The sequence below is a fragment of the Erythrobacter longus genome (assembly GCF_000715015.1).
GTDB classification, from domain to species: domain Bacteria; phylum Pseudomonadota; class Alphaproteobacteria; order Sphingomonadales; family Sphingomonadaceae; genus Erythrobacter; species Erythrobacter longus.
This window is the reverse complement of sequence record NZ_JMIW01000010.1, coordinates 1-55,140: the sequence shown is the minus strand read 5'-3', so window position 1 is coordinate 55,140 and position 55,140 is coordinate 1. Positions and strand designations below refer to the sequence as shown.

Below are 55,140 nucleotides of genomic sequence, written 5' to 3'. Positions count from 1 at the left end.
CTCAACATGTTTACGATGATCCAGCGTCTGGGCGGCCGGCGTATCGCGGTCGACGGCGAAGTCCGCCTGCAATGGATTGACGCGCGCACCGGCCTTCCAAAGCCCGTTGCAAATAAACGCGGCGAGCATGAGGCGGGTTATTATCAGGTTTGGGTCCGGGTCGATAACGCTGATCAGGTGATCTTCGTTTACGACGAGTGATTTTCGCACTTCTTGCGTACACGATTGAAGACAAGCCGCATTGTGCGTGTTGCAATTCAATGACGCTCCATTAGGCGGGGGACAGCACACAACATACGGGGATTCGCGACGATGAAGATCATGTCCGGCAATTCGAACCTGCCGCTCGCCCGGGCCATTGCAGCCTATCTCGAAATGCCTCTCACCGACGCGAGTGTGCGCCGGTTTGCGGACGAAGAGATCTTCGTTGAAATTCACGAGAATGTGCGCGGACAGGATATGTTTCTGGTTCAGCCAACGGGCTATCCCGCCAATGACAATCTGATGGAGCTTCTGATCTGTATCGATGCGCTCAGGCGCGCGTCGGCAAAGCGGATTACGGCTGTGATCCCTTACTTCGGTTATGCCCGCCAAGACCGTAAACCGGGTCCCCGCACGCCAATCTCGGCAAAGCTGGTTGCAAATTTGATCACAGAAGCTGGCGCTGACCGCGTGCTCGCCGTGGACCTTCACGCAGGCCAGATTCAGGGATTCTTCGATATCCCAACAGATAACCTTTACGCAGCGCCCGTCATGGCCGCCGATATTCAAGCGCGCTACGGAGACCGGGACCTCATGGTCGTCTCGCCAGACGTAGGCGGTGTGGTTCGTGCGCGCGCGCTTGCAAAACGCCTCGATAACGCCCCGCTCGCAATCGTCGACAAACGCCGCGATCGTCCCGGGGAATCCGAGGTGATGAACATCATCGGCGACGTCTCTGACCGCCATTGCATTTTGATCGACGATATCGTCGATTCAGGCGGTACGCTGTGCAACGCAGCCGAAGCGTTGCTGGAAAACGGTGCAAAGTCGGTTGCAGCTTACATCACCCACGGTGTGCTTTCGGGCGGCGCTGTGGCAAGGATTGACGGCTCGAAACTGAAAGAGCTGGTGATCTCAGATTCGATCCAGCTGACCGAGGCCGCCGAAGCGTCAGACAAAATCCGCGCGCTTCCGATTGCCCCGCTGGTGGGCGAAGCGATCCGCCGGATTGCTGATGAAAGCAGCGTGTCGAGCCTGTTTGACTGATGTTCGACCGGGCTGAAGTCCGGGAGATACTCATTGGCGCGGCGCGTGCTGGTAATGCGCTGACCTATTCGCAGATGCTGCAATTGCTCGGTTACCGCTTCACCCGGCCCAAGATGAGGGCGCTGTGCGCTGTGCTCGATACAATCGATCAAGATGGCCGCCTTGATGGCGAACCAGACCTAGCGGTTCTGGTTGTGCGCCAGTCCGATGGGCTCCCGGGGCAAGGCTGGTTTGTAAATCGCTCACATCTTGCAGAGGAAATGGCCAAAGAAACCGGGCTTGCCTGGCCACTCGATTGGGAGGGAGCCGAGGCCAAGGCCTATGTTAGGTTTCATCAAAAGCGGGCTTTTGATTACTGGCAAGATCGCTAAAGAACGCCCATGACTCCAGCCGATCTAGACTTCGCCAACCGCCTTGCTGATGCCGCCGGTTCCGTAATCCGCCCGCTGTTTCGCGGCGACTGGGAGGCGGAGACGAAAGAGGACTCCTCTGCCGTCACCGAGGCGGACCGAGGGGCCGAGGCGGTCATGCGCAAGATGATCGAGGAAGAACGCCCCGATGATGGTATTATCGGCGAAGAATACGGCCGCACGAACGAAGGCGCAGGGCGCCAATGGGTGCTCGATCCCATCGATGGCACACAAAGCTTTGTCGCAGGCCGCGCCATTTTCGGCACGCTGATTGCGCTCATGCAAGATGGCTGGCCAGTGCTGGGCATTATCGACCAGCCGATCCAGCGCGAACGCTGGGCAGGGCGCGTGGGCGAGGTGACGACCCTCAATGGCAAAGCGGTGAAGACGCGTCCCTGCCGCGCGGTAGAGGGCATGAGCATGGCCACCACGTCGCCCCATTGCTTTAGCGCGCAAGAGGCAGACGCATGGCTAAACGTGGTCACCAACGCCTACCCCAAAATGCCTTTCCCGATCTATGGCGGGGATTGTTATAACTATGCGCTTCTGGCGAGCGGCCAGATCGACCTTGTGATGGAAAGCGGCCTCAAGCTCCACGATTACGCGGCGCTTGTTCCCGTGGTCGAAGGCGCAGGCGGGATCATGAGCGATTGGCAGGGCAATCCGCTGGATGCCGAAAGCGATGGTTCGGTGATAGCGCTTGGCGACCCGGCGCGGTTGGAGGATGTGATGGCGGCGATGGGTGGCGGCGCACAGCACAATCACTAGAGCCGATCATGCCATGACCCAACCTACCCACCTCTTCTTCTACGGCGTCCTCCAGGAAGGTCTCGGGCCCGACGGCGGCGATTGGCCGTTTCTGAAAGGTCTTGGCATGGGAGCGCCCGCGACAACGCAAGGGGTGCTTTATGCAATACCGACCGATCATGGCTGGCACCCCGCGCTGATTCTGACGCAGGCGCGTCACTCGACCGTGGTCCACGGCGCGATTCATGAGGCATCCCATGTCGACATCGGGCCGGTCGATGACTTTGAAGGGCCAAGCTACACGCGGCAAGCTGTGCCGGTCGATGGATGGGACGGCTATGGCGACACTGAGGCTGATGCATACATCTGGACCGATGATCTGCCCGAGGGCGCGCAGCTTATTGCCAGCGGCAATTTTGCACAGTGGCTCGAAGAGACGGGTCGCCCAATCTATTCGGGAGGGGCCTATTCGGGTGGATGAAACACCCCTGCTGCTTGGCCAGCATTTTCCTACTCCGGCATCTCAGGGTAAACGGGCCGCCATGGACCGCTTCACCTAATCGCTTTTGGGCCCTCTGTTAGGCCCGGTCGCTCCAAGGGGACGTTCTTTGGCCCTGAACAGTGTGTCAAGTGTGTCAAACTCTGGCAGCGGCAAGGCACCGAATCACTTGCATCTATGTGCAAATTCGTTATGTGCCGCCGCCTACCGACACGTATTTGAGCGTTCGGCCTGGCGACAAGGGCTGCCAGGGCTGAGCCAATGTGTCTCTTTATGAAGGAGATGAAAATGCCCAAGCTTAAGACCAAAAGCGGTGTGAAGAAGCGCTTCAAAATCACCGCAACTGGCAAGGTCAAGCACGGTGTTGCGGGTAAACGCCACCGTCTGATCAGCCACAATGCGAAGTATATCCGCCAGAACCGTGGAACCTCGGTCGCATCTGACCCGGACACGAAGACGATCAAAAAATGGGCCCCATACGGGCTCGATTGATCGCTTAGTCAGGAGATAAAGATATGCCACGCATTAAACGCGGCGTTACCACGCGCCAGAAACACAAACGTCTTCTTGACCAGGCCAAAGGTTACCGCGGCCGCCGCAAGAACACGATCCGCATCGCCCGTCAGGCGGTCGAAAAAGCAGGCCAATACGCCTACCGCGACCGTAAGGCGAAGAAGCGCAGCTTCCGCGCGCTCTGGATCCAACGCATCAACGCAGCTGTTCGCGCTGAAGGCCTCACATACTCGCAGTTCATGCACGGTGTGAAGCTCGCCGGGATCGAGCTTGACCGTAAAGTCATGGCCGATCTTGCGATGCACGAAGAAGCAGCGTTCAAAGCGATCATCGTTCAGGCGAAAGACGCACTTCCAGCTTAATTTTGACCAGGTGATCCTGGCATAATGAGATGATGAGTACACAAAAGGGGCCTGGCGCTATCATCGGCGCTGGGCCCCTTTCGCTTTCTCAGGCGAAAAAGGGCGCTTTTGCAAAAGGTCTGAGATTGTAGGTTTGCGCCTATAATCTTGTAGTTTTTCGACAACTGCGCCAAATGACGCCGATGTCTAAGGCGAAACACCCAGATGGCCGAGCGACCCATGCTGAACCGATCAGCGGTCCATCGCACTCGGTCCGAGCCGTGTTTCATCCAGCACCTCCCCAGTTTGAGGGGTGTTTCACTACCTTCTATCAATTGAAACTTGATGTCGCCGATGGCGGCGAGGTTCATGACTATCTTCAACCCGAATGGGCCAATTTGCGGTTCTTCGCAGGGTCCACTCCCAAGTCTCATATCTCAGGCCAGAAACTGTCGGGTGCACGCTTTGTTGCAACCGGTCCAAGCTCAGTTGCGAACCGTTTCAGCATCGGGACCTCGCGGATTTGGGGTATCGGGATTTTGCCATTGGGCTGGGCCCGGCTGATTGATGCCGAGGCCTGCAACTACAGCAATACTCTGTTTGATGGTGCGCAAGACGAGGTCTTTGCTAAGTTCGATGGCCTTTCTGACGTCCTGTGCAATCCAGACGCGGATGTTGAGGAGCAATTGACCGCGATCAGACAGACGATGGAATCGATGATGCGGCCATCGCGCGATGAGGACAAAATCGTGCGCATTCATGATGCTCTGGTGAACGGTGATCATCTTGCGGTGGCACGCCTTGCCGATGCCTGCGCGATGAGTGTGCGCACTCTTGAACGCGTTTGCCGCCGCTATTTCGGCTTCACGCCAAAACGGTTGATGCGCCGCCAGCGGTTCACCCGGAGCCTGACAAGCTACATGCTACACCGCGGGGCTTTGTGGACCGAGGCGATGGATGAGGAATATCACGATCAGGCGCAGTTTACCCGCGAATTCACTGAATTCATGACCATGACGCCAAGCAAATATGCAAGATTGGAACACCCAATAATGACCTCCTTCATGGAGGCGCGCGAGCGAGTATGGGGCAGTGCCGCTCAAGCACTAGATGGGCCGCGTCAGGCCGATGACGATCTCGAATAGGGCAGACGCTGGCGTGAGCGCTGGAACGCAGATATCAGTTTCAATCCGCTTTGCGCTGCCCTCAGCCAGGCTCACCCCCTATGTAACGACGTATTATTGTACGCAGGTTACGTCATCCGACGCCGATGCAATGATCGAAGACCGCCTGCATCCTGAATGGGCCAATCTGCGCTTTATCGAGAAAGGGATGTCTCAGAGTGCGATCGGAAGCGCCCCTTTGGAAATCGTGCCCGAATTTGCAGTTGCTGGCCCGACGTCAATCGCGCCGCGCTTCCGAATGGGGCCGGGTAAAAGCTGGGGTGTTGGCCTAATGCCGCTTGGCTGGGCCGCTTTGTTCGGTGCACCGGCGAGCGAATACACCGACAGGGTGGTCGATGGGCTGAAGGATCCGGCCTTCTGGGCCTTTCATCCATTAGCAAACGCATTGTCCCGCAGCAGCAGCCGCGATTTTGCTGAGGAGTTGGCTCTTATTGAGGCTCATATGGAGGCGCTGTGTTTGAAGGACACCTGCGATATGCGGGCCATTCATGCAGTCAATACCGCTATAGTGGACTCCAGAATTGGAACAGTCGCCCAATTGGCCAAGGAAGTTGCGATGAATGTTCGTTCCCTCGAACGCCTTTCAAAGCGCGCTTTTGGCTTTTCGCCCAAGCTTTTGCTGCGACGCCAACGGTTTTTGCGAAGCTTGTCCAAATTCATGCTCGACCCTTCGATGAAGTGGCTCAGCACACTGGATCAACACTATCACGATCAGGCCCATTTCGTTCGTGATTTCAAGCGCTTTATGGGTATGAGCCCGAGCGCTTATGCTAAGCTCGACAAGCCTATTCTTATGGCCGCTGCGCAGGCGCGCATGGCAATTGCAGGGCAGGCAGTGCAGGGTTTGCACGACCCCAAGGCGGACTAATCGCAAGATCATGCGAAACGCGCTTTGCAAAGGGGCGCGATTCTCGCTAGCGGACCGGCCAATTGGAAAGCGTAATTGATGACCGAATTGACAGATCAGAAACAGACAGCCCTTGCCGCTATTGAGGCAGCGACCACACTCGACGCGCTCGAAGAGCAGCGCGTTGGTGTGCTTGGCAAAAAAGGCTGGGTGAGCTTGGCGCTCAAGACCCTTGGCCAAATGAGCCCGGACGAACGCAAAGAGGCAGCCCCTGCCATTCAGGCGGTTCGCGGCGAAGTGGCGGCCGCGCTTGACGCGAAGAAAGCCGAGCTGGAAACGGCCGCTCTTGAGGCGCAATTGACGAGCGAGACGATTGATCTCACCCTTCCAGCGCCAGACCAGCCCAAGGGTTCGATCCACCCGGTTAGCCAAGTGATGGATGAGCTCGCCGAGATTTTTGCCGACCTCGGGTTTTCTGTCGCCACCGGGCCAGAGATCGAGGACGATTGGCACAATTTCACCGCGCTCAATATGGATGAAAGTCACCCTGCGCGCGCGATGCACGATACGTTCTACTTCCCGGATAAGGCGCAAGATGGAGCCTCGATGCTGCTGCGCACACACACATCGCCAGTGCAAATCCGCAGTCTGAAAAGCGAAGGCGCACCGATCCGCCTGATCGCGCCGGGCCGGGTTTATCGCTCTGACAGCGATGCGACGCACACGCCGATGTTCCACCAAGTCGAAGGGCTGGTCGTGGATGAGGACATTCACCTTGGCCACCTCAAATGGACGCTCGAGACTTTCTTCAAGGCCTTCTTTGAGCGCGAGGACATCGTGCTGCGTCTGCGCCCCTCCTACTTCCCCTTCACCGAACCGTCGGTCGAAGTCGACGTTGGCTATTCCAACGAAGGCGCCGGTAAAGAAGGGGGGCGCCGCGTCGTGGGCGGCCACGGCGATGAGGATGGCCATGATTGGATGGAATTGGGCGGCAGCGGCATGGTCAACCGCCGCGTGCTCGAATTCGCTGGCATTGACGCTGACAAGTACCAAGGGTTCGCCTTTGGCCTTGGTATCGACCGCATTGCGATGCTCAAATACGGAATGAACGATTTGCGCGCCTTCTTCGACGGTGATCCGCGCTGGCTCGCCCACTATGGCTTCTCGCCCTATGATCAGCCGACGCTTTCTGCAGGTGTAGGAGTGCGACCATGAAGTTCTCAACCACATGGCTGAAAGACCACCTCGACACAGAGGCGACCCTGCAAGAAATCTGCGACGCGCTGACCAGCATTGGGCACGAAGTCGAGGGGGTTGAAGACCCTTCCCTAACGCTCGCAGGTTTCCGCGTGGCGCATGTCCTTTCGGCCGAAAAGCACCCGGATGCGGACAAGCTTCAGGTGCTCAGCGTCGATACGGGTGAAGGTGATCCGGTTCAGGTCGTCTGCGGCGCTCCCAATGCGCGCGCCGGGATGAAAGGCGTTTTGGGCCTTCCGGGCGCGGTTGTGCCGTCTAACGGCATGGAACTGCGCAAGGCGGCTATCCGCGGGGTTGAGAGCACCGGCATGATGTGTTCCGCGCGCGAGCTTGACCTTGGCGAAGATCACGATGGCATCATCGAATTGCCCGACGATGCAAGCGTTGGTCACAGCTTTGCCGACTACCAAGGCTCGTCTCCAATCATCGACGTGGCCATCACACCCAACCGCCCCGATTGCATGGGTGTTTACGGCATTGCGCGCGATTTGGCAGCGGCGGGATTGGGCACTTTGAAGCCCATCGCAGTGCCCAAGTTTGAAGCGTCTGGCGCGTGCCCTATCGAAATCCGCACCGATGATGCGGAAGGCTGCCCTGCATTCTATGGCCGCGTGATCAAGAGCGTCAAAAACGGACCATCACCCGATTGGATGCAGCAGCGATTGAAGTCGGCTGGTCAAAAGCCAATCTCGCTCCTGGTGGACCTCACCAACTATCTGATGCTCGCTTTTGGTCGCCCGGCGCACGTTTATGACATGGCAAAGCTTGAAGGCGCGATTTTCGCACGGCGTGCGGCCGAAGGCGAGGAAGTGCTGGCTCTGAACGAGAAGACCTATACCCTCGACGAGACCATGACCGTTATCGCGGATGATGCAAAGGTCCTTGGGATCGGCGGGGTCATGGGCGGCGAGGACACAGGGGTTCAGGATGAGACATCTGATGTGCTCTTGGAAATCGCTTATTTCGATCCGGCTCGCATCGGTGTGACAGGGCGCAAGCTTGGCCTTGCGACCGATGCGCGGACACGGTTTGAGCGCGGCGTTGATCCTGAGTTTCTGGAGCAGGGCCTCGACCTTCTCACAGGGCTTATCACCGAGCTTGCTGGCGGAACGGCGAGCGAGGCTGTGCACGTAGGCTCTCCTCCAAGCGAGGCAAAAGTGGTTGGCTTCGACACCGCGTTGACCAAACGCCTCGGCGGTGTGGACGTGGCCGAAGACGAGCAGCGCGCGATCCTGACAAACCTTGGCTTTGAGGTCTCGAGCGACTGGCAAGTGACTTGCCCGCTGCGCCGCAATGACATCGAAGGGCCTGCTGACTTGGTTGAAGAGGTCGTGCGTATTCACGGCCTCGATAAGGTTGAAAGCGTGCCTTTGCCGCGCGTTGATGGCGTTGCTCGTCCAACCGCGAGCGGGCAGCAAATGCTCGAGCGCAAATTGCGCCGAGCAGCGGCTGGAAGCGGGCTTGATGAAGCGATTACATGGTCGTTCTTGCCCGAAGACGTCGCGGCGCATTTCACCGTAACCGATGATCTGTGGAAGCTCAGCAACCCGATCAGCGAAGACATGAAGGTCATGCGGCCTTCGCTCATCCCGGGTCTATTGATGGCAGCCAAACGCAATACTGATCGCGGTGCAGGATCAACGCGCGTGTTTGAACTGGGTCGTCGCTATTTCAAGGGTAAGAACGGTGCGAGCGACGAACGCGCCACCCTTGGTGTGGTGCTGTCCGGTGAAAAAACGCAGCGCGGCTGGGCCAATGGCAAAGCGGCAAGTTTTGATGCTTACGATGCGAAGGCTGCTGCTCTCACTTTGCTTGAAGCAGCAGGTGCTCCCACTGGGCGCTTGATGGTCATGGGAGAGGCGGGCGACCAGTTCCATCCGGGCCAATCAGCCACCTTGCGCCTCGGTCCCAAGAATATTCTTGCCCGCTTTGGCATGATGCACCCTGCAACGCTCAAGGCCTTCGACATGGACGGACCGGTGGCAGCGGTTGAGCTGTTCCTCGATGCCATCCCCGCGAAAAAGGCGGGCAAGGGTCCTGTAAGCTTTGCCCGGCCAAGCTTCACGCCGCCCGCGCTTCAAGCAGTGACGCGCGATTTCGCCTTCTTGGTGCCCGCTGACCTTGCAGCCGAAGACCTGCTCAAATCGGTGCGCGGATCGGACAAGGTGAATATCACGGGTGCGCGCGTCTTTGACGTCTTCACCGGTGAGGGCGTGCGCGAAGGACAAAAGTCCATCGCAATCGAGGTCACACTGCAACCGCAGGACAAGAGCTTTAAAGACAAAGAGCTGAAAGCGATTGCCGACACCGTCGTGGCAGCAGCGGCCAAAGTTGGAGCGGAGCTGCGCGGTTGAGCCTTGTCTGCACGAACAAGGGTGTTGAGCTTCATTATGAGGTGTCCGGAGACCGGCGCGATCCACTGGTCATGTTGATCGCGGGTGCCGGAGCTCCCGCACAGTTCTGGCCGGACGACTTTTGTGAGGCGCTTTCGAATGATCGGCGGCAAGTGCTCCGCTTCTGGCATCGCGACACGGGTCATTCAGCGCATTTTGAAGCTCCATATGACATTGAGGCTCTGATGAGCGATGTGCTCGCCCTGCAGCACGCCGTTGGCGCGGCCCAGGCCTGTATCGTGGGTCATTCAATGGGCGGTTACATCGCTCAGCTGATTGCCTGCCGTCAATCCAACCGGGTGAGCGGCTGTGTCGCCATGGCCTCAGGTCCGATCTTCTCCGAAGAAGGAAAGGAGCGGCTTGGTCTTTCATCTCCTGATGAGAGCCTTTGGCCGCTGTTAATGGCTAACCAGCCCTCCGGCGACTTCGAGGCTGACTTTCCGGGATGGATGGCAAGCTGGCGCATATTGAACGGCGAGCTTGACGTTGAAGAGCCAAGAGCACGGGCCTATACTAGGGCGCTATACGAGGGCTCCGCTTCGAACCACCAGATTGCTGAGAACCATATTCACGCGGTCTCGACAACGCCGGACGAGCTGGCTGAGGAGCTGAGCCATTGCAATGTGCCGATGCTTTATCTAACCGGCGAACACGATCCATTGGTGCCACCCGATCACGGAGCCAAGGCAGCGCAGATCGCGCTTGACGGCGCCTTTCAATCCCTGCCGGGTGCAGGGCACATGTATTTCAACACTTCGACCTGGGACCTCATTCTGCATTCTGTCTCTCAGTTCATCGCAGCGATCGAAGGGCCAAGAAAGCCGAGCCAGTCATGACGTCCAATCGCCGCACTTTCGCGATCATTTCGCACCCTGACGCTGGTAAGACCACGCTCACCGAGAAGCTCCTCCTGCAAGGCGGCGCGATCCACTTGGCGGGCGAGGTGAAGGCGCGCGGCGATCAGCGGCGTGCACGCTCTGACTGGATGAAAATCGAGCAGCAGCGCGGCATTTCGGTCACCTCGTCTGTGATGACGTTTGAGCGAGAGGGCGTTACCTTCAACCTGCTTGATACGCCGGGCCACGAGGATTTTTCCGAAGACACCTATCGCACGCTCACTGCAGTGGATTCTGCTATCATGGTGATTGACGCGGCAAAAGGTATCGAGCCGCAAACGCGTAAGCTCTTTGAAGTCTGCCGCCTGCGCTCTGTTCCGATCATCACCTTCGTCAACAAGGTTGATCGTGAGGGACGGCCGGTCTTTGAACTGCTCGACGAGATTGCAGACATGCTTGCGCTCGATGTTTCGCCGCAAATGTATCCGGTCGGCATGGGAGGAGAATTCCAAGGCATTCTCGACTTTGCGAGCGGCGAAGTGGTCGTGCCAGAAGGCCCATCGCGCGAATTCAAAGGCAAGCGGGTTGCAGACTTCGATCTACCCGAAGAGATCGCCGAGAACGTTGAGCTGGCGCAAATAGGCTATCCCGAATTCGACCTCGAAGCCTATCGCAATGGCGATCTGACGCCTGTTTATTTCGGATCAGCGCTCAAAAACTTTGGCGTCACCGAATTGATCGAAGCGATTGCCCGAATTGCCCCGCCTCCGCGCGCGCAACCTGCAGGGGACAAGCAAATCGCGCCCGACCACGGCGAGGTCTCAGGCTTTATCTTCAAGGTTCAGGCTAACATGGACCCCAATCACCGCGACCGCATCGCCTTTATGCGTCAGGTGTCGGGGACGTTTAAGCGGGGCATGAAGCTGATACCGTCGGGGCTTGGAAAACCGATTGCGATCCACTCTCCTATCCTGTTTTTTGCGCAGGACCGCGAGATTGCCGATACGGCGGAAGCGGGCGATATCATCGGCATTCCAAACCACGGCACTTTGCGCGTAGGCGACACTTTGTCAGAGAAGAACCAGCTGCGTTTTACCGGCCTGCCCAACTTTGCGCCGGAGATTCTGCGCCGCGTGCAATTGAAAGACCCGACCAAGACCAAACAGCTCAGAAAAGCTCTCGACGACCTTTCCGAAGAAGGGGTCATTCAGGTTTTCTACCCAGAGATCGGCGCGCAGCATATCGTGGGTGTTGTCGGACAGCTTCAGTTGGATGTGCTTATCTCGCGGCTTTCGGCCGAGTATAAGGTGGAGGCGGCTCTTGAAGCCTCCCCCTTTGCGACTGCGCGTTGGCTCAAAGGTGATGCAAAATTGCTGGATGAGTTTGAAAGCTTCAACCGCGCCAATCTTGCTCGCGACCGGGACGGAGACCTTGTCTTTATGGCAAAATCGCCTTGGGATGTGAATTATCAGGTTGAAAAGAATCCCGAGCTCAGTTTCTCCGCTACTAAAGAGCGTTAAGCGCGGCGGGTTTTGTGGGATTTTTGACCCGCCCTGGTTTGTGGTCTATCGAAGGCCATGCTTTGCTGGGGGGACAACAAGCGCGAAATTGGGTTGAGGGGAGCATTCGTTCTCTTCGCCATCGCGGTTTTGATGTTTGCCAATCCCGCTCAGGCGCGCAAAGTCGCGCTAATTATCGGAAATTCGGTTTACGAGCATACGGGCCAACTACCCAATGCTGCTAATGATGCGACCCTTATCGCCGATGCGGCGCGGACTGCCGGGTTTCAAGATGTCATTGTCGGCAACAACCTTGGCATAGACGGATTTCGCGCGGCTCTCCGCGAGTTTCGTTCGAAAGCAGATGGCGCAGACGTTGCCATGGTTTACTTCGCCGGACATGGGATCGAGGGCAGCGGTAAGAACTGGCTCATCCCTACCGATGCGAAGCTGGATTCAGCCCGCGACCTTCCTTACGAAAGCATCGATCTTGATCTGGTGATGCAGTCATTGTCCGGTGCACAGGTCCGCATCGCCGTGCAGGATGCCTGCCGCAACAATCCGTTCGGGAGAACCTGGAGATCCGGCACACGGGCTGTCACGCGCGGATTGATCGGTGTTGAGGCCGACGATGTGCTCGTCATATACGCAGCCGCTCCGGGACAGACCGCGAGCGATGGTGACGGTCAAAACTCACCCTTCGCGAGAGCTTTGGCGCAAAGGCTGCCCGAACCCGATGTTCCCGTCCAATTGTTGGGCGGATTGGTTCGCGACGACGTGCTTTCAATCACTGATGGCGAACAGCGTCCCTTTATCAGTGCCAGCATCACCGGCACACCCATCTATCTCGTGCGTGAGAACACCGGCGTCCTTGTGGCTGGCTCATCGACAGCTCAGCTTACGTTATCGGGGAAGCCAGTGCGTCTGACCGACGTTAAGATCGAGACGGTCAGGTTGACGGGCTTTTTTGGAAGGCCGGACAATCTGTTCATTGAATTTTCTGATGGATCCCGGTTTCCCGAAGACAATGGCGCTTCGTTTCGTGTGAAGACAGGCGATGTATGGCAGCCGCAAGGGGACTTCGTTTTTGAATCCGATGCAAGCTTTCGCGTAATGGAGTTCGACGATGTCGGGGGCCATGATCTGATAGGGTCGGTACAACTTGCGCAGACCGCAGGCGTTCATACCGTCACACTCAACGGCGATCGAAGTGAGTACAAAGTAACTTACCGCCTCGCAGCCGCATTCGAGTAACAACCCCCCTATGGCGGCTCGCTCTAGTCGCAGTTTCATTCAGTCTTGCAACATGCACCGCTCTAGCGTAAAGCCCTTGGCCATGACCCCATCAGGCCCGACCTCCCAAAGCTTCATCTCACAACGCCTCAAGCTCAATTATGTTGATTGGGGCAACCATGAGGCGCCGCCGCTCGTGCTGGTCCATGGTGGCCGCGACCATGCGCGCAGTTGGGATTGGACGGCTGAGGAATTGGCCAAGGATTATCACGTTGTCGCGATGGACCACCGCGGACATGGCGACAGCGATTGGGTGTCAGATGGCAATTACACATCCAACGACATGGTCTACGACCTTGCCCAATTGGTGCATCAGCTTGGCCGAGGCCCGGTGACTATCGTCTCGCACTCCATGGGCGGCAATGTCGCGCTGCGATATACAGGCATGTTCCCCGATATGGTGACGAAGCTGGTCGCGATTGAGGGTTTGGGGCCTTCGCCTTCATGGAAAGAGGAACAGCGCAAGACGCCTTACCCAGAAAGGATGCGCGAATGGATCGAGAAGAAGCGCAAAGCCGCAGGGCGCACCCCGCGCAAATATGAAAGCATCGAAGCCGCTTTTGCGCGGATGATTGAAGAGAACTCTTACCTAACCAAGGAACAGGCGCGCCACCTCACCATCCACGGGGTCAATCGCAACGAAGACGGAACCTATAGCTGGAAATTCGACCCGCATTTGAACGTGTGGCAGGTCGAGGATGTGGCCGATGAATTCATGGAGGCGATCTGGGGCGCGATTACGTGCCCGACTTTGCTCCTTTATGGTGAGAAAAGCTGGGCCTCCAATCCTGAAAAAGACGGCCGGCTCGAGCATTTCAACACCGCTAGCGTGATCGAATTCGAAAACGCAGGCCACTGGCTACACCATGATCAATTCGACAGATTCATGTCCGTCTTACGCGACTTTCTCTAGTTCTCGGGCTTTAATTCTCAGGAGCAACTCATGGCCGAATTTTTCGATGCGCTAGACGAAAAGCATGTGGCCATGATCGAGAAGCAGGCCGTGTTCTTCGTTGCCACAGCTGCGATCGATGGGCGCATAAACCTTAGTCCTAAAGGCTATGATGCATTCCGCGTGCTCTCGCCCACTCAGGTTGCTTATCTTGATCTCGGCGGCTCGGGAAATGAGGCCCATGCCCATGTGATGTCAGATCAGCCCGACAGGGGGCGTATCACGATCATGTTCTGCAATTTTGAACAGCCCGCCTTGATATTGCGCATTTATGGCAAAGGTCACCCGGTTCTGCCGCAAGACGCCGAATGGGATGAGCTGGCCCGCATCTTCACCCTACTTCCTGGCACGAGGCAGATCTTTGTGATCGATATCGAGAGTGTTCAGACCAGCTGCGGATGGGGCGTCCCTTTCATGTCGCTCGAGGGTGAGCGCGAGACTCTTAAGAAGGCCCATCGTCAATCCGACCCTGGCGAGTGGGAAGCAAAAATGGCGAGCCGAACGAGTAGCATCGACGGCCTGCCGACGCGCCCAACAACACGGTATATTGCAGGCGACACCTGATCACCGTTAGATTGTTACGCGCAGGGTCTGAAATTTGCGCAAGATCAATCCTGCGTGCCTAAAATGTGAACAATCGATTAAAATTTGGGCACGCAATTTTGTGCGGGTGCACAATTTTCCTGCTACGCAAGTCCAATTCAGCCTTGTTTCCCTAGCGTTACGCCCGCCGTGCCATGAATGGCACGCTCCTTGCTGCTTATCTCAGCGAGCCGGAAGGGCCGGCTGGAACCATAAAGGGGGCAAGGATGAAATTCATCATCGCCATCATAAAACCATTTAAGCTCGATGAGGTGCGCGAAGCATTGGGCGCGATCGGTGTCGCTGGAATGACCGTTTCAGAGGTCAAAGGCTTTGGCCGTCAGAAGGGCCAGACCGAGATTTATCGCGGGGCTGAATACTCCACCAATATGCTTCCCAAAGTGAAGCTCGAGATTGCGGCCAGCGACGACATTGCTGAGCAAGTAGTCGAGACAATCCAACAGACAGCTAACACCGAAGCGATCGGTGATGGCAAAATCTTCGTCCTCGACCTTGCTTCAGCCACGCGCATCCGCACCGGCGAAGCCGGCGAAACCGCACTCTAAGCTCTCGGAGAACAGGCACATGATAAAACCTCTCCTCAAAGCCGCTGCTCTCCTTGGAGCTAGCGCGCTTGTCGCTCAGCCTGCTCTGGCAGCTGTTCCTGATGCGGAGGTCGTCTCGGCCGGCACCGCATATATCTTCAACACTCTTCTGTTCTTGATCGGTGGCTTCCTTGTGATGTGGATGGCTGCTGGCTTTGCTATGCTCGAAGCTGGCCTTGTCCGTGCAAAGAACACGTCAACACAGTGCCTTAAGAACATCGGCCTTTATTCCATCGCCGGTTTGATGTTCTGGGTAATCGGTTATTCCATCGCCTATCCTGGATTTGCCGAGGGGTCGCTTGGCCTGTTTGGCATTGCTGGTTTCCCATATGCGATGCAGGGCGTAAGCGAAGCTGACACGGGCACCGGCTACTCGGTCGCTTCTGACTGGTTCTTCCAGATGGTTTTCTGTGCAACCACTGCCTCGATCGTTTCGGGCACCGTGGCTGAACGGGTGAAGATCGTTCCGTTCTTCATCTTCGTGACTGTCTTGACCGGCATCATCTACCCCGTTGTTGTCAGCTGGGAATGGGGCGGTGGCTATCTTGATAGCGTCCACGGTTTCAGTGACTTTGCAGGCTCGACCCTTGTTCACTCAACCGGTGGCTGGGCTGCTCTTGTCGGCGCTCTCATCATCGGCGCGCGTGCGGGCCGTTATGGCGCTGATGGTAAGATCAATGTGTTCCCGGCATCGAACATTCCTCTCGCGACACTGGGTACCTTTATCCTTTGGCTGGGCTGGTTTGGCTTTAACGGTGCATCGCAGCTTGCGATGGGCACTGTGGGCGACGCCTCTGACGTCTCGAAGATCTTCGTCAACACCAACATGGCAGCAGCCGGCGGTGTGGTCGTTGCGATCATCCTGACGCAGGTTCTGTATAAGAAAGCGGATATCACCATGGCACTCAATGGCGCTCTGGCTGGTCTGGTTTCGATCACGGCAGAACCGCTTGCTCCGACTGTGGGTCAGTCGATCCTGATCGGCGGCATCGGCGGAGTGATCGTGGTCTTCACTGTCCCGCTTCTCGACAAGCTCAAGATTGACGATGTCGTTGGCGCGATCCCTGTCCACCTCGTTGCAGGTATCTGGGGTACGCTGATCGTTGCCTGGACGGGTGATGCGACCTTCGTGGGTCAGCTGGTTGGTGTTCTTCTCACCGCCGTCTGGGTCTCGGCTGCATCCGCTGTCGTCTGGCTTGCACTCAAATACACCATCGGTGTTCGTCCTTCGGAAGAAGACGAAATGAACGGCCTTGATAAGGCTGAGATCGGTGTCGAAGCCTATCCTGAATTCGCTCGATAAGAGCGCAAACAGTTTGGCGGGGTAAGAGACTCTCTCTCCTCTCCCCTCTTATCCCGCCAACCGATGTTCCTCCTGCGAACAATCAACCTTTTGAAGGCCGGAGCGCACGATACGCTCCGGCCTCTTTTTTGTCCCGGCAGGTTCCGTTCAGGCGTTCTCGGCAGCCTTGATGAAGTCAGCGCAGCGCTCGCCAATCATAATGCTGGGAGCGTTAGTGTTGCCGCTCACTAGCTTGGGCATGATGCTGGCATCTGCGATCCACAGGCCTTCTAGCCCGCGCATTTTGAGCGTGGTGTCTACAACCGCATCATCATCAGCCCCCATGCGGCAGGTACCGACGGGGTGGTACACTGAATCCGAACGCTCTCTTATGAGGTGGTCGAGTGCGTCGTCGTCATTCAAGTCGACTGGGTGGCGGTCCGTCGGGCCGTAAGCCTGCAATGCTGGAGCTTCTGCAATCCGGTGAGACAGCCTGACCCCTGCGCGCATAACCGCAATATCGCGGTCATCGTCCAGGAAATTGGGGTCAATAAGCGGGGCCGCAGCAGCATCATTTGAACCGAGGCGCACGGTGCCATGGCTTTCCGGGCGAAGCACGCAGGCATGCAACGAAAAGCCGTGGGCCTTCACCTGCTCACGCCCGTGATCTTCGAGGACGGCAGGCACGAAATGCCATTGAACGTCGGGAGCAGGCGCTCCGTCTGTTACGGTCCAGAAACCGCCCGCTTCTGCATAAGGCGTAGTCATCCGACCGGTTCGCTTGCGGCGATGTTCGATCACTGCCGCTGCCATTTGGAGCGTTCCTTTAAGGGTGCCGCCAATGGGCACATCACTTTCTGTTTCCCATCCGGACACATAATCAATGTGATCTTGCAGGTTCGATCCAACAGCCGGCTTGTCGAGGACAACCTCGATGCCTTGCTCTTTCAAATGATCGGCAGGGCCGATGCCTGAGAGCATCAGGATTTGAGGTGAATTGAACGCGCCTGCCGAGAGAACAATACCGCGACGCGCATGGATCGTCTCCGATTTCTTTCCGCGACGGATCTGCACTCCGGTGACCCGCCCGTCTTCCACGACGAGTTTTTCAACCAGAGTGTTGGTGCGAATGTCGATATTACCTTGCTCGCGGATAGGCTCGACATAGGCGCGCGCTGCTGACCACCGTTCGCCATCGCGCTGGGTCACTTGGTACAGGCCAAATCCCTCTTGGCCTTCGCCGTTGAAATCGTCATTGCGCTTGAGCTGCAATTCGCCCGCCGCCTCAACAAAGGCATGACTTGCAGGGTTTGCGCTGCGCTGGTTGGAAACGAACAGAGGCCCGCCATCGCCGTGATAATCATTGGTGCCGTTTTCATTGCTTTCCGCTTTGCGAAAATAGGGGAGAACGTCATCGTACGACCAGCCGGTGCAGCCCATCTGGGCCCAATTGTCATAATCCCAGCGGTTTCCGCGGATGTAGACCATCGCATTGATCGCAGATGACCCGCCAAGGCCTTTGCCGCGTGGCTGATAACCGATCCGTCCGTTCAGCCCCTTTTGCGGGACCGTATCAAATTTGTAATTCGACGAATTGCGGATGAAAGGCATGAAGCCTGGCGTCTTGATCAACATATTGTTGTTGCGTCCGCCTGCTTCGAGCAAGCAAACCCGGCGCGTACCATCCACGCTCAATCTGCCGGCAACTGCGCTTCCCCCGCTGCCACCGCCAATGACGATGTAGTCAAAACTATCCATGATCTCTCCTTCAGTAAGGAGAGTTAGCAGCTTGCGCAGCGTCTGCAATCGGGTTTCGATCAGCCACTTGATTTGCCGCTGGTTTCGCCCCCGCTTTTTGCCGCTCAAGCCATCCTGCGCGAATCGTATCAGACGTCTCGCGGCTGCTATCGTGGGTCCAGCCGGGTTCACGCAGGAGGTAGGAGAGCTTGTGGCGCCACGGGCTTCGCCAAATATCGCTGAGCATACCGATCCATTCGTGGAAGACAGCATAGAGCAGGTTGAAGCTGCCCAATTGCTTTACGATTCCATAGCGGATGGGCTCTGCCCCATCTCTTTCAGACAATTCCTCCTCGAACGTGCCAAACATCTTGTCCCAGATGATAAAGACACCGGCATAGTTGCGATCAAGGTATCGTGGATTGGTCGCATGGTGGACGCGGTGGTGGCTGGGTGTGTTCATCACTGCTTCGAACCAGCGCGGCATACGGTCAATCGCTTCTGTATGGATCCAGAACTGGTAGACGAGGTTGAACCCGCCGCAGATCGCAATCATCGCCGGGTGGAAACCTAGGAGCACCAGAGGCAATGCAAACAGCAACCCGAAAGTAAACGCTCCGGTCCAGCTTTGCCGTAGCGCTGTCGAAAGATTGTAATGCTGTGATGAGTGATGGTTTACGTGCGATGCCCACATCCAACGGATGCGATGGCCTGCGCGGTGAACCCAGTAATATTTGAGATCATCCAATACGAAACACAAAGGCCAAGCCCACCAAAGGCTCCACCACTCAGGCCCCATATCAAAAAGGCGGTATTGGTACGTCTCGATGAAAACGAAAGCGGCAAATCCGCCGAAGAGCGCTCCTGCTACGGTGGAGCCCAGGCCGAACGCAAGGCTTACCAAAGTGTCCATCGGCTCATAGGCTTCGGGTTTGCGCAGCCGTGACCAAATCATTTCGGCAAGCACGGCGACAACGAAAAGCGGAACGGCATATTGGGTGGGCGAAAAGTCTGGCATCTCAAATACGCGTTATAACCGGTTGATCGCATCGACCCAAATGCCGGGGTCATCGATGGAAAGCCGGACCTTGCCAAAACGGACATCGTCGCAATCGATGATGATCGCGTCGACTTCTTCGCGAACTTTTGCCTCGGGCGTCAGAACGCGACCTGCAAAGCGATTGCCATGGCGCTTAATTACCATAATTCGCCCTTCAGCATTTCGGGCCAACGCAGCATCACCGCCGCGGGCGATAGCAACCCGTTCTGCAACATAACCATCTTCGACCTCGCCCGCCGCAAATGCCACTGAGCCTTTGTCGGTCAGTTTCGGCTGACCACCAAGTTTCATGGCCCGCGCGAGCGCGAAGAGCGCCAGAATGGCAATCAGCGACACAAGAAACTGTAAGAAAATCGGGGGGATGTTCATTGCCAGTCAGAATATGCAGGAAGGAGGTGGGTTCTAGCGTGCAGCAAGCATGTCCATCATCGGCCGAATCGGGCTCACATCATACCCAGCCGCCAAAGCGGCCTGTGTAATCGCGTCTGGATCGGCACCCATCTTTGCGCTTGCAAGCGCCCATAGAAAAGAGGACCGCGTTCCAGAGCGGCAATAGGCCAGCAATCTTCCCTCAGCGCCTTTCATCGCGTCAATCATCGCATCGATTTGCGCGTCGCTAAAGCCAGAATGTCCAATGGGGATAGGCACATAGTTCAAACCGGCTGCGGTCGCCTCTGCCTTGATCGCATCGCTTTGCGGGGCGCTTGGATCTTCCCCGTCAGGGCGATTGTTGACGATTGTCGTGACCCCGCTCGTTTTGGCGGCAGCTATATCCGCAAGTTCGATCTGCTCGCTTGCGAATACCGTCTCAGATAATGATTTGAAATCTGGCAATGTATCCTCGCTGTTATCTGTTTTGCTTGGCGTTTTCGCTTTTCCGGCCAAGGGAGAGCTATCAACCTACCGTGCTAGTACCACCGTTTGACGTCTGAATCCGTCATATTCTTACGACAATCGCTTCAAACAACTTAAAACGTTCGCAAACTGCGTCTATGTGCGCTATGTGGATAAATAGGAAGAGCGGGGTCAGATTCTTCGAAGCCCCTCTCAACGTCTGATGCGGCTCGTTGCCCTCGTCGTCGGCGTCTTTGAAGTTGGGCAGCGATATAAGGTATATGCTCAGTTATGGGATACGACAGGGGACGTCGGCGCGGTCGGGATAAGCGCGACGGATTCGGCGAAGATAGCTTCGATCCATTTGGTGGCGGTGACGGATATTCACCTCCGCGTGACTTCGGAAATGACCGTGGTGGAGACCGTTTCGGCGGTGGTGGCGGCGGTGATCGCTATGGCGGCGGAGGCGGCGGTGATCGTTTCGGCGGCGGCGGTGGACGCGGCGGCCCTGGCGGCGGCGGTGGACGCGGCGGCCCTGGCGGCGGCGGTAGTCGCGGCGGGCCAGGCGGCGGCGCAGGCGGCGGCGCAGGCGGCGGTTTCAACCGTATGCCCGCACAGGTCGTTGGCACCGGCAAAGGCACTGTAAAGTTCTTTAACGGCCAAAAGGGCTTTGGCTTCATCCAGCAAGAAAGTGGCGGCGAAGATGTGTTTGTGCACATTAGCGCAGTTGAGCGTGCTGGCCTTGAGGGTCTGGCTGAAGGCCAAGAGCTCGAATTCAATCTCGTCGACCGTGGGGGCAAAGTCTCCGCTCAGGACCTGCAGGTTGTAGGCGACGTAATCGAAGTTCAGAAAGCTGACGCTGGCCCACCCAAGCGTGAGCTTACCGGTGACAAAGCAACTGGCACAGTCAAATTCTTCAATTCGATGAAGGGTTTTGGTTTCCTCGTGCGTGATGACGGCGAGCCAGATGCATTTGTCCATATTAGCGCGGTTGAGCGTTCAGGACTGTCCGAAATCAACGAAGGCGAGCGTTTTGAGTTCGACCTCGAAGTTGATCGACGAGGCAAGTACTCTGCGGTCAATCTGGTGCCTGTGCAGGAATAGCATTCCTCCGGTACATTGTCCGTTTGACCAATTGATCGAGCGGCCTTCTCTTATCTAGCATGGCGGCTCAAGTGTGGGCCGCCATTTGCGTTTGGGGCCCGATCTTACAGATTCAGGAACAAAGACTATGACGATTTCGCCGCTTATGCCCGTCTACCCGCGCTGCGGAGTTCGACCTGTAAAGGGTGAGCATTGCCACCTTATTGATGAGGATGGCACACGGTATCTCGATTTTGCTAGCGGGATTGCGGTGAACCTTCTGGGTCACTCGCACGCAGGATTGATCGAGGCGATCCAGAACCAAGCTGCACAGCTGATGCATGTGTCCAACCTCTACGGCAGTCCGCAAGGCGAGAAATTGGCGCAGCAATTGGTCGATGCGACCTTTGCCGACACCGTCTTCTTCACCAACTCGGGCGCTGAAGCGGTCGAAGGCGCGATCAAAGCGGCGCGTGCTTACCATCAGAATGCCGGTGACGCTGGTGATGCGGAGCGTTTCGAGCTTATCACTTTTTCCAACGCTTTCCATGGCCGGACCATGGCAACGATCAGCGCGTCAAACCAAACCAAAATGCATCACGGTTTCTCACCGCTGCTTGATGGCTTCAAATATGCAGAATTCGACGATCTGGAATCAGCGAAATCTTTGATGGGTCCCCATACAGCGGGCTTTTTGGTCGAACCAATCCAGGGCGAGGGCGGTATTCGCCCTGCATCCGACGCCTTCATGAAAGGACTGCGCGAACTTGCGGACGAGCATGATCTGATGTTGGTTCTGGACGAAGTGCAATGCGGCGTCGCGAGGACCGGCAAAATGTATGCTTATGAGCATTACGGCATTGAGCCTGACATTGTCGCGACTGCCAAGGGGCTTGGCGGTGGCTTCCCGCTTGGCGCTATTCTTGCGACGGAAAAGGCTGCGCGCGGTATGACTTTTGGCACGCATGGCTCCACTTACGGTGGCAATCCGCTTGCAATGGCCGCAGGCAGCGCTGTGATGGATGCTGTGGCTAATCCGGAGTTTCTGGCCGAAGTCACGGAAAAGGGTGAGCGGATCCGGACACGGCTTGAACAGTTTATTGGCAATTATCCCGAACTCTTCGAGCTGGTTCGCGGCAAAGGGCTTATGCTTGGCCTCAAGATGAAGGTCGAGAGCCGCCCGTTCTTCCTGCATCTTCGTGATAATCACCAGCTGCTGACCGTTGCTGCCGGCGATCAAACCTTACGGGTTATTCCGCCGCTTGTGATCGGCGACGCGGAGATCGATGAGTTTTTCGACAAACTTTCAGCTGGCGCTGCGAGCTTTAAAGTAGCGGAAACGGCGTAATGCCCGAGCAGACGCGCCACTTTCTCGACTTGGGGGATGCCGGAGCGGATGCGATTGCCGCGATGATCGCGGATGCGATTGATCGCAAAACCGCCCGCACCGACATGCCCAAGGGCCATCCGGACAAAGATGGGCCGCTCGCGGGCCGTGTCCTCGCTCTTGTGTTTGAGAAAAACTCCACCCGCACACGGGTCAGCTTCGATATCGCGATGCGCCAACTTGGCGGCACGGTGCTGATCTTGGAGGCTGGATCAAGCCAGTTGGGGCGAGGTGAGACCATCGCTGATACCGCCCGCGTGCTCAGCCGGATGGTGGATGCAATCATGCTGCGCACAGACGATCACGCCAAGATCGAAGAAATGGCGCGTCATGCGAGTGTGCCCGTCATCAACGGTCTGACTGACCGTTCCCATCCCTGCCAGATTGTTGCTGACCTTCTTACCGTCATCGAACATGGGAAAGCTCTACCGGGCCTTGAATTGGCATGGTTTGGCGATGGTAACAATGTGCTGCACTCGATTCTTGAGGCCGCGGGACTGATGAAATTTAATGTTCGGGTTGCGACGCCAAAGGGTTTTGAACCCGATCAAGAGTTCGTCGAAATAGCGCGCTCTGGCGGTGCCCGGGTGACGTTAACCAATTCGGCGGCGGAGGCTGCATCGGGCGCGGATGTGCTGGTCACGGACACTTGGATTTCCATGGGCCAGGCCGATGCTGATGAGAAGCGAAGGGCGATGGAGCCATTTCAGGTCAACGCAGCGCTGATGAGCGAGGCAAAGACCGATGCTCTGTTCCTCCATTGCCTGCCTGCTCACGTTGGCAAAGAGGTAAGCGAGGAAGTGTTCGAGAGCGCTCAATCCGTTGTGTTCGACGAAGCAGAAAACCGAATTCACGCACAAAAATCAGTGCTTTTGTGGTGTTTTGGGCATCTGGGCTGATTGCTTTAGAGCTCTTGGCGGGCCTCTGGGTCTTAACGCAAAGGGCTAGAGCCACCATATAGCTGAACCATGAACACAATTTCTGAGACATTTGAGGATAAGCTCCTCGGCTTCACTCTGCCAGACCGCAGCGCGCGCGGCCGTTTGGTGCGCCTTGATCGGGTGATTGACGAGGTGCTTTCAGCCCACGATTACCCACCCCCTGTGACCCATCTTCTTGAGGAGGCTTTGGTGCTCACCGCCCTGATGGGAGGGCTCCTTAAAAGTGAGGGTGAGGACGCGCAGCTTACTATGCAGGCGCAGACCAAGGAAGGCGCAGTTTCGCTATTAGTCTGTGATTTCCGCGGAGGAAGCCTAAGGGGTTATGCCGAGTTTGACGCCGCAACGCTCGCCGATTTAGGCGCAAACCCTTCGCTCACATCGCTATTTGGTACCGGGTATCTTGCTATTACCTTCGAAACAGGAGCGGGCCAGAGATACCAAGGGATCGTGCCGCTAGAGGGAGATAGCCTCTCTCAAGCGTGCGAAGCTTACTTCAGCCAATCGGAGCAGATCCCTACCTTGATAAGGGTTGCCAGCCGGGCGGGTGCCAATGGTGGTATGGCCGCAGGCCTGCTAATTCAGCATTTGGCAGATGGGGAAGAAGGCCGCGAGCGCCTTCATGTGAGGATGGATCATCCCGATTGGGAACATGTCGCGACTATGGCTGGTTCGATAAGCCATGATGAGTTGCTTGATCCTGCGCTGTCACTAGAAGCGATAGTTTGGCGATTGTTTCATGAGGAAAGCGAGACTCGCGTTCAAGCTGGCTGCGAAGTTTCGCGCGGTTGCCGGTGTAGCGCAGAGCATTACGCTTCGGTTTTGTCGCGTTTCCCCGAAAACGAACGGGCTGAAATGCGCAACGATGCTGGCCTGATTGCGGTCGATTGCGCGTTTTGCGCCAAGACCTTTGAGCTGTCGTTATAGCGCTTTATCGCCGTTCAGGAACGGCTCATCGTAGAAATCTAAGACCGTACGTGTAATAATCACGCGATTAGCGGAGATAGCGCGCATGACATCACGCGTAAAATATTCACCAATTGGTATCGCCACTGCGCTTGGCATGGTAGCGCTTGGCCTCGCACTTCCCGTTGCTGCTCAGTCCGATGGGCTGTCTATGCTGGAGGAACTTACCAAAGGCGAGTGGACTATCAAGCACCGTGATGGCTCGCCAGACCGCAAGATTTGCGTGAAAACCGGAAGAGAGCTCATTCAACTGCGTCACAAACAAGCTGACTGCAGCCGTTTCGTTGTCGAAGATGGCGCAAACAAGGTTGCGGTGCAGTACACCTGTCCAGGTAATGGGTATGGCCGGACTAATATCCGGAAAGAAACAGGCGCGCTTGTCCAGATTGAGAGTCAGGGCATCGCGTCTGGGCTGCCTTTTCAATTCGCTGCAGAGGCAAGGCGTACCGGTAGCTGCTGAGCTGCAAGACAATTCGCACTGATTGTTGCCAATCTGTGGTTTGGCGATTAGCTGCGCTCGTATGGCGTCCTCGAAACCTTCAGCGATCGTTCTTCTTTCCGGCGGCTTGGACTCTATGGTCTCTGCTGCCATTGCTTTGGAGAATGGCTTTGCCGTTCACGCATTGACCGTGAATTACGGCCAGAGGCATCGGATTGAACTTGACCGTGCCAAGGCGATTGCATCCAAATTGCAGCTGGAAAGCCAAACGGAAATCGCCCTTGATCTTCGAGCCTTCGGAGGCTCTGCTCTTACAGATGAGATCGCTGTGCCAAAGGATGGTGTTGGCGATGATATTCCCGTCACCTATGTGCCGGCGCGCAACTTAGTTTTCCTTGCGCTGACAACGGCTTGCGCTGAGGCCAAATCGGCACGCGACATTTTCATCGGTGTGAATGCGCTGGATTACTCAGGGTATCCCGATTGCCGCCCTGAGTTCATTGAGAGCTTTGCCGAGACTGCTCGCTTGGGCACCAAAGCTGGCGTGGAAGGTAGTCCGCTCAAAATCCATACGCCGCTCCAACACATGACTAAAGCCGATATTGCCATAGAATGTGCAAGGCTTGGCCTCGATCCTTCGTGGAGTTGGTCTTGCTATGATCCGACTGTCGAAGGTTTGCCTTGTGGTAAGTGCGATTCTTGCCGCTTGAGAAAAAAGGGTTTTGCGGAGGCGGGGATTGTCGATAGCACCTCTTATGCCGAATAACGTGAGCGAGTGACGCTTCACGTGCGCGGGGGCAAAGTGTTAGGAGATTTTCTTCGAGTGACAATGCCATAGGGCAGCCGGAGCCAATCGCTCAGGATCTGATTGACGCAGGAGATGCCCCAGTACCCGCGTATAGCTGGTATGCCCTGGGCGTATTGGTTCTTGTCTATGTTTTGAATTTCATCGACCGGCAGATTCTTTCAATCCTTGCCAACGATATCAAGGCAGACCTTGGCGTTGACGACGCCTATCTTGGCTTCCTTTACGGGACCGCCTTTGCGATTTTTTATGCGCTGTTCGGGATCCCCTTGGGCAAGCTGGCCGATAGTTGGAAACGCGTTCGTCTGATGACCTTGGGGCTAAGCCTTTGGTCAGCGATGACCGCATTGTCTGGCTTTGCGCGCGATGCAGGTCAATTGACCGTTGCCCGGATCGGGGTTGGTGTTGGTGAGGCAACCGCCAGCCCATCTGCTTATTCTTTGATTTCCGATTGGTTCCCGGCCCGTCTCAGGGCAACCGCCTTGGCTATCTATAGCTCGGGCCTTTACATCGGAGGCGGTATTTCGCTTGCGATTGGCGGTATGGTTGTCGACCGGTGGAATGCCGCTTTTCCCGACGGTGGACCGCTTAATCTGGCGGGTTGGCAGGCCGCCTTCATAGCTGTCGGCATTCCAGGGTTACTGCTCGCTGTTTGGGTAATGACGCTCCACGAACCTGTCAGGGGGGCGATCGATGGCCTACCAACAGCAGAAGACCCGCATCCATTCCGGGGCTTTGTGCAAGAGCTTACCACCGTCATCCCAGGCTTTACGTTTTTCGGTGCGGCATCGCGCGGTGGAATGGCGCTTGTCATCAATATTGCGGCATTTGTTTTCGCATTCGTGATCGCCGCCGGTCTTACCTTTGCTCTTGGCACGGGACAGGGATTCATCATGGAGGCCTTAGAAAACGCCTTGGGCACGGCGCTTCCTGCGATAAGCGACCAATGGTTCTTGCTGGCTCTGGGATATTATGCCGTATTCAGTTGGGCGACTGCGCTGCGTCGGCGGGATTATCCCACGTTTGTATTGACCTGGGGGTCGCCTGCATTTCTGTGCACGATCCTTGGGTATGGGACAGTTGCCTTCATGGCTTATGCCGCGAGTTATTGGGGGGCACCCTACGCAGAGAGAGTTTTCGGGGTATCCAAAGTTAGCCTTGGTTTCTGGCTTGGCGGTGGAGGGGCAGCAGGCGGATTTCTTGGAGTTATCCTCGGCGGACGGATGGCAGATGCGCTGATCCGCCGAACAGGTTCCGGACGAGTTTGGGTTGTCCTGTTCGGCCTTCTCAGCCCGATCCCCTTTGCGGTCGTGCAGTATACTACAGAGAGCTATTGGCTTTTTATCGTGCTCAACGTCGTGGTTGGCGGCCTCGCCGCATCTGCGTTGGGCGCTGCAGCCGCAGCTAGCCAAGCGCTTGTGCTACCGCGTATGCGAGGAACTGCGACTGCAACCTTCTTCCTTGCCACGACGCTGGTCGGACTAGCTCTGGGGCCGTTTACGGCTGGGTATGTGTCAACACAGAACAGTGACAATCTGAGTATGGGAGTGCTTTCGACGCTTTGGATCGCTCCGATTGGTCTGGCCTTGCTGATTTCCGCTATTCGGTTGACTGGGAAAGCGAGTGGTAGCGTTGTTGAGCGTGCTAGAGCGGCCGGCGAGAAGTTTGAAAGCGACTAAAGCCAGGCAGAACTGGCGATTGGCCTAACTGCATCTCGACCTTGGTTTTGATTAAAGTCAAGGTTTGCAGCGTTGCGGCCGCCCTTACAGAAACGAAGCGGCGATCGCTCAGTGCTCTACTCAAAGCCTTCTTGCTTGGGTTGTATTTCGCCGCTCTGCTTTGCATGAGTAGCGGACCAGGCTGCTTTTCAGTTGTCTGCATTGAGCAAAGAAAAAGGGGCCGGATTGCTCCAGCCCCCTTCTCGTATTTTGTAGAGAAAGCTTCGTCTTACATGCCCGAACCTGGCCCGTAAGTCACTTCCACACGGCGGTTTTGCAATTCGCGTACACCGTCCGCAGTTGGAACACGTGGCTGCGATTCGCCGAAAGCTTGGCTCGAAATACGACCCATCGGGACACCCCGACCGGTCAGATATTCGGTCACGCTTTCGTTACGACGGCCTGCCAACGCTTGGTTGTAGGAAACGCTACCCGACCGGTCGGTGTGACCTGCGAGCATAACAGCAGCAGTGCCGCAATTTGCATAAGCCGTGACAGCGTTGTCCAAGATTGTCGCCGCATCCGCAGTGATTACTGACTCATCGAAGTCGAAGAAGACGATGTATGGGCCAGTGTTACACGGCGGCGGTGGCGGCGGCGGTGGTGGCGGTGGTGGAGGCGGTGGCGGTGGTGGAGGCGGTGGCGGTGGTGGTGGAGGCGGAGCCTCGCCACCAAAGTTGTACACCAACGAACCCAAGATCGAATGCGATGTCAGGGAAGTGCTGAGGTCGCGTCCGAGTGGATCAATAATGTCCACGCCTGTCGCGTTGAAGTAGCGATACTTCAAGCCGACGTCCCACTTGTCACTGATGGGCGCGCGGATACCTGCAAGCGCTTGCCAAGCGAGGCCAGTGTCTGAATCATCCCAGAGACCGGGGCCATCGGAATTGACGCGACCTTCGAAGTCAACGCGAGCAATACCGATACCGCCGCCGACAAAGCCTTGCACGCCATCGTCTGGACCAAAGTCGACCAGGCCGTTTAGCATAAAGCTAAGTGCGTCAGTAATGCCGCCAGCAGGACGGATTTCAGACTGAAGCAGATTGACCCCGGCGGCTGTTTGATTGAGCGGCAGGCCTGGTACAGGTCCAGCCCCTACTTCGTCGAGCCCAGCACGGCGATAGCTTGTTTCAGCCTCAAGCCGGAACATACCGAAGTCGTGGCCAACAGCTACACCGGCGTCCCAGCCAGCATCGTGATCGACTGTGGCCGCGTCGATGTTAGTGTTAATATCAAAGTCGACGTCTTCAACGATCATCGCACCGGCATCACCTTGGATGTACCATTGACCCTCGCGGGCCATGGCCGGTGTTGTCAGAGCCGTCGAAGCCATCGCCAAACCAATGACGATATTGCGCATTTTGGAATTCCCCTTTTTCGAGTTGAGGCGCTAGCGTTGCTTAACTTCTAGGTATTATACAAGCAAGCTTCAATCGAGCGGACTGTTGCACGTTTGCCTCTAATTAGCTCCTGAATCCCGAAAAGTGGCCTTCGAACAGGTCTTTGTAACATCTTTCAAGAGCCTTTCCGCCTCAAGGGGTGCTTACTTTCTCGAATATCCCAGCATTCCGAAGAGCTTCGATCAGGGAGTCAATTGTTGCCCTCGCTTCCGTGTCAATTGTCGTTCCACCAGAGGGAGCTGCTGGCTCAACCGCCGCCTGCCAGTTGCCGTAATAGCGCAATTGCATTCCGGCCATTTGATCGAAGATCATCATGCCATTGGCCGGAGAAATGAACTCCCAAGCTTCGCCGAGCCAAATGGCTATCTCTTCATCGTGATTAAGCCATTCATTGGTGGCATTCTCAAGAACCCTGTACAAAGTTCCATCTTCAGGATTTGTAGGCGGGGTATCGAGCGAATCGACGACCACGTTTTGGATCAGCGCGTCCACCAATGACAAGGCGTGGTTGATGAACGGCTCTTTTTGCGCTTGCCCTGGGGCCATGGCTAAACTGCGGGCCGCGAAGGCTTTCGGGTTCAGCCGCTGAAAACAATTGTGCCTGCGCCCCGTTTGGGAAGCGAACCCGCCTCAGCGATGCTTCAAACGTGGGTCTGCGTTCAGGCGAACAGCACGCCAAGATCCCGCTTTCTCCTTCAACCATGACCGATCTTGCCTCTGTCAAAGAGGAAGACACCAAAGCAATGCGCGCCTCGGAATTGTTTTCTGCGATCATGCGCACCCATTCCGCGCCAGCTCTGGTCTTGCCAAATCCCCGGCCAGCAAGAATTAGCCAGCTGCGCCAATCGCCAGGCGGCGCAAGCTGGCTTTCGCGGGCCTGAATTTCCCATTGAAAGCGCCATTCATTGCGCTCCTCCTGATTGAGGGTTTTGACGATCCGTTCGCGAACAGAAGGGTCTTCAAATGCGAGCCAATCGAGGGTGCCCGTCAACGGCCGTTGCTTTCGCGGGCCTTTTCAATCTGGACCTGTTGGCGAATATCCTCAATCTTGCGATCAATCGATGCACGCACGGCGGCTGCATCCACATTGCGTTGTTCAGCTTGCGCTCTTGCTGCGTTTTCACGGTGGACCGTGAGCAATCTGATCGCGTTGGCGAAATCATATTTGTCTTTGTTTGTGCCATGCATCTCACCTTCGCGAAGCCGCCGGACGACTTCCATCTCAAGGTGAAGATAACCTTCATAAAGGGCCGCCAGCCACTTTCGCGCAAAGACGGGGTCTTGGCGCCGCTTATGATAAACGGCGCTTGGGTACAGACCCGCATTTGTGGCGGAACGAGTGACGTTTGAGCTCTCAGCCAGATGGATTAGAAATGCCTCGAACTTATCTTGTCTATGTTCCAGCACACCGATTTGGTTGTTGCTGGCGTCATGAGTAGATTGGTCAATATACGAGTTTATCGGTCGTCTCCCGTCGAAGATTGACCAGACAAAGCCCGCGTCTCAAGTAGAGAGCAGGCTTTGCGTGGTTGATCCCAAACCACCCCTAAAAGCGAATCACAATTTCTAGATGTTGATCTATTAGTACCAGATAGCGTGACGATGTCAAGAAAAATAACCAAATAGGTTTGTTAATTTTGGATTGCGCCGCTTGCAGTGCTCGAATAGGGCCTCGCCGTAAGTCCATCTCCCGCCGGGGGTAAGGACAACCTACATTATTGGATGAAGTTCAATTGGCCTGGCTGCGAGCACTCTACGAATGGACAATGGACAAAGCGGCGCATCCTTATGCGGTTTGGTGGCTGGCCTTTTTCAGCTTCATCGAATCAAGCTTTTTCCCAATCCCACCCCATCCACTCCTTGGTCTGATGTGCCTTGCTGAACCGAAGAAGGCGATCAAGTTCGCGGCTGTAGCGACAGTGTCATCGGTCCTTGGTGGGTTGTTCGGCTACGGGATTGGCTACTTCCTTTATGAAGCGGTCGGCGCATGGCTCCTCGGGCTTTTGGGGCTAACAGAGAGCTTTCCGATCGCTGCATGCTACATTCGAGAGCAGGGGGCCATGGCCGTATTTTTTGCAGCGGGCACCCCGGTCCCATTCAAGCTGATGACGATCACTGCTGGGTTTATCGAGATGAACCTTTTGACCTTCACGCTAGCTGCGGTGGCGGGAAGGGCGCTCATCTTCATGGTTGTTGGGGTGCTGTTTCAGGTTTTCGGCGCTCCGATCAAGCGGATCATCGATAAATATCTTGGCTGGCTCACCAGTTTGTTTGTGGTCTTGGTCGTTGGCGGTTTTATCGTCTTCACCCAGCTGGCAGGCGGAGAGGAAGAGCCCGACAATCACGTTTGCGCACAAGCGGTCGATGTAAGAGGCTGATACCGCACCCTGCTATTTGGTTCTCTGGGGTGTGGCCAATAACCGTTTTGGCAAAACGCCAGTGCGCTCAGCGATCTTGGTAATCTGGCCGTCGCTTTTCAAGAAAGGCGCGCTGTGCTTCTGAAGCGTCTTGAGTTTGCGACAACAAAACCTGCTGCCTGTCCTCAATCGCTAGCGCCGCTTCAAAGCCGGGCGCATCGATGTTGCGATTAAGGGCGTCTTTGCTCAGCCGAAGGCCCATAGGGGCGGTGAGCAGCATTTCGTCGATAATGCTCTGCGCAGCCCCATCCATTTCACTCGCTTCCACAATTGCGCTGACAAAGCCCGAGGCCAATGCCCTGTCGGCATGAATGAAGCGTCCGGTAAGGATCATCTCGCTCGCCAGAGACGCTCCGACGAGGCGGGGGAGAAAGTAGCTCGATCCCATATCACAACCGCCAAGGCCGATTTTAATATAAGCTGCTTTCATCCGAAAGTCGGGCGTGCAAAAGCGGATATCGCTTGCCAAGAGCAAGGAAAGCCCGCCTCCGCACGCCGCACCTTGCGCCAATGCGATAACCGGCTGGGGGCAGGAGCGCATCAGCTGCATCACACTCGCAATGCTCCGCTGCGTACGCCAAGTGTGCTGTACCGGGCCGACGCTTTCGTCCCTTGGCCAAGCTTCAAGATCGAGACCTGCGCAAAAAGCGCGGCCAGCCGCCTTCAAGACCACAATCCGAATATCATGGCGATCATGCAGCGCTTGAAAATAGTCGCGAAGCGCAAAGATGAGCGCCTCATCCATAGCGTTGAGCCGTTCAGGTCGGTTCAGCGTGACCGTGGCGACCGCTCCGTCTTGCGTAATCAGGATTGGGTCCGACAAGAATGACCGCCTTTACGTGCTAGATTATGCCAACCGCTTTACCGGCCCGCTCAAACATAGAAAGGACTGTCTGCACTTCTTCGGCTGAATGCTCTGCACACAGCGAACAGCGAAGCAAGGTCATGCCAGCAGGTGTTGCCGGTGGCCGCGCAAGATTGACATAAAGGCCCTCTTTCAAAAGCGCCTCCCACATCATGGCACCGCGCTCAAGGTCCGGCATAATTACGGCCACAATAGCGCTTTGCGGCTCTTTGGTGCCCAGCTCAAAACCAAGATCGGTAAGTCCCTTGTGAAGCGTCCGCGAGTTCTCCCACAGATGCGCGCGCTTGTTCGCGCCGTGCATAAGCTTGCGGATCGAGGTTGCCGCCGTCGCGACAACACTGGGGGGGAGGCTGGCTGTGAACACATAAGGACGGCATACAAGCCGCATGATATCGAACTTTGGATGGTTCGAGACGCAAAAGCCGCCGACAGTGCCGACACTCTTTGAGAAGGTGCCGATGATGAAATCGACATCATCAATGACGCCCTGCTCTTCGCAAACACCGCGGCCATTTTCGCCGATGAAGCCCATAGAGTGGGCTTCATCCACGAGCACCATAGCGCCATATTGCTTAGCGATCGCGACCATCTCTTTAAGCGGAGCAACATCGCCAAGCATCGAATAGACGCCCTCGAGGATCACCAGCTTGCCGGCCCCTTCCGGAATGCGGCGAAGGCGTTTTTCCATTGCTTCGATATCATTATGCCGAAAGGGCACGATTTCAGCATTACCCATCGCACAGCCGTCATAGATCGAGGCGTGACTGTCGATATCGAGAACAACGTAGTCACCCTTGCCAGCGATGGTGGCGATGATCCCAAGATTGGCCTGATATCCGGTTGAGAATACCATGGCGTGATCCATGCCGTAGAATTCCTTGAGTGCATCCTCGCACTCGCGGTGGCCCTGATAAGTGCCGTTCAGAACCCGGCTGCCAGTTGTTCCAGAGCCAAATTCCGTCAGCGCCTCTCGCCCTGCTTCCAAAACATCGGGGTCAAAGGTCATGCCCATGTAATTGTAAGTGCCGAGCAAGATCGTCTCGCGCCCGTTGCACACCGCCCGGGTTGGGGAGAGAACTTTCTCCATTACCAAATTGAACGGGTCTTCCACGCCGCTCGCCAAAAGCGTTTCACGCGTCTGAATGAGATCGTCGAATTTGGAAAACAGGTCGCCAGCCGGAGGGGTGTGCGTGGCGGTAATGGTGTCTGTCATAGCAAAGGCTCTCTTCAGCTATCCTGTAGCTTGTGAACAGCGCTGATCAGTTGGCCGTAGTTTTCAATCTCGGCCTGCTGGTTCATGCTGATAATGATATCAAACTCGTCTTCAATCTCAGCTACGAAATCCATGACGGTTAGGCTGTCAAATTCGAGATCATTTGCAAATGAGGTTTCATTTTTGATCTCGACACCCTTCTTGTTGAAGGGCTCTATCAACGCGCGGATGCGCTGATCAACGTCGGCTTCGGTCATGATTTAAGTGTGCTTTCTGTCTTGGGTGCAGGGTGCTGCACCTTCGGTTTGGTCTGCAAAAGCTGAGCCGGGGCAAACTTGTCAAGCTCTCGCCTAAATGGCAGACCAGTATGGCAATGTTATGGGGGTGGAACAATGGTGGCACAAGCCGAGCCTGAAAAAGGTGCGCCGATTAGTGGCTCAAAGGCGGCTGGATCGCACGAACTTGCTCAAAAAGAGCGCAAATTTTCCAATCATTCGATCCACCTAGTGCGGACTGCGCAAACCCAGACACTGTCTTTGTCCTCCATGGCAGACAATAAAGCGTCGATTTTAATCGGTGCGACATTCGTGGTTTTCTCCATGTCGATCACCAATTTGTTTGGGGGCGGGGCGACCTGGGCGGTGCTTACCTTGGCAGCGACCGCATTCATCTCATCCCTTTTCGCCGTGCTTTCGGTGATTCCATCCGTGCCTCAGGCACCCAAAGACCGGAAGAATTTCAATTATCTTTTCTTTGGTCACTACGTCTCGCTCGAAACCGATGAGTGGATCGATGAATTGCTCGATAAGTTTGAGACGGATGAGACGCTGTTTCGAACCATGCTGACTGACATCCATCAGGGCGGCCAGGTTTTGGCGGGCAAGAAGTATAAATATCTGAACTATGCCTATCGCACCTTTGTGTGGGGCGTGTTCATCACCTGGATCGTCTTCGCCTACGAGAATATCGCCCTTTAGCCGGGCAGCAATTCCTTCACCGCGTTCATAAACGGAATGATCGACACAGGCTTGGATAGATAACCAGCTGCGCCAGCTTCGCGGATCTTCTCTTCGTCACCCTTTGCTGCAAAAGCGGTCACGGCGAGGACTGGGATATCCTTGAGCGAGGTCTCTTTTTTGGCGGCCTCGATCAAATCAACTCCGGAAATTCCGGGCAATTGGATATCCATAATGATGAGATCGGGGGAGATTTCCCGTGCAGCGGAAAGCACTTCATTGCCATCCGCAATCGGTTTCACTTCAAATCCTTGCGCCTTCAGCACATCGCAGAACAATTTCCGGTTGAGGTCATTATCCTCAACAACCATAATTAGTTTTGCCATATGGGCGCCCGCCTGCTTGAAACTAACCCACATCTAATCGCGCGAGAGAACTATCACAATCCCTGATCCCAACGACAAGCCTCGCCATGCTGGTTCGCCTGAGGAGGTGAACCGGGCCAAGACCCTCGCGCTCGCGGCGCTCGGCTGGATCTTGCAGGATACAGAGCGCGCTGAGCGTTATCTTGAGCTGACCGGCCTTGATCCGGATTCTTTGCGGAACGGATTGGACGACGTGGCCGTTCTGGCATCGAGCTTGGATTTTCTAGCCAATTACGAACCAGACCTTATACGCGCAGCCGAAGCATTGGCTGTGACGCCCGAAGAACTGATTTCCACCCGAAGGAATTTAACCTGATGAGCTCCCCCCTATGAGCCGCCCCCTCGTAATAAGCGACTGCGATGAAGTGATTTTGCATATGGTCGCGCCGTTCAAAGTGTGGCTTGAAGAAAGCCAAGGCATCGACTTTGATCTGAGCGGTGGCGATTTTGGCAAGGCCTTGCGCTGGCGTGAAAGCGGTGACTTCCTCGCACCTGACGAGATTTGGAAGAAGCTTGGCGGATTTTTTGATACGCAAATGGACAGCCAGCTGCCGATCGCGGGCTCTATTAACGCGCTCAACACGCTCGCCGAAGAGGCCGACCTTGTTGTGTTGACGAACCTTGTGGATTTTCGCCGTGACCACCGGGCCGAACAATTGGCCGCCCATGGGCTTCACGCAAAGGTTTACACCAACCAAGGGCCAAAAGGACCGGCATTGGCGAAGATCATTGACGAGTTCCGCCCGACCAAGGCGCTCTTTATCGATGATCTGGCGCAGCATCATGCGTCTGTGAAAGAGACAACCCCGCACGTGATGAGGCTCCACCTTTGCGGCGAGCCGATGATTTCGAGCGCTATCCCATGCGCTCACGAAGCAGGCCATGCCCATGCGCGGATCGATCTATGGAGCGAGGCGCTGCCTTGGCTCAGCCAGCAATTGAAGGACTAAGCCTCATGACAATCGAAAACCGTCTCACCGAGTTGAACATCACTCTGCCCGAGGCTGCTGCACCTGTTGCAAGCTACGTGCCCGTGGTTGTTCAGAACGGCTTTGCATATGTCTCGGGGCAACTGCCCTTCATCGACGGCGTTCTGGCCAAAGGGCGGCTTGGCGATGATGTCGAGCTTGCCGAGGGGATGGAAGCGGCGCGCGCATGCGGCCTCATGATCTTGGCGCAGCTTAAAACTGCAGGTGTCCTGGAAAAAGTAGAGCGGGTCGTGAAGCTGGGCGCTTTCGTCAACTCGACGCCGGATTTCACCGATCAGCCAAAGGTCGCGAATGGCGCCTCTGACCTCATGCTTGAGGTGTTTGGAGATGCAGGACGTCATGCTCGCGCTGCTGTGAGCGCGCCGTCTTTGCCACTAGGCGCTGCGGTCGAAGTGGACGCGGTTATCGCGCTTGCGGACTAAGGCGCCCGCTTGATGGGCTCCCGGCCTGTTCCCGAGTGGTTGACCAGGTGGGAATACGCGCACCGCGGTTTGCATTGCGACGGTGTACCCGAAAACTCGCTTGAAGCGGCTCGGGCTGCGATTGAAGCGGGGATGGGCATCGAATGCGATATCCAACGCAGTTTCGATGACCAACCGATGGTCTTTCACGATTGGGAGCTGGACCGTTTGACGACTGGTTCGGGACTGGTCGAAGATCGTACCTGCGGCGATCTAGAGCAGATGACTTTTCGCGAGAACGGCGGATCCATTCCCAGTCTCGCTACGTTGCTAGAGGTGGTAGGTGGCCGCGTGCCGCTTCTGATCGAGATCAAGTCAAAGCCTGACTATGATGTGGAGTGGAGCTGTGTGTCTGTTGCCAATGTGCTCAAGAATTATTCTCACCCCCATGCCGTTATGAGTTTTGATCCGCGCGTTGCGACCTGGTTTCGCCAGAACTCGGCAGAAACGGTCTGCGGCTTGGTGATGCGCGAGGATGAGATGGGTTATACCCAAACGCCCGAAGCGCGCCGCGATGCGCTGGCGGTCGCCCGGCCCGATTTTCTCGCCTATCATATCGCTGCGCTTCCAAACCCATGGGTTTCGACCTTGCGCGCGGGCGGTCTTCCCATTCTATCTTGGACGGTGAATTCGCCAGAAACCCGCAAAAGGGCTCTCGAGAATGTCGATGCGCTTGTCGTGGAAGGCGCAGGACTGGCATGAGCGAGCGAGAATTGACCGTCCGTTTGGCACCCTGCGTGGGGCACTTTGACGCTGACCAGTGGAACGCCCTTGGTGGCAATCGCAATCCCTTTGTGAGCCATGAATTCCTGACAGCGCTTGAGGATTCAGGAAGCGTTGGATCGGGAACCGGCTGGGACCCTGCGCCCATCGCGATCACGGACGAGCACGACCGACTGCTTGCCGCCATGCCAAGCTATGCCAAGGGGCACAGCCAAGGCGAATATGTGTTTGACCATGCCTGGGCTGACGCACTCCACAGGTCAGGGCGAAACTACTATCCCAAACTCCAGATTGCAGCGCCCTTTACGCCTGCAACGGGCCCGCGGTTGCTTTTGTCTGATCCCACTCTCGCATCGCACCTTCTCAAAGGCGCTGAAGTGGTGTGCGAGCAAAATGGCCTGTCATCGGCGCATGCGACATTTGTGGACCCTGACCAGTTGCCCCTGTTTGAGGCAGAAGACTGGCTCATCCGCAGTGATATCCAGTTCCATTGGCTTAACCGCGACTATGACAGCTTTGAAGGCTTTCTCGAAAGCCTTGCTTCGCGCAAGCGCAAGAACCTGCGCAAAGAGCGGGAGGCGGCAAAACAAGGTCTGCGAATAGAACGCCTTTCGGGCGATGATATCAAAGCTGAGCATTGGGATGCGTTCTGGGTCTTTTATCAGGACACAGGCGCACGAAAATGGGGGACCCCTTACCTTACCAGAGAGGCGTTCACACTTCTAGGCGAGCGTATGGGGAATCGAATGGTGCTGATCCTTGCGTTTGATGATGGTGAGCCCGTTGCCGGCGCGCTCAACTTCATCGGCGCAGATGCGATTTACGGGCGTTATTGGGGATGCACACGCGAAGTGCGCTTCCTGCACTTTGAGCTGTGCTATTATCAAGCGATCGATATCGCGATTGAATTGGGTTTGCCCCGTGTAGAGGCAGGGGCGCAGGGCGGCCACAAATTGGCGCGTGGTTACGAACCTGTGCAGACCTTTTCGGCGCACTATCTGGTCGATCCGGGCTTCCGCGCGGCGGTTGCTGATTTTCTAGAGCGCGAACGCGAAGGCGTCGCTGCAGATCAGCTTTTTCTGGATCGACGAACCCCTTTTAAGAAAGGGTGATCGAAAACTTCAATCCTAAGCAGCGCGTCGTTCTTCAGAAAGCCAGCGGCGTGCGCGGCGCTGTGCTTCGGCGATTTCGCGCGCAGTCATTTCATCGGAGACGTCAGCGCGGCAGAACGCTGCGTCTTCATGGCCCCGTGAAGCGGCAAGATTGAACCACTTGTGGGCTTCGATAAGGTCGGATTCGACGCCGTTGGAACCTGTAGAATAGGCAACACCGAGGTTAAATAGGGCTGCGACATCGCCAGCAACTGCGTCGGCAAGGTAACCAGCGATTGCAAGATCGATTTCACCGCTCTCCACGGTGCCACTTGCGACTTGATCGATAGACTTAAATTGCATTTCTTTTACCCCGTCTTCTTCATGGCCCAAATCCCCTTTGAGGGCCGCGTTGCGTTAGTCCTCAATCATCATGGTCAACAATTGGTTAACGGCCTCGGGTTTTCTTAATCAGTTACGAGGATTTACGCGGGCCAAACAGCGCTTCGTTCCATCAAATCTGCGCTAATCGGGGAGCGGGGCCGTAAACTGGCTTGCGAGCTTTTGAACGCTTGCCTATAGCGCGCCGAGCAAGGGATTGCCGGGCTAATTTGCGTCTGGAAGCGTAAGTGGGTCTGGCCGTCTGCAACACGGTTTTTGGGATTAGAGGACCACATGTCAGCGGCGGCGTCAGAAGAAATCGAAATCATCGAAAAGGCCAAGAGCCTTTTGGGCGAAGACTACGTTCCCAACGATGACGAAGAGTATATGAATAAGCGTCAACAGGCGTATTTTCAGATGCTTCTTCTCGAGTGGAAGCGGTCTATTCACAGCGCGGCGGGTCAAACCCTCCAGTCTTTGGCAAGTGGTCCGATCCGCGAGCCGGATCTCAACGACCGTGCCTCGAGTGAAACCGATTGGGGCATTGAACTTCGTACCCGTGATCGTCAGCGCAAGCTTATATCCAAGATCGACTCAGCCCTTCGCAGAATCGACCAAGGCGAATACGGTTATTGCGAGGTCACTGGGGATCCGATTGGCCTGAAGCGTCTGATCGCAAGGCCAGTGGCCACTATGACCGTCGAAGCGCAAGAAGCGCATGAGCGCCGAGAGAAGATTTCACGCGACGACTAAGGCAACAGCCAACAAAAAGCTCAGCCGACAAGAGAGGCATGATGTTGTGCCGATTTGAGGCACGTTTGGTTTTCGCCGCCGATCCGGATGTAAATTTTACGACCCTTTAACCGTGTACTAGTAGCTGGATGAACGAAGCACATTTGGGCTCATGTCTCCGGCAAACCGCCAGATGGTATGGGCGACAAATTATAATAACCACGATGAAGGTCGGAGACGTTACGACAATGACAGGTGTCGAGACGAGAAGTGTAACACGCGACAGCCTCTTTTTGCTGGCTAACGTTTCTGTTGAACAAGACAGTGCTCAGCACCGCGTGCGTGTTCGAAATCTATCGGACGGCGGCATGATGGGCGAGGGCACGATGAAGGTCAGTCGGGGCAACCGGGTCGACGTCGAGCTGCGCAATATAGGGACCGTCAAAGGGACTGTTGCCTGGGTCCAGGATCAGCGTTTCGGCATTGCCTTTGATAACGAGATTGATTCCCAATCTGCACGCGCGCCTTCCAACCACGGCGCAATGCAAGATACCGCTTCAAGTTCAGTGTCGTACGCGCACCGCGCTCCGCCACCTCCCAAAGACTCGAGCAATCTTCGCAAGATTTAATGCGTTACGCAAAATCCAGCGTTCCATCGGCCCGTTAAATTGGGCGAGACAAGACGCTGTTCTTGGGCGGATTAGGTGCTAATCGTACCTGAGTGACCCGAACACTATTCCTCTGCGCTTTATCAAGTGTGCTGTTCGCCTGTGGCCCTGCCCCAGATCGCGGACCGTTGGGTGTTGCCATCATCGGTGAAGAAGAGGAATTATTCTCCTCCGGGGTTAGGCTCTCGCCCGCAGCGCAGCATATACGGGCCGCTTCGCACGAAGGCCTTGTTGCCCTCGATCAAACCGGACAGGTCGTGCCAGCGCTCGCTGAGCGTTGGATCGTCACAGATGACGCGATGAGCTACATCTTTCGCCTGCGTAATTCCGAGGGGCCAAATGGTGAGCCGATTACGGCGGCGCAAATCCGCCTTTTGCTGCAGGAGAGGATCCGCCAGTTTGAAGGAACATCGCTGGGCCTCGACTTTGCCAAATTGGTAGAGGTGAGGGCAATGACGGGCCGCGTGATTGAACTGCGTTTGTCCGGGCCAATGCCAGATTTCCTGCGGCTTTTGGCTCAACCTGAGCTTGGTCTTGCAATTGAGGGCAGCGGCACTGGTCCCATGATGGTGGAGCGCGAGGATGATGGCGCGATTGCCAGGCTTACCATGATGCCACCAGAGGCCCGCGGGTTTCCAGCGCGGCAGGATTGGCGAGAGCGAACCAGAGATTTGGCGGTACAAAGCCTTTCAGCGCGTGATGCGATTGATGCCTTTTCACGTGGTGAGCTTGACCTTCTTATGAATGGAAGGATTGCAGAGTTTCCAATGGTCGAGCTTGGGCCATTGTCGCGCGGTGCTGTTCAGGTCGATCCCACCTTCGGCTTGTTTGGCTTCATCGTGCGCAGTGATGCAGATCTATTGGAAAGCCCGGCTCGGCGAGAGGCGCTTTCTATGGCGATTGACCGTGAGACCCTGCTTCAACCTTTTGGGATCGGCGGATGGGCGCCAACCTCCTGGATAGTGCCTGCCAATATGTTCGTTCCGGCTATCTATCAAAGCAGCAGGTGGCCTGATCTGACTTTGGAACAAAGACGCGAAATTGCACGTGGCCGTGTTGCACAATGGCGAGCTGCGACCGGCGAAGAGCCTGTGGTTCGTGTTGGCCTTCCCGAAGGGCCGGGGAGCGATCTTCTCTTTGCCTCGCTAGCACGAGGGTGGCAGGAAATTGGCGTGCGCGCTGAAAAGGTCGGCCTTGGCAAAGGAGGAGATCTTGAGCTGAGGGACCGATTGGCGCGCTATTCGTCGCCGCGCTGGTTTTTGAACCAGCTCAATTGTTCGATTGCCATTGGCCTATGCTCGGAAGAGGCCGATGCGTTGGTAAGCGAAACTCTGACGCTTCGTGATCCATTTGCGAAACAAGCTTTGCTTATCGAAGCGCATCAAATTTTAACGCGAGAAGAAGTGTTTATACCGCTTGGAAGCCCGGTGCGCTGGTCTTTGGTGCGCGGTACGGTCGATGGGTATCAGGCCAACCCCTGGGGGCTTCACCCCTTGCCTGAGCTCGCTGAGGCCCCAAATTAAAGTGGGTAGGAGTGAGAAAATGACGACATCTGGCAACAGGCCTCCAATCCTGTCGCATCCATCCGCTCAAGATAGAGCGGGCTTTGACGACCACGGCGCGGCGCGCCCTGAAGGGTTGAGCTTTGCTTTGCCCACGGGGAGCGATCCGCATTCGGTCAGGGCACGCGTGGAGGCGGTGGAAATACTGTTGGAGCGTAGTTTTCGCATTCCCGGTGTAAATATGCCGATTGGCCTTGATGCGCTCATTGGTCTGATCCCGGTGATCGGCGATATCGTCACAACTGCACTTGGCGCTTACATCGTATGGGAAGCGCGCAATCTGGGGCTTTCCAAATGGCAACTGACCCGGATGGGAGCCAATGTGGCTGTCGATACGCTTCTGGGCCTTGTGCCGGTCGTCGGTGATGCGGCAGACTTCGTTTTCCGCTCCAACACTCGGAACTTGCGAATCATCAAGAAGCACCTCGACAAGCACCACCCAGAAACGAAGGTTATTGAGGGCTAGGGTTGCGACCCCTAGGCCTCCAGCTCAATGTCCCAATACAGCCAATCGCGCCATGTCTCATGCAGGTAGTTTGGCGGGAACATCTTACCCTGCTGCTGCAATTGCCAGCTGGTCGGGCGGATCGGCTTCATCTGCACCGGCATATTCGCCTGTTTAGGGGTCCGGCCGCCCTTCTTCATGTTGCATGAGCCGCAGGCGGTGATGATGTTTTCCCATGTCGTTTTCCCGCCAAGCCGGCGCGGAATGACATGGTCAAAGGTCAAAGTGTCATTCGATCCGCAATATTGGCATTCGAATTTATCGCGCAGGAACACGTTAAAACGGGTGAAGGCAGGAAACTCGCTCGGTTTGACATATTGCCTCAATGCGATGACGCTTGGGATTTTCATATCCAGGCTGGGCGAGTGCACTTCACGGTCATAGCTTGCGACAATGTCCACCCGGTCCAGGAACACCGCTTTAATGGCAGTCTGCCAAGGCCACAGGCTCAGTGGGTAGTACGATAAAGGTGTGTAATCGGCATTGAGCACAAGTGCAGGGCATGCCGAAAGGTTACTGTGCGCATCCTTTTCAGCGCAACGGTATCGCGCGGCCTGCTCGATCAGCTCGGCTTTGAACATCGTTCGCATCCCCTTCTGATTGACACAGAACATGACGTGACAGGCAAAAGAGTCAAAGCCATGACGCTGTGGGTATCCACAGTTGTAGCATGTGTCCAACAAGTGGAAAGCGTGTGGACACCATGTGAATAGCTAGACCGCCTTTCCTGTGGCATGACGATTTTATGAGCGATTTGCCTCTCCATATCCGCCCGATTGTAACCCGGTTTGCGCCAAGCCCCAATGGGCCATTGCATCTGGGTCACGCCTATTCCGCAATTGTCGCGCATGACTTGGCAAAGGCAGCAAGTGGCCGTTTCTTGCTTCGGATTGAGGATATTGATGGGCCTCGTTCAAAGCCTGAGTTTGCCGATGAGTTTCGGCGCGATCTCGAATGGCTGGCATTGGAATGGGAAGAGGTGCCCGCGCAATCCACTCGGCTCGATACATACACGGCGGCGGCCGATGAGCTGTTGCAGCGCGGATTACTCTACCCTTGCGATCTCACTCGCAAACAGATTGCCGCGCTGCCTTTGCGCAAAGGAAATGATGGGCTCACATATCCGGGGACGTCGCGCGGTCTTGCCCAAAGGGGTGTGACCGACGGTGCGGCCTTGCGGCTGGATATCGACAGAGCCTTGGCACAGACCGGTGATCTGTCATGGTTCGACGAAATTGCCGGAGAAATGAAAGCCGACCCGCGCCCCTTTGGTGATGTGGTTCTGGTGCGAAAAGACCTGCCTGCCAGCTATCACCTGGCCGCAACGCTTGACGATGCGCGCGACGGTGTGACGCTTGTGACGCGGGGCATGGATTTGTTCGAGGCCACCCACATTCACCGCTTGATCCAAGCGCTGTTGGGCCTGCCCGTTCCGACCTGGCACCACCACAAACTATTGCTTGATGCCAATGGCGAAAAGCTGGCGAAACGCCGTGGTTCTCCTTCACTTGCTGAGCGCCGATTATCTGGCGAAGATGGTGTGATGCTTGCAGAGCAATTGCGGATGCAAAATTTCGAGCTTGGAACTTGATGGCATTGCGACCATTTAGTTTCCCATGAACTATATTCTTATCCCTGCGCTCGTCATCTTGTGTGGCTTGGTGGTGTTTTCGCTGGTGCGAGGCATCATCGCTTTCCTCAAGACGACCAAGATCGACCTTGAAACCGGTGAGGCGGAAACCGTCACCGAGATGCAGGATCTGCAAAACAAGGCGATGTTTAACCGTATCAAATACCAGGCGATGGCAATCGGAGTGGTCGCTGTAATCGCTCTTGTAGCCGGCGCTGGAAGCTGATTTTCCGCTCAAAATGGTCAAGATCAACAAGATTTACACGCGCACCGGTGATGATGGCACAACCGGCCTTGTCGATGGATCGCGCACGCAAAAGCATTCGGCCCGCATTGCCGCCGTTGGTGTAGTGGATGAAGCGAACTCAGCCATAGGCTTGGCTGCCTGTGCAATCGAAGACGCGGCGAACCGCGCGCTTCTCACCCGCATTCAGAACGATTTGTTCGACCTTGGCGCAGATATTGCGACGCCCGCCGATGATGGCGACTTTGCGCCTAAGGAAATGGCCCTGCGCATGGTTGCCTCGCAAGCAGAGTGGCTTGAGGCGCAGATTGATGCACTCAATGAGGATCTGGAGCCGCTGAACAGCTTTGTCCTCCCCGGTGGCAGCGAGGCGGCGGCCCGCGTCCATGTTGCGCGTGCCTGCGTTAGAGCCGCTGAGCGCGCCATGACACAGCTTGCAGGCGAAGCGCCGACCAATCCGGCGGCACTCATCTACATCAATCGCCTGTCCGATTTGCTGTTTGTTCTGGCCCGTGTGCTGAATGACAATGGGAAGGCTGATGTGAAGTGGGTGCCCGGCGCCAACAGGTAGAGCGCCAACAGGTAAAGCGTGAACCGCTAGCCAAGACAATCTAACCCGGCTAGGAGCCCTTTGCTGCACTTGCGAAGGGAACTCTAACATGCAGAAAATCGCTGTCATCGGGGCCGGTCAAATGGGCACCGGCATTGCTCAAACTGTTGCGGCCAATGGCATGAAGGTGATGCTGTCAGACGTTGATCTAGCGACCGCCGAGGCGGGCAAGGGCAAGATCGAAAGCGCGGTTTCCAAATTGGTCGGCCGGGGCAAAATCGAGGTGGACGCTGCCGAAGCGCTGCTCTCCCGGATTACTCCGGTTGCCGATTATTCGCCGATGGCAGAAGCCAATCTCATAATCGAGGCCGCGACCGAGCGCGAAGAGATCAAGAACGCGATTTTTGAAAGCGCTGGCAAAATGCTCGCCAAGGATGCGATTTTCGCGTCCAACACCAGTTCTATTCCCATCACCCGCATGGCGAACCATTCACCCGATCCTGCCCGCTTTATTGGGCTGCACTTCTTCAATCCGGTGCCTGTCATGGGCCTGATCGAGGTGATCCCCGGCTTGGCAACCGCCAAAGACACGACCGACCGCGTGACGCAGTTCGCCAAGGGTCTGGGTAAGGAAGTGGTGCTCAGCCAGGATGAACCCGGCTTTGTCGTGAACCGCATTCTTTTGCCGATGATCAATGAGGCGGTGTTTGTGCTGGGCCAATCAACGGCTGGGATCGAAGATATCGACAAGGGCTGCCGTCTGGGTCTCAATCACCCGATGGGACCTCTGCAATTGGCGGATTTCGTGGGGCTCGACACCTGCCTTGATATTATCAAAGTGCTCTACAAGACCACGCGCGATAGCAAGTATCGCCCGGCGCCTCTGCTGGTCAAATATGTCGAAGCAGGGTGGTTGGGCCGAAAGACAGGCCGCGGCTTTTACGACTACACCGGTGAGGCACCTGTCCCCACGCGATGAGGGGATAGAGGCTTAATTCCCGACCGCTTGGACTTCGGGGCTGCCACCTGCTTGAGGCGGTTGCACATCAGGCGCGCCGGGCGCTGCGCTTGAGGTAACGGCCGCTCCGCTAGAGCGGGTCCTTCCGCTCACCTGAGTAGGGTTTGCGACACGGTCGCCAAATTCCGGCACATCACTGATCTGCTCTTGCACTTTGGGACCGCTCCCAGATTGCGGCGACACGCTTGTTGCGCCCCAATCGTCAGTGACAGCGCCATCGTCAGACCATCCGGCCGCTGAGTTTGCGGCAAAACCGGCCTGGGCAGGCTGCGGGGCAGCTTGAGCTGCGGGCGCTGCTGCAACAGCCTCTTGCGGGGCCTTGTCGCTTCCTGAAAGCTCTTGGAAAGCAACACTTGCGATCAATGCAACAGCAACGACCACGCCGGAAAAACCGAGCGCGACTTTTGGGTTCTCGAAGAGCGTATTAGACATGGCTGCACCCTTACCCGGATAGAGTTAAGGATTGGTTGGCATCGCAAGTGAAGGAAAATTAATCGAGTGAGCTTTTAAGCTCATAAAGCAGGTCCAAGGCATCACGCGGCGAAAGTGCATCAAGATCGGCACTGCGCAGCTTTCTGGCCAATACCTCTTCGCTTGTCTCGGTCACAACAACTTCGGCAGCAGCAAATAGCGGCAATTCGCCGAGCCCTGCCGCAAGCCCGCCCGTTTCATTGCGCGCTGCTTCCAGTTTTTCGAGCACCTGTCCAGCACGCTTGATGACCGTTCCAGGAACCCCTGCAAGTTTCGCAACCGCAAGGCCGTAAGAGCGGTCCGCTGGCCCTTCGGCAAGCTCATGCAGCAGCACAAGGTCACCCTTCCACTCACGAGCTCGTACGTGGTGGAGGGATAAACGCTCGCAGCTTTCCGCAAGACGCGAAAGCTCGTGATAGTGGGTGGCAAAGAGGCACCGGCACTCGATTTTGGAGTGAACAGCCTCGACCACAGCCCATGCCAGCGCAAGCCCGTCATAAGTCGATGTGCCGCGGCCTACTTCATCCAGAATGACGAAACTCTTAGGTGTGGCCTGAGATAGAATCGCGGCCGTCTCCACCATTTCGACCATAAAGGTCGATCTGCCTTTGGCGAGGTTATCGGAGGCTCCCACCCGGCTGAACAGGCGGTCGACAAGGCCGATATGCGCCTCGCTTGCAGGGACATAGGAGCCTGCTTGCGCCATCAATGCGATCAGCGCATTTTGGCGAAGGAAGGTCGATTTACCGCCCATATTAGGACCACCGATGAGCCACAGCCGGTCATTGTCATGCAGTTTGCAATCATTGGCCACAAACCGCTCACCACTTTTGGAAAGCGCGGCCTCCACCACCGGGTGGCGCCCCCCTGAAATGGAGAGTTTGCCGCCATCCGATATGGTTGGCTTGCACCAATCGCCCTCGCTCGCACGCTCTGCATTGCCAGAGGCAACATCAATCCGGGCAAGCGCTGCAGCGGTGGCGGCAATCGCTTCGCGTGCAGCGCTGACAAGGGCGGTCAGCTCCTCAAAATGGGCCTCTTCTGCTGCAAGCGCCCGGCCGCCTGCCTCTGAGACGCGCGACGCTTCCTCGTGCAAGGTAAGCGAGTTGAACCGCACCGCACCTTTCATCGTTTGACGGTGGGTAAAACCGCTGTCGGGCGCCATCAAAGCGTCTGCGTGACGGTTGGGCACTTCGATGAAATACCCAAGCACGCCGTTGTGCTTGATCTTGAGCGAGCTGATCCCGGTCTCTTGGCGGTAGCGCGCTTCCATCGCAGCAATCGCACGCCTTGCGCTGCCAGACATTTCGCGCAGCTCATCAAGGCTTGCATCATACCCTTCGGCGATAAAGCCGCCATTGCTTCGCTCGGTCGGCGGCGATGCGACCAGTGCGCGCGAAAGCCGATCGATAAGCGCGCCGTGACCGGTCAGCTTGGGTAAAAGCAAGTCTAGCAGTGCAGGACGATCAGGTTCTCCAGAAAGCCACTCGTAAATTCGCCATGCCTCGCCCAGACCATCGCGCACTTGCCCCAAATCGCGCGGACTGCCGCGCCCTGCAACAATGCGCCCAAGCGCCCGGCCAAAATCTGGCAGCGCTTTCAAACAGTCGCGAAGGTTGGCTCGCTCAATTGGACGCTCCAACCAGAATTGCACCAGCGCAAGGCGGTTTTCGATTGCCGATTGATTGAGGAGCGGTGCGGAGATGTCTTCTGATAAAAGCCGTGATCCAGCTCCCGTCGAACACCGGTCGAGGGTGGCCACGAGGCTGCCTGCACGCCCGCCACTTGCCGCTTCTAGGATCTCAAGGCTTGTGCGGGTGGCCTCATCCATTGCCATGGTCAGCGATTGTTCGCGTGCGGTCGGCGGCAACAAGAACGGCAGTTCGCCGCGTCCCACGTGATCAAGGTATGCGACAAGGCCGCCTGCCGCCGCCAACATAGCTTTTGAAAACTCGCCAAAACCATCAAGCGTAGAGACGCCGTGGAGGGATTTGAGCCTTTGTTCGCCCTCATTGCTGGAAAAGGCGCTGCGATTGTGTCCCACGACGTCATCAGGGCCATATTGCCAGTCCTCGGGCACCACGACTTCGCTCGCGCCAAGGCGTGCAAGCGATGCGAGCAAAAGCTCCGGTGCGCATTCTTCAAGGACCATTGCGCCTGTCGAAATATCGCACGCGGCAAGCCCGATTGTCCCGCGCACCTCTGCCAAAGCGACCAGCAGATTGGCGCGCCGCGGTTCGAGCAAAGCTTCTTCAGTTAAAGTGCCTGCGGTGACAAAGCGGACAATATCGCGCGCCACCAATGCTTTAGATGCGGGCCGGCCCTCGCGTTTCGCGCGGGCCTTGGCTTCGTCAGGCGTCTCTGTTTGCTCGGCAATTGCGACGCGCTGTCCCGCCTTTATTAGCCGCGCCAAATAGCCTTCTGCGGCGTGAACCGGAACGCCGCACATAGCCACTGGCTCTCCGCCATGTTCTCCGCGTGCAGTGAGCGCGATGTCGAGGATGTCCGATGCCACTTTGGCATCATCAAAAAACAGCTCGAAAAAGTCGCCCATCCGGTAAAACAGGAGCGAGCCCTCCGCCTCGCGCTTGAGCGCAAGATACTGCTCCATCATGGGAGTGGGCTTGTTAGAAGCGGCCATCGGGTTTGCGGTGCCAGTGGCTTTGCGATTCGGGAAGGGGGTGCAGCTCACTTATCCAATGTGCAATCCCCCACTTTCATCTGGCGCACGGGCGGGCTAAGGCCCTTTGCAACGGTGCATTTTGAGATCAATTGAGGGGGCTGTCGATGGCAGACACGAACGATTCCGGGCCAAAAGGCGGATTTACCAGCCGCGAAGCGCTTTTTTACCACGAGACTATTCGCCCAGGTAAGCTGGAGATCGTCGCAACCAAGCCTATGACTTCGCAGCGCGACTTGTCACTTGCTTATTCGCCAGGGGTTGCTGTTCCGGTGGAGGCGATTGCCGCTGATCCGTCCCTAGCAGCCCGTTATACGGCAAAGGCGAATTTGGTCGCGGTTATCTCGAACGGATCAGCCATCTTGGGCCTGGGCAATCTGGGCGCGCTTGCCTCCAAGCCGGTGATGGAAGGCAAGGCGGTCTTGTTCAAACGCTTTGCCGACGTAGATTCTATCGATATCGAGCTCGACACCGAAGACCCCGAAGCCTTTATCAATGCCGTTGCGCTGATGGAGCCGACATTTGGCGGGATCAACCTTGAGGACATCAAGGCGCCCGAATGCTTCATCATTGAAGCAGCGCTGCGTGAGCGGATGAATATCCCCGTGATGCACGATGACCAGCACGGCACAGCGATTATTACCGCTGCGGGGCTGCTCAACGCATGTTATCTGACAGACCGCAGGATCGAGGACGTTAAAGTCGTTGTGAATGGCGCAGGCGCAGCAGCGATTGCCTGTACCGCTTTGATCAAAGCGATGGGCGTGCGACATGAAAACGTAATCATGTGCGACCGCAAGGGGCCGATTACCCCCGGGCGTGACAATGTCGACCAGTGGAAGAGCGCGCATGCGGTCGCCACCGATGCAACGACCCTTGAAGAGGCACTCAAGGGCGCTGACATCTTCTTGGGGCTCTCTGCCGCTGGCGCTTTGAAGCCGGAATGGGTCGCCGATATGGCGGACAAGCCGATCATCTTTGCGATGGCAAACCCGACGCCTGAAATCATGCCCGATGAGGCGAAGGCCGTGCGTCCCGATGCGATTATCGCGACGGGCCGAAGCGACTTTCCTAACCAGGTCAACAATGTGCTTGGTTTCCCTTTCATCTTCCGCGGCGCGCTCGATGTACAAGCGACCACGATCAACGAAGAGATGAAAGTTGCTGCGGCCACCGCGATTGCTGAATTGGCGCGCGAGCAAGTGCCTGAAGAAGTGGCGAGCGCTTACGGCAAGAACCAGAAGTTTGGGACCGACTACATAATCCCAGCGCCGTTCGATCCGCGCCTGATCGAAGTGGTGTCTTCCGCGGTCGCTAAAGCTGCGATGGATTCAGGGGTTGCCCAGTTCCGAATTGAGGATTTTGACGAGTATAAGCACGCGCTCAAATCACGCCTCAATCCGACGACTTCGGTTCTCACCGGAGTCTATAACGAGGCAAAAGCCAATCCAAAGCGGATGGTCTTTGCCGAAGCCGAAGAAGAAGTGGTGCTGCGCGCCGCGATCCAGTTCCGCGACTTTGGATATGGCACGCCGATCCTCGTGGGCCGCACCAAAGCGGTCATGGACAAGCTTCACCAGCTTTCCGTGTCTGATCCGGGCAGTTTTGAGATCCAGAACTCTGCCGATAGCAGCCACGTGCCTGCTATGGTCGATTATCTCTACAACCGCCTCCAACGGCGCGGATATACCGAGCGTGATGTTCGCCGGATGGTGAACCAGGAACGGAACGTGTTCGCCGCTCTATTGGTGGCGCTTGGCCATGCAGATGGCGTGATTTCAGGGCTCACCCGCACTTATGCGCAGACTATGCGCGAGGTGAATTTGGTGCTCGACAAGAAGGCGGGCGCGCTACCTTTCGGCATCCATATGATGATCGGGAAGAACCACACGACCTTCCTTGCCGACACAACCATCAACGAGCGGCCAAGTGCAAGCGAGCTTGCCTATATCGCCCGCGAAACCGCCGCTGTGGCGCGCCGCATGGGGCATGAACCGCGCGTCGCGTTCCTGTCCTACTCGACCTTTGGCAATCCGTCGGGCCAATGGCTCGCCGATATTCGCAAGGCTGTGGCGATCCTTGATCAGGAAGGCTGCGATTTCGAGTATGAGGGCGAGATGGCCCCAGATGCCGCTCTCAACCCTGCAGTGATGAAGCTTTATCCGTTTAGCCGCCTGTCAGGCCCAGCCAATGTTCTCATTATGCCGGGGCTTCAGTCCGCCAACCTGTCGGCCAAGCTCTTGCGTGAGTTGGGGTCGAATACAACCGTTGGGCCGATGCTGCTGGGCATGGACAAGCCGGTCCAGATCGCTCCAATGACTGCGGCGGCGCCCGATGTGCTGACACTGGCAGTCCTCGCGAGCGCGGGGGTCGTAGGATAGGGTAGGGCTGCCCTAGGCGAGACGTTCCTCTATCGGGACATAGTCCAACTCATACCCAAAGTATTGTGGTGAAAAGACCGCAAGACCCGCCTGGCTGCGCCAGAGCGGGTCGCAGCGAAAGCCGAGCACTGCAACCTCCTGGCCCATTTCATAGCCCGGATTGACGATGCCGTCCGCGCTGGCGATGTCGATGATGGAGATGAGATCGGGGCAGGTGGCAACCACCGCGCCGTTTTTGCGCGCGATGAGGTGTTCGTTCTTAATGTCAGTCGTAAAGCTTTGCCCCGCAAATTCACCTGTCCCGTCCAGTCGCACTTCGCCAACGAGAAACCCGTCTTCATCGCGCCAATCAAAACCTGCAACAGTCCCTTTGAAAAGCAGATAGCCATCACCTGCTTTGCGAGCGGCCTCTATCGGATCGGTGCCGCCTTCCTTTGCCTCGCGGACGGCTTTGCCAATGCTGATTGAAAGCGATAGGCTTTGTGTGACCAGCGTTCCTTGCGCTTTGGCTTGTTCACCGGTGATAGGGCTGTCGGTTACGCCGCACTCACGGCTGACCACTGCGATAGACCGCAAAATATCCTCAGCACGCGTCGGGTCGCCAAGTGTTTCAACGATCATTTCATCACCAAACGGTGTCGCAGCGCCAATTGGAGTGAGCGGAATTCCAGCAACCTTTACAGAGTGTTGGTTGATTTCAGGTACCGCGCGTCCAACAGTATCCGCATCAAGCGCAGGGACGCCAAGGCGCGCCGCAGTTGCCAACCCTTCCGCAAGGCTAAGCGGGCCGATTTCGCCCATGATAACGCCTGCAAACTTTTGGCCAATGTGGCGTTCGAGCGCTTCAAAAGCTGCTTGAACTGGAACTTCCACCCGGTTCTTCGCCGCATCGAGGCGTGCCTGCATTTCGTCGCTCGTCTGCGCAAGGCTGGCCAAGCCATAAGGGCATGCGACCCGGTCGGTATCGGCGAGCGCTGTTACCGGGATCATTGAGAAGGTGAGCCCGGCCTCCAAATCCTTGGCTATAAGTTCGCGTGCTTCGGCAAGACTGCCGCCTCCGCCGGTGCCAAGATAGGAGGATCCTACAAGAGCATCCTCCAAAGCTACTGCATCAAGGTTTAGCGCGCCTTTTGTCGCTTCGCGATCAGCCCCTTTGCCCGGATCAATCTCACTGCAAGCCGCCAGCGTTCCTGCTGCCACTACCAGCCCGCTCAGAAATTGCCTGCGTGATGCCATGCGATTTGCCCTTTATTTTGTGCAGGGCAAGGTGGCGATTTTGAGGAAGGATTGCAAATCTAGCGCCGCCGCCGAAAGCGGAAGTACCAAACCTCGTGCCCAAACACATTGCGTGCTTTTGTCTCATAGCGGGTTTCGCACCAGCCCGACGGGCGGTTTTGCCAGTCTGCCGGACCTTTTGCGACCCATTCAAATTCATCGGAGAAACGCTGCATCACCATCAGAGCGTGGCGCACATAAATAGGGTGATCGGTGCCAAAACGAAATTCGCCGCCCGGTTTAAGCTTGTCTGCGATCATCTTGACCGGGCCATCGTTCATCATGCGGCGTTTGGCATGCTTGTTCTTGGGCCATGGGTCCGGGTGTAGCAGATACACCATCAAAAGCGATGCGTCGGGTACGCGTGAGAGCACTTCCAATGCGTCCCCATGGTGAAGCCGCACGTTAGAGAGCTTCTGCTCTTCGACATGGGAAAGCGCTTGTGCGACGCCGTTTAGATAGGGTTCGGCCCCGATAAAGCCGTGGTTGGGCAAAAGGTCTGCGCGGTATGCCAGATGCTCCCCGCCGCCAAAACCGATCTCAAAATGCAAGGGGCAGTCCTCGCCAAACAGGCCTTCTGCTGTCACAGGACCGTCTGCTGGCACCGCGATCTGCGGCAGCAGATTATCGACCAGCTCCTGCTGTCGCCCACGCAAGGGTTTGCCGATGCTGCGACCGTACAGCCGGCTGAGTGTGGTGGGATCGCCTTCTTTGTATGCGCTCATGCTGGGTCCGCTAGTCGGACAGGCGCCCGCTTGTCTACCCCCAGTGCGTCAATCCCCAGTTCCTACATTCCCCGCGTCCGCCCCTAACTATCGGGCAGCCTTGGGTTGAGGCCAAAGGTCTTCTTCCTATATCGCGTTGGTAATGGAACAGCTCTTGGCGATTATCGAAGGACAGCCCCTTTGGGCGCAGACCCTAATTGGTGTGGGGGGGCTTCTGCTTGCTGCACTTGCGGTCAACTTCATACTGAAAGACGTGATCTTGCGGCTGGTCGCGCCTTATCTCGATAAGAAGAGCAAGACGATTGATTCCTCCGCCACCTGGTTTGCGACCGTGGCGCCCCTGCTAGTGATATCGAACGGCATTGCCCTTGTACCGGGCCTTCCTGATTTCGCGATGAACCTTATCGCCAATGTTACGCAGGCGATCATCGTCCTTTCGATCGCGATGGGGATCGTAAAGGCGCTGGCCTATATGAACGAGGTCTACGAGCGCCGTCCCCAGTCGAAGAACCGCCCGATCAAGGGCTTTGTTCAGGTGGTCAAGATCCTCGTCCTGTGCGGCGCGGCGATCATCCTTGTCTCGATCCTTATCGACGAATCGCCCCTGCTCCTATTGAGCGGCCTCGGCGCGATCACAGCGGTGCTGCTGTTGGTCTTTAAAGACACCATTCTCAGCCTCGTTGCCTCGGTTCAGCTCACAACGAACGATATGCTGCGTGTGGGTGATTGGATCGAGATGCCGGGGATGAATGCGGACGGCGATGTGATCGACATCTCGCTCCACACGGTGAAGGTGCAAAACTTCGACAAGACCATCACGACGATTCCCACGCACCGCCTCGTGTCCGACAGTTTCCGCAACTGGCGCGGTATGAGCGAGAGCGGCGGCAGGCGGATCAAGCGCAGTTTGGTAATTGATCAAAACTCGGTGCGTTTTCTTTCTGATGAAGAGGTGACGGACCTGAAGAAGTTCAACCTCCTCAAAGGTTATCTCGCCAATGCGCGCGATGAGCTGGCGAAGTGGAATGCGAACGAGCTTGGCAAGGACGATGCGCCCGTCAATGCGCGCCGGCTCACCAATATCGGCACGCTGCGTGCTTACATCGCGGCCTATATCAATTGGCATCCCCGGATCAGCGAGAACTTCACTCTGCTAGTCCGGCAGCTTCCCCCCGGACCGCAGGGCCTGCCGATTGAGATTTATTGCTTCACCGATACGACTGATTGGAACACCTATGAGGGTATCCAGTCAGACATATTCGATCACCTGATCGCGATTGTCCCTGAGTTCAAACTCAGCCTGTTCCAGGAGCCCTCAGGCAGTGATTACGTGAAGCTTGTGGACCACGGATCGTAAGGCACGGGTAACGAGTAGGAACGCAAAACGCCCGGCAAGCTCTGGGAGGATGCCGGGCGTTTCGCGCTGAAGTTCGTGTGGAAGAAGCTTATGCAGCCTCTGCCTCTTCGTTCGGATCTCGCAGCACGTAGCCACGGCCCCAAACCGTCTCGATATAGTTTTCACCGCCGCATGCATGGCTGAGCTTTTTGCGCAGCTTACAAATGAAGACGTCGATGATCTTAAGTTCTGGTTCGTCCATCCCGCCGTAAAGGTGGTTGAGGAACATTTCCTTGGTAAGGGTCGTACCCTTGCGAAGCGAGAGCAACTCAAGCATCGCATATTCTTTACCGGTAAGGTGCACACGGGCGCTGTCGACTTCGACGGTCTTCGCGTCGAGGTTAACCGCAAGCTTGCCGGTGCGGATGATTGATTGGCTGTGGCCTTTCGAACGGCGCACAACAGCGTGAATACGCGCCACCAGCTCTTCGCGGTGGAAAGGCTTGGTCACATAATCGTCTGCGCCAAAGCCGAAGCTTCGAATTTTGCTGTCCATCTCGGCAATGCCTGAGAGGATCAAAACCGGCGTTTGCACCTTGGCAACACGCAGTTTCTTAAGCACGTCATAGCCATGCATATCTGGCAGGTTCAGGTCGAGCAGGATGATGTCGTAATCATACAGCTTGCCCAGATCGAGGCCTTCTTCGCCCAAATCGGTTGAGTAGACGTTAAAACCTTCAGTCGTCAGCATAAGCTCAATGGCTTTTGCCGTTGTCGGCTCGTCTTCAATCAACAGCACTCGCATTTCTGGTCCCCTAATTGCGCCCCATCTTAGTGGAGGGAGATGTGCACGGTAACGTCTCGCTAAGAGATGTTGCCCTCTATTAACCACACAAGTTCTGAACGGAAAAGGTTAATTTAGGCCGTGTTGACAAAAGGGATTCCCAAACGGGCTTGGTTCTGATTCAAGACTGCTTTTTGAGGAGC

At 56.4% G+C, this 55,140-nt stretch carries 61 protein-coding genes (1 of these 61 only partly in view); 41 read left to right on the top strand and 20 right to left on the bottom strand.

Annotated features, from left to right (window positions below):
- From EH31_RS16395 to EH31_RS16310, 18 genes are all read left to right on the top strand, one after another.
- Positions 1-201 carry the final stretch of a hypothetical protein gene (locus EH31_RS16395; protein WP_152553619.1) on the top strand. 267 nt of this gene lie to the left of the window's left edge, so the window shows 201 of its 468 coding nt (coding positions 268-468); the start codon falls outside the window, past its left edge; it ends in the stop codon at positions 199-201.
- A gap of 111 nt (positions 202-312) precedes the next feature.
- Positions 313-1,248 carry a ribose-phosphate pyrophosphokinase gene (locus tag EH31_RS16390; RefSeq protein WP_034962403.1) on the top strand — a complete coding sequence of 312 codons (936 nt, stop codon included), beginning with the start codon at positions 313-315 and terminating at the stop codon, positions 1,246-1,248.
- Positions 1,248-1,619, top strand: a complete 372-nt coding sequence (locus EH31_RS16385; protein WP_034962400.1) for a hypothetical protein — start codon at positions 1,248-1,250, stop codon at positions 1,617-1,619. The genes EH31_RS16390 and EH31_RS16385 overlap by 1 nt, the downstream gene beginning before the upstream one ends.
- Positions 1,620-1,628: 9 nt before the next feature.
- Entirely contained in the window at positions 1,629-2,426 is a 798-nt protein-coding gene (locus tag EH31_RS16380) for an inositol monophosphatase family protein (RefSeq protein WP_034962399.1), read from the top strand.
- A gap of 13 nt (positions 2,427-2,439) precedes the next feature.
- On the top strand, positions 2,440-2,886 hold the full coding sequence (locus EH31_RS16375) for a gamma-glutamylcyclotransferase family protein (protein WP_051699380.1): 447 nt from the start codon (positions 2,440-2,442) through the stop codon (positions 2,884-2,886).
- Positions 2,887-3,192: 306 nt separating this feature from the next.
- Positions 3,193-3,396: a 50S ribosomal protein L35 gene (gene rpmI, locus EH31_RS16370; RefSeq protein WP_034962450.1), complete on the top strand. Its 204-nt coding sequence runs from the start codon at positions 3,193-3,195 to the stop codon at positions 3,394-3,396.
- A 23-nt stretch (positions 3,397-3,419) separates the two neighbouring features.
- Positions 3,420-3,779: a 50S ribosomal protein L20 gene (rplT, locus tag EH31_RS16365; protein WP_034962397.1), complete on the top strand. Its 360-nt coding sequence runs from the start codon at positions 3,420-3,422 to the stop codon at positions 3,777-3,779.
- A gap of 182 nt (positions 3,780-3,961) precedes the next feature.
- Positions 3,962-4,903, top strand: coding sequence for a helix-turn-helix domain-containing protein (locus EH31_RS16360; RefSeq protein WP_081853473.1), 942 nt, complete (start codon positions 3,962-3,964; stop codon positions 4,901-4,903).
- Entirely contained in the window at positions 4,887-5,810 is a 924-nt protein-coding gene (locus EH31_RS16355) for a helix-turn-helix domain-containing protein (RefSeq protein ID WP_051699384.1), read from the top strand. Before EH31_RS16360 ends, EH31_RS16355 begins: the two co-directional genes overlap by 17 nt.
- 78 nt (positions 5,811-5,888) lie before the next feature.
- Entirely contained in the window at positions 5,889-7,004 is a 1,116-nt protein-coding gene (pheS, locus tag EH31_RS16350) for a phenylalanine--tRNA ligase subunit alpha (RefSeq protein ID WP_034962395.1), read from the top strand.
- A complete protein-coding gene (gene pheT, locus EH31_RS16345; RefSeq protein WP_034962394.1) occupies positions 7,001-9,400 on the top strand; it encodes a phenylalanine--tRNA ligase subunit beta in 2,400 nt (799 codons plus the stop codon). The genes pheS and pheT overlap by 4 nt, the downstream gene beginning before the upstream one ends.
- Positions 9,397-10,275: an alpha/beta fold hydrolase gene (locus tag EH31_RS16340; protein ID WP_034962392.1), complete on the top strand. Its 879-nt coding sequence runs from the start codon at positions 9,397-9,399 to the stop codon at positions 10,273-10,275. Before pheT ends, EH31_RS16340 begins: the two co-directional genes overlap by 4 nt.
- On the top strand, positions 10,272-11,795 hold the full coding sequence (locus tag EH31_RS16335) for a peptide chain release factor 3 (RefSeq protein ID WP_034962390.1): 1,524 nt from the start codon (positions 10,272-10,274) through the stop codon (positions 11,793-11,795). The genes EH31_RS16340 and EH31_RS16335 overlap by 4 nt, the downstream gene beginning before the upstream one ends.
- A gap of 132 nt (positions 11,796-11,927) precedes the next feature.
- On the top strand, positions 11,928-13,028 hold the full coding sequence (locus EH31_RS17085; RefSeq protein WP_206742052.1) for a caspase family protein: 1,101 nt from the start codon (positions 11,928-11,930) through the stop codon (positions 13,026-13,028).
- 82 nt (positions 13,029-13,110) lie between these two features.
- Positions 13,111-13,980: an alpha/beta fold hydrolase gene (locus tag EH31_RS16325; RefSeq protein WP_034962388.1), complete on the top strand. Its 870-nt coding sequence runs from the start codon at positions 13,111-13,113 to the stop codon at positions 13,978-13,980.
- Between the two features lie 30 nt (positions 13,981-14,010).
- On the top strand, positions 14,011-14,583 hold the full coding sequence (locus tag EH31_RS16320; protein ID WP_034962386.1) for a pyridoxamine 5'-phosphate oxidase family protein: 573 nt from the start codon (positions 14,011-14,013) through the stop codon (positions 14,581-14,583).
- A 245-nt stretch (positions 14,584-14,828) separates the two neighbouring features.
- Positions 14,829-15,167 carry a P-II family nitrogen regulator gene (locus EH31_RS16315; protein ID WP_034962446.1) on the top strand — a complete coding sequence of 113 codons (339 nt, stop codon included), beginning with the start codon at positions 14,829-14,831 and terminating at the stop codon, positions 15,165-15,167.
- Between the two features lie 19 nt (positions 15,168-15,186).
- Complete coding sequence (locus tag EH31_RS16310; protein ID WP_034962384.1) at positions 15,187-16,509, top strand: ammonium transporter family protein; 1,323 nt, start codon at positions 15,187-15,189, stop codon at positions 16,507-16,509.
- Positions 16,510-16,656: 147 nt separating this feature from the next.
- Here EH31_RS16310 and EH31_RS16305 read toward each other — a convergent pair whose 3' ends face one another.
- The 4 genes from EH31_RS16305 to EH31_RS16290 are packed head-to-tail and all read right to left on the bottom strand — an operon-like array spanning position 16,657 to position 20,119.
- Entirely contained in the window at positions 16,657-18,246 is a 1,590-nt protein-coding gene (locus EH31_RS16305; protein WP_034962383.1) for a GMC family oxidoreductase, read from the bottom strand.
- A 10-nt stretch (positions 18,247-18,256) separates the two neighbouring features.
- Positions 18,257-19,243: a sterol desaturase family protein gene (locus EH31_RS16300; RefSeq protein ID WP_034962382.1), complete on the bottom strand. Its 987-nt coding sequence runs from the start codon at positions 19,241-19,243 to the stop codon at positions 18,257-18,259.
- A gap of 12 nt (positions 19,244-19,255) precedes the next feature.
- Positions 19,256-19,654 carry a hypothetical protein gene (locus EH31_RS16295; RefSeq protein WP_051699378.1) on the bottom strand — a complete coding sequence of 133 codons (399 nt, stop codon included), beginning with the start codon at positions 19,652-19,654 and terminating at the stop codon, positions 19,256-19,258.
- Between the two features lie 33 nt (positions 19,655-19,687).
- A complete protein-coding gene (locus EH31_RS16290; RefSeq protein ID WP_034962442.1) occupies positions 19,688-20,119 on the bottom strand; it encodes a protein tyrosine phosphatase family protein in 432 nt (143 codons plus the stop codon).
- Positions 20,120-20,410: 291 nt separating this feature from the next.
- Between EH31_RS16290 and EH31_RS18080 the strand changes: the two genes are divergently transcribed.
- The 4 genes from EH31_RS18080 (at position 20,411) to hslO (ending at position 24,454) form a co-directional block, all read left to right on the top strand.
- Complete coding sequence (locus EH31_RS18080; protein ID WP_034962380.1) at positions 20,411-21,223, top strand: cold-shock protein; 813 nt, start codon at positions 20,411-20,413, stop codon at positions 21,221-21,223.
- A 127-nt stretch (positions 21,224-21,350) separates the two neighbouring features.
- Positions 21,351-22,550, top strand: a complete 1,200-nt coding sequence (locus tag EH31_RS16280) for an aspartate aminotransferase family protein (RefSeq protein ID WP_034962379.1) — start codon at positions 21,351-21,353, stop codon at positions 22,548-22,550.
- Positions 22,550-23,488, top strand: coding sequence for an ornithine carbamoyltransferase (gene argF / locus EH31_RS16275; protein WP_034962377.1), 939 nt, complete (start codon positions 22,550-22,552; stop codon positions 23,486-23,488). The genes EH31_RS16280 and argF overlap by 1 nt, the downstream gene beginning before the upstream one ends.
- Positions 23,489-23,557: 69 nt before the next feature.
- Complete coding sequence (gene hslO, locus EH31_RS16270) at positions 23,558-24,454, top strand: Hsp33 family molecular chaperone HslO (RefSeq protein ID WP_034962374.1); 897 nt, start codon at positions 23,558-23,560, stop codon at positions 24,452-24,454.
- Positions 24,455-24,560: 106 nt separating this feature from the next.
- On the opposite strand, the gene EH31_RS17770 is transcribed toward hslO, so the two are convergent.
- The gene (locus tag EH31_RS17770) at positions 24,561-25,085 is read right to left on the bottom strand and encodes a hypothetical protein (protein ID WP_169738778.1); all 525 of its coding nucleotides are present in this window, start codon (positions 25,083-25,085) and stop codon (positions 24,561-24,563) included.
- Between EH31_RS17770 and queC the strand changes: the two genes are divergently transcribed.
- Together queC and EH31_RS16255 are read left to right on the top strand one after the other, a co-directional pair.
- Positions 25,015-25,698: a 7-cyano-7-deazaguanine synthase QueC gene (gene queC, locus EH31_RS16260; RefSeq protein ID WP_034962370.1), complete on the top strand. Its 684-nt coding sequence runs from the start codon at positions 25,015-25,017 to the stop codon at positions 25,696-25,698. The genes EH31_RS17770 and queC overlap by 71 nt on opposite strands.
- 68 nt (positions 25,699-25,766) lie before the next feature.
- The gene (locus EH31_RS16255; RefSeq protein ID WP_422110937.1) at positions 25,767-27,416 is read left to right on the top strand and encodes an MFS transporter; all 1,650 of its coding nucleotides are present in this window, start codon (positions 25,767-25,769) and stop codon (positions 27,414-27,416) included.
- A 268-nt stretch (positions 27,417-27,684) separates the two neighbouring features.
- On the opposite strand, the gene EH31_RS16250 is transcribed toward EH31_RS16255, so the two are convergent.
- The 4 genes from EH31_RS16250 to EH31_RS18035 form a co-directional block, all read right to left on the bottom strand.
- Positions 27,685-28,815, bottom strand: coding sequence for an OmpA family protein (locus tag EH31_RS16250; RefSeq protein WP_034962367.1), 1,131 nt, complete (start codon positions 28,813-28,815; stop codon positions 27,685-27,687).
- Between the two features lie 172 nt (positions 28,816-28,987).
- On the bottom strand, positions 28,988-29,401 hold the full coding sequence (locus EH31_RS16245) for a DUF2793 domain-containing protein (protein ID WP_081853472.1): 414 nt from the start codon (positions 29,399-29,401) through the stop codon (positions 28,988-28,990).
- On the bottom strand, positions 29,286-29,630 hold the full coding sequence (locus EH31_RS18110) for a hypothetical protein (RefSeq protein WP_338390491.1): 345 nt from the start codon (positions 29,628-29,630) through the stop codon (positions 29,286-29,288). The genes EH31_RS16245 and EH31_RS18110 overlap by 116 nt, the downstream gene beginning before the upstream one ends.
- A gap of 212 nt (positions 29,631-29,842) precedes the next feature.
- Positions 29,843-30,076: a hypothetical protein gene (locus tag EH31_RS18035; RefSeq protein ID WP_241765971.1), complete on the bottom strand. Its 234-nt coding sequence runs from the start codon at positions 30,074-30,076 to the stop codon at positions 29,843-29,845.
- 545 nt (positions 30,077-30,621) lie between these two features.
- Here EH31_RS18035 and EH31_RS16230 point away from each other — a divergent pair.
- Positions 30,622-31,233, top strand: coding sequence for a YqaA family protein (locus EH31_RS16230; RefSeq protein WP_034962363.1), 612 nt, complete (start codon positions 30,622-30,624; stop codon positions 31,231-31,233).
- 67 nt (positions 31,234-31,300) lie between these two features.
- Here the strand turns inward: EH31_RS16230 and EH31_RS16225 are convergent, their stop codons facing one another.
- The 3 genes from EH31_RS16225 to EH31_RS16215 are packed head-to-tail and all read right to left on the bottom strand — an operon-like array spanning position 31,301 to position 33,607.
- Positions 31,301-32,095, bottom strand: coding sequence for an enoyl-CoA hydratase/isomerase family protein (locus EH31_RS16225; RefSeq protein ID WP_034962362.1), 795 nt, complete (start codon positions 32,093-32,095; stop codon positions 31,301-31,303).
- Positions 32,096-32,114: 19 nt separating this feature from the next.
- Positions 32,115-33,350 carry a serine palmitoyltransferase gene (gene spt / locus EH31_RS16220; protein ID WP_034962360.1) on the bottom strand — a complete coding sequence of 412 codons (1,236 nt, stop codon included), beginning with the start codon at positions 33,348-33,350 and terminating at the stop codon, positions 32,115-32,117.
- 14 nt (positions 33,351-33,364) lie between these two features.
- A complete protein-coding gene (locus tag EH31_RS16215; RefSeq protein WP_034962358.1) occupies positions 33,365-33,607 on the bottom strand; it encodes an acyl carrier protein in 243 nt (80 codons plus the stop codon).
- 135 nt (positions 33,608-33,742) lie between these two features.
- On the opposite strand from EH31_RS16215, the gene EH31_RS16210 reads away from it, so the two are divergent.
- Entirely contained in the window at positions 33,743-34,327 is a 585-nt protein-coding gene (locus tag EH31_RS16210; protein WP_152553618.1) for a Pycsar system effector family protein, read from the top strand.
- Here EH31_RS16210 and EH31_RS16205 read toward each other — a convergent pair.
- Complete coding sequence (locus tag EH31_RS16205; RefSeq protein ID WP_034962356.1) at positions 34,324-34,692, bottom strand: response regulator; 369 nt, start codon at positions 34,690-34,692, stop codon at positions 34,324-34,326. The genes EH31_RS16210 and EH31_RS16205 overlap by 4 nt on opposite strands.
- Before the next feature lie 106 nt (positions 34,693-34,798).
- Here EH31_RS16205 and EH31_RS16200 point away from each other — a divergent pair, with 106 nt between their 5' ends.
- Genes EH31_RS16200 through EH31_RS16180 form a run of 5 tightly spaced genes read left to right on the top strand, consistent with a single transcriptional unit; the run spans position 34,799 to position 38,016 of the window.
- Entirely contained in the window at positions 34,799-35,047 is a 249-nt protein-coding gene (locus tag EH31_RS16200; protein ID WP_051699375.1) for a DUF3572 family protein, read from the top strand.
- A gap of 13 nt (positions 35,048-35,060) precedes the next feature.
- A complete protein-coding gene (locus EH31_RS16195) occupies positions 35,061-35,681 on the top strand; it encodes a hypothetical protein (RefSeq protein WP_034962353.1) in 621 nt (206 codons plus the stop codon).
- 5 nt (positions 35,682-35,686) lie between these two features.
- On the top strand, positions 35,687-36,142 hold the full coding sequence (locus tag EH31_RS16190; protein WP_034962351.1) for a RidA family protein: 456 nt from the start codon (positions 35,687-35,689) through the stop codon (positions 36,140-36,142).
- Positions 36,143-36,154: 12 nt separating this feature from the next.
- Entirely contained in the window at positions 36,155-36,883 is a 729-nt protein-coding gene (locus EH31_RS16185) for a glycerophosphodiester phosphodiesterase family protein (protein WP_034962349.1), read from the top strand.
- Entirely contained in the window at positions 36,880-38,016 is a 1,137-nt protein-coding gene (locus EH31_RS16180) for a GNAT family N-acetyltransferase (RefSeq protein WP_034962347.1), read from the top strand. The genes EH31_RS16185 and EH31_RS16180 overlap by 4 nt, the downstream gene beginning before the upstream one ends.
- A gap of 15 nt (positions 38,017-38,031) precedes the next feature.
- Here the strand turns inward: EH31_RS16180 and EH31_RS16175 are convergent, their stop codons facing one another.
- Positions 38,032-38,358, bottom strand: coding sequence for an SEL1-like repeat protein (locus EH31_RS16175; protein WP_034962437.1), 327 nt, complete (start codon positions 38,356-38,358; stop codon positions 38,032-38,034).
- A gap of 312 nt (positions 38,359-38,670) precedes the next feature.
- On the opposite strand from EH31_RS16175, the gene dksA reads away from it, so the two are divergent.
- The 4 genes from dksA (at position 38,671) to EH31_RS16155 (ending at position 41,804) form a co-directional block, all read left to right on the top strand.
- Positions 38,671-39,129, top strand: coding sequence for an RNA polymerase-binding protein DksA (gene dksA / locus EH31_RS16170; protein ID WP_034962345.1), 459 nt, complete (start codon positions 38,671-38,673; stop codon positions 39,127-39,129).
- Between the two features lie 272 nt (positions 39,130-39,401).
- Complete coding sequence (locus EH31_RS16165; RefSeq protein ID WP_241765970.1) at positions 39,402-39,737, top strand: PilZ domain-containing protein; 336 nt, start codon at positions 39,402-39,404, stop codon at positions 39,735-39,737.
- A 92-nt stretch (positions 39,738-39,829) separates the two neighbouring features.
- The gene (locus tag EH31_RS16160) at positions 39,830-41,299 is read left to right on the top strand and encodes an ABC transporter substrate-binding protein (RefSeq protein ID WP_241765969.1); all 1,470 of its coding nucleotides are present in this window, start codon (positions 39,830-39,832) and stop codon (positions 41,297-41,299) included.
- Positions 41,300-41,318: 19 nt separating this feature from the next.
- Complete coding sequence (locus EH31_RS16155) at positions 41,319-41,804, top strand: DUF4112 domain-containing protein (protein WP_081853471.1); 486 nt, start codon at positions 41,319-41,321, stop codon at positions 41,802-41,804.
- An 11-nt stretch (positions 41,805-41,815) separates the two neighbouring features.
- Here the strand turns inward: EH31_RS16155 and EH31_RS16150 are convergent, their stop codons facing one another.
- Positions 41,816-42,424, bottom strand: coding sequence for an HNH endonuclease (locus tag EH31_RS16150; protein ID WP_034962432.1), 609 nt, complete (start codon positions 42,422-42,424; stop codon positions 41,816-41,818).
- A 164-nt stretch (positions 42,425-42,588) separates the two neighbouring features.
- Here EH31_RS16150 and gluQRS point away from each other — a divergent pair, with 164 nt between their 5' ends.
- The 4 genes from gluQRS to EH31_RS16130 all read left to right on the top strand — a co-directional run bounded on the left by gluQRS (position 42,589) and on the right by EH31_RS16130 (position 45,246).
- Positions 42,589-43,434, top strand: a complete 846-nt coding sequence (gene gluQRS, locus EH31_RS16145; RefSeq protein WP_051699374.1) for a tRNA glutamyl-Q(34) synthetase GluQRS — start codon at positions 42,589-42,591, stop codon at positions 43,432-43,434.
- Between the two features lie 25 nt (positions 43,435-43,459).
- Entirely contained in the window at positions 43,460-43,699 is a 240-nt protein-coding gene (locus EH31_RS16140) for a hypothetical protein (RefSeq protein WP_034962341.1), read from the top strand.
- A gap of 13 nt (positions 43,700-43,712) precedes the next feature.
- Positions 43,713-44,288, top strand: coding sequence for a cob(I)yrinic acid a,c-diamide adenosyltransferase (locus EH31_RS16135; RefSeq protein ID WP_034962338.1), 576 nt, complete (start codon positions 43,713-43,715; stop codon positions 44,286-44,288).
- Positions 44,289-44,376: 88 nt separating this feature from the next.
- Positions 44,377-45,246, top strand: coding sequence for a 3-hydroxyacyl-CoA dehydrogenase NAD-binding domain-containing protein (locus EH31_RS16130; protein ID WP_034962336.1), 870 nt, complete (start codon positions 44,377-44,379; stop codon positions 45,244-45,246).
- A gap of 12 nt (positions 45,247-45,258) precedes the next feature.
- On the opposite strand, the gene EH31_RS16125 is transcribed toward EH31_RS16130, so the two are convergent.
- Entirely contained in the window at positions 45,259-45,717 is a 459-nt protein-coding gene (locus EH31_RS16125; RefSeq protein ID WP_034962334.1) for a hypothetical protein, read from the bottom strand.
- A 58-nt stretch (positions 45,718-45,775) separates the two neighbouring features.
- Positions 45,776-48,397, bottom strand: coding sequence for a DNA mismatch repair protein MutS (gene mutS / locus EH31_RS16120; RefSeq protein ID WP_479682499.1), 2,622 nt, complete (start codon positions 48,395-48,397; stop codon positions 45,776-45,778).
- Positions 48,398-48,543: 146 nt separating this feature from the next.
- Here mutS and EH31_RS16115 point away from each other — a divergent pair, with 146 nt between their 5' ends.
- Positions 48,544-50,817 (top strand): NADP-dependent malic enzyme, encoded by a 2,274-nt coding sequence (locus EH31_RS16115; RefSeq protein WP_034962332.1) that lies wholly within the window; start codon positions 48,544-48,546, stop codon positions 50,815-50,817.
- 12 nt (positions 50,818-50,829) lie between these two features.
- On the opposite strand, the gene EH31_RS16110 is transcribed toward EH31_RS16115, so the two are convergent.
- Both EH31_RS16110 and trmB read right to left on the bottom strand, forming a co-directional pair.
- On the bottom strand, positions 50,830-52,053 hold the full coding sequence (locus EH31_RS16110; RefSeq protein ID WP_034962331.1) for a DUF917 domain-containing protein: 1,224 nt from the start codon (positions 52,051-52,053) through the stop codon (positions 50,830-50,832).
- Positions 52,054-52,112: 59 nt separating this feature from the next.
- Positions 52,113-52,817, bottom strand: coding sequence for a tRNA (guanine(46)-N(7))-methyltransferase TrmB (trmB, locus tag EH31_RS16105; protein WP_034962329.1), 705 nt, complete (start codon positions 52,815-52,817; stop codon positions 52,113-52,115).
- Between the two features lie 142 nt (positions 52,818-52,959).
- Between trmB and EH31_RS16100 the strand changes: the two genes are divergently transcribed.
- Positions 52,960-54,174: a mechanosensitive ion channel family protein gene (locus EH31_RS16100; RefSeq protein ID WP_034962328.1), complete on the top strand. Its 1,215-nt coding sequence runs from the start codon at positions 52,960-52,962 to the stop codon at positions 54,172-54,174.
- 88 nt (positions 54,175-54,262) lie between these two features.
- Here the strand turns inward: EH31_RS16100 and ctrA are convergent, their stop codons facing one another.
- On the bottom strand, positions 54,263-54,958 hold the full coding sequence (ctrA, locus tag EH31_RS16095; protein ID WP_034962326.1) for a response regulator transcription factor CtrA: 696 nt from the start codon (positions 54,956-54,958) through the stop codon (positions 54,263-54,265).
- Between the last annotated feature and the right edge of the window lie 182 nt (positions 54,959-55,140).

What these genes read in the sequence shown, in the direction of transcription:
- EH31_RS16390 (WP_034962403.1), top strand. Translation starts at nt 313, where the DNA reads ATGAAGATCATGTCCGGCAATTCGAACCTGCCGCTCGCCCGGGCCATT.
- pheS (WP_034962395.1), top strand. Translation starts at nt 5,889, where the DNA reads ATGACCGAATTGACAGATCAGAAACAGACAGCCCTTGCCGCTATTGAG.
- EH31_RS16355 (WP_051699384.1), top strand. Translation starts at nt 4,887, where the DNA reads ATGACGATCTCGAATAGGGCAGACGCTGGCGTGAGCGCTGGAACGCAG.
- EH31_RS16305 (WP_034962383.1), bottom strand. Translation starts at nt 18,246, where the DNA reads ATGGATAGTTTTGACTACATCGTCATTGGCGGTGGCAGCGGGGGAAGC.
- trmB (WP_034962329.1), bottom strand. Translation starts at nt 52,817, where the DNA reads ATGAGCGCATACAAAGAAGGCGATCCCACCACACTCAGCCGGCTGTAC.
- EH31_RS16295 (WP_051699378.1), bottom strand. Translation starts at nt 19,654, where the DNA reads ATGAACATCCCCCCGATTTTCTTACAGTTTCTTGTGTCGCTGATTGCC.
- EH31_RS17085 (WP_206742052.1), top strand. Translation starts at nt 11,928, where the DNA reads ATGTTTGCCAATCCCGCTCAGGCGCGCAAAGTCGCGCTAATTATCGGA.
- EH31_RS16115 (WP_034962332.1), top strand. Translation starts at nt 48,544, where the DNA reads ATGGCAGACACGAACGATTCCGGGCCAAAAGGCGGATTTACCAGCCGC.
- EH31_RS16130 (WP_034962336.1), top strand. Translation starts at nt 44,377, where the DNA reads ATGCAGAAAATCGCTGTCATCGGGGCCGGTCAAATGGGCACCGGCATT.
- EH31_RS16110 (WP_034962331.1), bottom strand. Translation starts at nt 52,053, where the DNA reads ATGGCATCACGCAGGCAATTTCTGAGCGGGCTGGTAGTGGCAGCAGGA.
- EH31_RS16140 (WP_034962341.1), top strand. Translation starts at nt 43,460, where the DNA reads ATGAACTATATTCTTATCCCTGCGCTCGTCATCTTGTGTGGCTTGGTG.
- EH31_RS16205 (WP_034962356.1), bottom strand. Translation starts at nt 34,692, where the DNA reads ATGGCAAAACTAATTATGGTTGTTGAGGATAATGACCTCAACCGGAAA.
- queC (WP_034962370.1), top strand. Translation starts at nt 25,015, where the DNA reads ATGGCGTCCTCGAAACCTTCAGCGATCGTTCTTCTTTCCGGCGGCTTG.
- EH31_RS16175 (WP_034962437.1), bottom strand. Translation starts at nt 38,358, where the DNA reads ATGCAATTTAAGTCTATCGATCAAGTCGCAAGTGGCACCGTGGAGAGC.
- EH31_RS16245 (WP_081853472.1), bottom strand. Translation starts at nt 29,401, where the DNA reads ATGGCCCCAGGGCAAGCGCAAAAAGAGCCGTTCATCAACCACGCCTTG.
- rpmI (WP_034962450.1), top strand. Translation starts at nt 3,193, where the DNA reads ATGCCCAAGCTTAAGACCAAAAGCGGTGTGAAGAAGCGCTTCAAAATC.
- EH31_RS16250 (WP_034962367.1), bottom strand. Translation starts at nt 28,815, where the DNA reads ATGCGCAATATCGTCATTGGTTTGGCGATGGCTTCGACGGCTCTGACA.
- EH31_RS16180 (WP_034962347.1), top strand. Translation starts at nt 36,880, where the DNA reads ATGAGCGAGCGAGAATTGACCGTCCGTTTGGCACCCTGCGTGGGGCAC.
- EH31_RS16100 (WP_034962328.1), top strand. Translation starts at nt 52,960, where the DNA reads ATGGAACAGCTCTTGGCGATTATCGAAGGACAGCCCCTTTGGGCGCAG.
- EH31_RS16280 (WP_034962379.1), top strand. Translation starts at nt 21,351, where the DNA reads ATGACGATTTCGCCGCTTATGCCCGTCTACCCGCGCTGCGGAGTTCGA.
- EH31_RS16320 (WP_034962386.1), top strand. Translation starts at nt 14,011, where the DNA reads ATGGCCGAATTTTTCGATGCGCTAGACGAAAAGCATGTGGCCATGATC.
- hslO (WP_034962374.1), top strand. Translation starts at nt 23,558, where the DNA reads ATGAACACAATTTCTGAGACATTTGAGGATAAGCTCCTCGGCTTCACT.
- EH31_RS16385 (WP_034962400.1), top strand. Translation starts at nt 1,248, where the DNA reads ATGTTCGACCGGGCTGAAGTCCGGGAGATACTCATTGGCGCGGCGCGT.
- ctrA (WP_034962326.1), bottom strand. Translation starts at nt 54,958, where the DNA reads ATGCGAGTGCTGTTGATTGAAGACGAGCCGACAACGGCAAAAGCCATT.
- EH31_RS18110 (WP_338390491.1), bottom strand. Translation starts at nt 29,630, where the DNA reads ATGATCGCAGAAAACAATTCCGAGGCGCGCATTGCTTTGGTGTCTTCC.
- EH31_RS16150 (WP_034962432.1), bottom strand. Translation starts at nt 42,424, where the DNA reads ATGTTCAAAGCCGAGCTGATCGAGCAGGCCGCGCGATACCGTTGCGCT.
- EH31_RS16195 (WP_034962353.1), top strand. Translation starts at nt 35,061, where the DNA reads ATGAGCCGCCCCCTCGTAATAAGCGACTGCGATGAAGTGATTTTGCAT.
- gluQRS (WP_051699374.1), top strand. Translation starts at nt 42,589, where the DNA reads ATGAGCGATTTGCCTCTCCATATCCGCCCGATTGTAACCCGGTTTGCG.
- EH31_RS16380 (WP_034962399.1), top strand. Translation starts at nt 1,629, where the DNA reads ATGACTCCAGCCGATCTAGACTTCGCCAACCGCCTTGCTGATGCCGCC.
- spt (WP_034962360.1), bottom strand. Translation starts at nt 33,350, where the DNA reads ATGACAGACACCATTACCGCCACGCACACCCCTCCGGCTGGCGACCTG.
- EH31_RS16360 (WP_081853473.1), top strand. Translation starts at nt 3,962, where the DNA reads ATGTCTAAGGCGAAACACCCAGATGGCCGAGCGACCCATGCTGAACCG.
- EH31_RS18035 (WP_241765971.1), bottom strand. Translation starts at nt 30,076, where the DNA reads ATGGAAGTCGTCCGGCGGCTTCGCGAAGGTGAGATGCATGGCACAAAC.
- EH31_RS16300 (WP_034962382.1), bottom strand. Translation starts at nt 19,243, where the DNA reads ATGCCAGACTTTTCGCCCACCCAATATGCCGTTCCGCTTTTCGTTGTC.
- EH31_RS16215 (WP_034962358.1), bottom strand. Translation starts at nt 33,607, where the DNA reads ATGACCGAAGCCGACGTTGATCAGCGCATCCGCGCGTTGATAGAGCCC.
- EH31_RS16310 (WP_034962384.1), top strand. Translation starts at nt 15,187, where the DNA reads ATGATAAAACCTCTCCTCAAAGCCGCTGCTCTCCTTGGAGCTAGCGCG.
- rplT (WP_034962397.1), top strand. Translation starts at nt 3,420, where the DNA reads ATGCCACGCATTAAACGCGGCGTTACCACGCGCCAGAAACACAAACGT.
- pheT (WP_034962394.1), top strand. Translation starts at nt 7,001, where the DNA reads ATGAAGTTCTCAACCACATGGCTGAAAGACCACCTCGACACAGAGGCG.
- EH31_RS18080 (WP_034962380.1), top strand. Translation starts at nt 20,411, where the DNA reads ATGGGATACGACAGGGGACGTCGGCGCGGTCGGGATAAGCGCGACGGA.
- EH31_RS16125 (WP_034962334.1), bottom strand. Translation starts at nt 45,717, where the DNA reads ATGTCTAATACGCTCTTCGAGAACCCAAAAGTCGCGCTCGGTTTTTCC.
- dksA (WP_034962345.1), top strand. Translation starts at nt 38,671, where the DNA reads ATGTCAGCGGCGGCGTCAGAAGAAATCGAAATCATCGAAAAGGCCAAG.
- EH31_RS16135 (WP_034962338.1), top strand. Translation starts at nt 43,713, where the DNA reads ATGGTCAAGATCAACAAGATTTACACGCGCACCGGTGATGATGGCACA.
- EH31_RS17770 (WP_169738778.1), bottom strand. Translation starts at nt 25,085, where the DNA reads ATGGCAGCAGAGACCATAGAGTCCAAGCCGCCGGAAAGAAGAACGATC.
- EH31_RS16230 (WP_034962363.1), top strand. Translation starts at nt 30,622, where the DNA reads ATGGACAAAGCGGCGCATCCTTATGCGGTTTGGTGGCTGGCCTTTTTC.
- EH31_RS16190 (WP_034962351.1), top strand. Translation starts at nt 35,687, where the DNA reads ATGACAATCGAAAACCGTCTCACCGAGTTGAACATCACTCTGCCCGAG.
- EH31_RS16210 (WP_152553618.1), top strand. Translation starts at nt 33,743, where the DNA reads ATGGTGGCACAAGCCGAGCCTGAAAAAGGTGCGCCGATTAGTGGCTCA.
- argF (WP_034962377.1), top strand. Translation starts at nt 22,550, where the DNA reads ATGCCCGAGCAGACGCGCCACTTTCTCGACTTGGGGGATGCCGGAGCG.
- EH31_RS16335 (WP_034962390.1), top strand. Translation starts at nt 10,272, where the DNA reads ATGACGTCCAATCGCCGCACTTTCGCGATCATTTCGCACCCTGACGCT.
- EH31_RS16315 (WP_034962446.1), top strand. Translation starts at nt 14,829, where the DNA reads ATGAAATTCATCATCGCCATCATAAAACCATTTAAGCTCGATGAGGTG.
- EH31_RS16185 (WP_034962349.1), top strand. Translation starts at nt 36,155, where the DNA reads ATGGGCTCCCGGCCTGTTCCCGAGTGGTTGACCAGGTGGGAATACGCG.
- EH31_RS16325 (WP_034962388.1), top strand. Translation starts at nt 13,111, where the DNA reads ATGACCCCATCAGGCCCGACCTCCCAAAGCTTCATCTCACAACGCCTC.
- mutS (WP_479682499.1), bottom strand. Translation starts at nt 48,397, where the DNA reads ATGGCCGCTTCTAACAAGCCCACTCCCATGATGGAGCAGTATCTTGCG.
- EH31_RS16375 (WP_051699380.1), top strand. Translation starts at nt 2,440, where the DNA reads ATGACCCAACCTACCCACCTCTTCTTCTACGGCGTCCTCCAGGAAGGT.
- EH31_RS16155 (WP_081853471.1), top strand. Translation starts at nt 41,319, where the DNA reads ATGACGACATCTGGCAACAGGCCTCCAATCCTGTCGCATCCATCCGCT.